Raw genomic sequence first — 43,962 nt, 5'->3', positions numbered from 1 at the left:
AGCACGCCCTGCCCGCGCATGCGCGGTGCCAGGGCTGCGTGCATCACCGCCAGGTGCATCACCACGGCCAGTTCCGATGCACAACGGTCATCACCTGCCCGCCATTTCCGGGCCAGTTCGGCAGCATCCGCTGGCAGCAGTGCCAGCAGCTGGGCATCGTCCAGCGCATCAGCCGCGCCCTGCAGCTGGCGGGCCATCTGCCGCGACTGCCACACGTGCACGCCAATACTGAGACTGGCCAGCGACATCAGCACCACGGCCAGCCCGTGCTCGAACCACTGCGACAGGACTTCCGGCCCCCACAGCAGGGCCGCGAGCACCGCCAGGCCCGGCAGGCGCCACCCCAGCCAATGGATGCGGCCGCGCTGTGACCAATGCACCACCACCGCACTGGCGACCAATGCCGCGGCCGCGGTTGCCGGCAGTTCGGTCAGCCATGTGGCCGCGAGCAAAACCGCCAGCACCGCCCAGACCCAGCCCGGCGGCAGCGCACGGCGCTGGTAATCGGCACCGACCGGCCCGATCAGCTGCCGCAGGCTGCGTTGTTGGCTTGCATCGGTCACCCACAGTCTCCGTGTCTGTCCTGGCCCGGATGGTCGTCGCCAGTGTGTCGCAAATCCGTGCCAATGACGTTAGCAATCCGCTATGACACTGGCTCTACAACATGTTGTGGATTGCCAAGGTGACTGTTCAGCTGATTTGGCGTAGCATTGCCAGCGTTGGGCAGGCACTGGCCGTGGCGACACGAAACAGGCCTTGTACCTTGCAGAACTTGAAGAAACCGGGGGTGCATTGGTTTCGACGGGGGTTGTGAAGTCGCCTGGCGCATGCCGAGGGGGTAGCTTTCCTCGTAAATCCAGCTGCAAAACTCTAGTTGCCAACGACGACAACTACGCTCCGGTCGCTCTCGCAGCCTAAAAGCTGCGGTGCGTGACCTTCTGCCGACTTAGGCGGAGCCTCGAAACTGCTTGTGTCCATGCTCGCAGCGTAGAGTCATTATCATGGAATCGCGCTGGGCGGCTGCCTGTCAGTCCGGCACTAGAACACAACAGGCTGGTTCCCGGGTGCGCTTTGCACACCGTGCTGCTCGGGGATGAGATTCAACGGTGAGCTAAGCATGTAGTGCTGGGGATGGAGTGCCTTCGGACGGCGGTTCAATTCCGCCCACCTCCACCATTCTCACCTGCAAATCTAGCGTAAGTAGCTTGATTTTGCAAGGTTTATTGGTGATTTACGAGCCTCAAACGATACCCCTTCAAGGTATCGTTTGAGGTATCGTTTTGCCCAAACCCTTCTTGTTGAAGCGCGCCAGCGGGCTCTATGCCCGCTTTCTTGTGCCCGCTGACCTGCGCTCGCTGCTGGGGTGCCGCTTCCTCGTCCGCGCCCTGCCCGGTCGAGGCGACGCCGCCCGACTGGTCGCGGCACGCATGGCGATGGCACTATCAGAGTCCTTCAAGGCGCTACGCACAGGGACGATGGTGAACGACGACATCAAGGACATCTTGCGCCGGGTGCGCGAGAACGGGCATCAGGACCTGACCATCCAACAGGTGCGCCTGCCCAACGGGCTGACGCTCGGCGGCGTGGAAATCAACACGGCCGAGGACCGCCGCCTGTTCCGGCAGACCGTTCAGGACTTGAACGCCCTGGCAGCAAAAGACCCGCTCATGGCGGGCATGCACGGGTGGGAACCATCACAGCCCCCCGCACCGCCTAAGCCGCCTGCCGGGCCGCGGCTGTCCGAGCGCATTGACGTCTACCTCAGCGACATGCGGCGAGCCCAGCGGGCCGTGCGCAACGTGATGGACACCGAATACACGCTGCGCCTGTTCGTCGCCCTGGGCGGCGACAAGCCGATTGAAGAGGTCACGGCCACGGACGTGCGGGCCTTCCTGGACGCCCTGGCGGTCTACCCGGCCAATGCCAGCAAGAAAGCCGTGTTTCGTGGCCTGACGCCCCTGGAAGTGGTGCAGAAGGCCAAGGGCGGCGGCCACCCCACCCTGCTGGAACGCACCCAGGAAAAGCGCCGCGACCACTTGGCCGCGTTCTTCAATGCGCAAGCCGATGAAGCGCTCATCCCGAAAGCCCCGCACAAGGCCATCATGAACCGCTCCAAGTCCAAAACCGATGCCCCAACCCGCGAACCCTTCACGCCCGCAGAGCTGGCCGCGCTGTTCGATTCCGAAGCCTTTCCCGAGTGGGCCAGCAAATACCCGCACCGCTGGTTCGGCAGCATCCTGGGCGTGGCCACGGGCGCGCGCATCAATGAGTTGGCCCAGCTCTACGTCGATGACGTGGCCGAGGTTGGGGGCCACTGGGGCATCCACATTCGCGCCCAGCGACCGGACCAGCGGCTGAAGAACGCGCATTCCTCGCGTTTCGTCCCCCTGTCCGACACCGTGCTGCAGGCGGGGTTCCTGGAGTTCGTCGAGGACGTGAAGCGCGCTGGATTTGAGCGCCTGTTCCCGCACCTCCAGCACACAGAGGCCGGCGGCTACGGCGACACCATGGGCGACCAGTTCCGCGCCTACGCTATCAAGCGCGGCCTGACCGGCCGCCTGAAATCCTTCCATTGCTTCCGCCACAACATCGTGAGCAACCTGGTCAACGAGCGGGGCATTGCCATCCAGGTGGTGCAGGAAATCACGGGGCACGACCTGACCTTGCCCAGCGGCCTTAGGCACTACGTCAATCCGGGCACCATCCCGAAACGCTTTGACGCGCTGAATGCGTATGGCCCGCCGGTAACACTGCCCGCCTACGCGCCGGGCCAGTTTGACGTGGCGTTCAAGCAGGTTCGACACATCGAGCGGCGGCGCGCAACGGCCGCGAGCAAACGCCACTCAACCAGCCAGAAAGGATAGCCATGGAAACATCACCCAAATCACTGAAAGCTGCTTCGTTGAAGGATATCGAGGAAGCTATTGCGCAGGCCCTCTCTCAGTTCACCGCCTTCTCGCCCACTGTCGAAATCCGGGCGTTCGAAGTGGTCGAAGCAACCGCAATCGATGTATTGACCCGTGACACCTATCGTTTTGAGCTGAAAGTGAAGGTTCCGAAGCATGACCCCACCAAAGGACACTTCGATTTTGAATGAGCGCGCGCCCGATATGCTTTGCAGTAACAGAAAAGCACTCATGCGTTTGCCTTCTCAGAGCCTAAAGCTTTGCTAAAGCCCCCTGCTTTTGCCCTTCGGCTCTCGGGTCCCCTCCGGGGCCCCTCCAGCCGAAGGGCAAAGTCTCCCCTTACCCGCTGACTAAAACGCGGTGGGGTGACTTGGCCCGTGCGTTAGTCCCGTGACGGCGACCCCCAGCACTCAGGGCGTGGTGATTCTCTGCTCTGCACCACTACGACAGGTTCACGCGAGCAACCGCGCCGGGTCCGGGTCCTGTCACCAAGGTTCTCTTGGCGTCTCTCCGGTGTTGCTTTACTTTTCCCGTGCCCAGGCGCGTTTTTCCTGGGTCTTCTCCTAGCAACAAACCATTGGTAACGGGACCGCGAATGGGAGACGCTGCTGGGGCCAGATTGAGCACTCCCCAGTTACCATCGACATCTGCGTTACCTGGCTGGCGCGAGTTTCACCCCCCTCGCTTTACTGCCTGCGCACCCGGTGGCGGTCAGCCCGAGCCCGCAATGAGCTCCCGGAAGCCGTGCGCACCCCAACTCAATGGGTCGTCGTGATACGGCTACCAACGGCCTTCGGGCTGGGCAGACACGGAGGAGAGAAAAGGAGGGGGGGCTTGCGGGTCCGTCCAGGCTTGTTAGAGTGGCCTCAAGGGGCCTTGCCTGGGCATGTCGTAGAGCTACCTACCTTGCTCGCCTCCGAGTCGGTCAAACTCGGGGGCCGTGAATCCAAACTAAGACGCCCTCGGCTTTTGTCAAGCCGGGGGCGTATTTTTCATCTCTAGAGGTAGTGAATGAATCCAGCAACTCTTATTTCACTCTCAACGGTTCGCCTTCTTTGCGGTAACGCGGGCGTATCAGCGTCTGTAGGAACGGGATTCTTCTATGGGGCTGAGTTCAATGTCCCTGAGGGAGTGGCAACGTTTCCGATGGTGGTTACGAATAAGCATGTTGTCGCGAACTGCAATGAGATAAAAATGACGCTGACTGTTCGTCAGCCCAGCACGGACATCAGCGAGATGGTCGTCGCACCTGGAGACATCCACCAAGTTTTTTTAATCCCCGGATGTCAGGAGCGGATGCTGCTGCACCCCGACCCCAACGTTGACCTTTGCGCCTTTTTCATTGGCGACATCATGGAAGACATTCATTCGGCCGGATACCAGCTTAGGAATACATTTCTAAATGCCAGATTTCTAGTCCCGGATGACGAGATAAAAAACGTTAGACCGATTGAGCCGGTGATGATGGTTGGTTATCCGAACGGACTATGGGATGAGAAAAATAATCGCCCGTTAGCGAGGCGAGGAAGCACCGCTTCCCATCCGTTCTTGAAGTGGAATGGGAAGCCTGAGTTCGTTATTGATGCCGCTTGCTTCCCTGGCTCGAGCGGATCTCCCGTTTTTCTGTTTGAAGATTTGATGTATAGAACAAAGGATAACGCATACACGCCGGGAACTAGGGCGCAGCTGCTAGGCATCTTGGCTTCAGGACCGCTTTACACTAGCGAAGGCAAGCTCATCCAAAGAAACATCCCGACCTCAACGACCATTGTGCCGGTAGTCCAATCTATGATGAATCTAGGCAATGTTGTTCACGCAAGCGCCATTAGTGACATTGTATCCATAGGTAAGGAGGCATCGTTAGCTGGGAAAGGCTTCCCTAAAGCGATTCAACTTTAGGATGGCGGAAGCCTTGCAGGTGCTTGCCTAGCTGACTCCAGAGCAGCGCGACGCCCTGCTCAAGGCGTCCGCGACGGACGACGGAGCGAACTGACGGGCTCGGGCAACCGGGGGGCCTGCTCCGAGTTCGGCGGCAATGGGAGCATGTCGCGCGTGGGCGCGAGCTTGGCAGTGGGTTTAGCGGTCGGGAACTGGTGCGGGAACTGCGTCAAAAAATCCGCCGTTGCCAGCTCGAACGCCACCCCGGCTTTGTCTTTGGCCTCCCTGGTCTGTTCGCGCAATGCGCGGGCCTGCTGCTCTTGCAGCCGGGCCTGCTGCTTCTGTTCTTGCACCACCTGCGCGGCCCGGTCTTTCGCGGTAGGCCGTCCCACCTTGCGCAGCGCCGTAGACAGGAAATCTGCGGGCACCGGGAACGTGTTGGCGTCAGCCACGGCCCTGCGCCGGGCCAACCGGGCCTGTTGCCGTTCTTCGCTCGCCTGCACATGTGCAGCCCGGCATTCGAGCAGGTCTGTGTGGCACTTGAGGAGTGCGCGAGAGGCAGAACGTTGCTCAGGCGTGGCGTTGCTGTTGCCGGATTGAAGGGCCCGGCGTGCCACCTTGAACATCTGTTCAATCATTTCTTCTAGATTCTTCGCCGCCTGGTCTCCGGCCATGATTTCCGCCTGTCTGTTTTGTGAGTGTTTGCGTGACGCGCGCTCAATCGCCGCTGCCCCCTTGCCCTGCTGACCGCCCCCAACGGGGGCCGGCCGGGGCATGGATGACCCGGCTTTGTGCGCAGCGGGACGCTGTGCACGCGCCTGGACGGCGGCCCCTGGTTTTGGTTTTGCAGTTACGGCGTGGACTGGAAGCTGGAGCACCGCAGGACCGGCGCGGTAATGTCTCTGTTCATCGCTGCGCAATACACGACAATATCCGCCGGCTTCTGGCGCTCGTCGTCCCCCCGTGGCCAAGCCAGCGTTAAGACGGTTGACTGGGCGCAGCGCAGGCACGCGCTCGAGGTCAGCTCCTGGGTTTCGGATTCCAAGAGCATCGACGCTATCTCGGGTGAGAGCTGGGGCGCGGGGGCGACGCTTGCGGCCGGGCTGGCGGCTGGGGCTGATGGGGTCATGGCGTGGGGCCTCGGTGGGGGATGGCTGGGCAGCAGCGCGCAAGCGCGCCGCCGATTCTTTGGGACGTTCCAAAAGCGCTTGCGCGTGCAGGGCTTGCTCGTCCACATGGGCCAAGCGGCCCTCGGCAGCGGCCTGGGCTTTCAATGCCTCGAAGCGCTCAGCGTGGGCCGTGACGCGGCTATCAGCCGCTTGGCGGACGCGGTCGTTTCGCTCGGCCTTCTGCAAGCGCTTCCCGCGCCGGCGCGCCTGGGTAACTTCTTTGCCCTCGTGACGGGTCGCAGGGCGGTCCAGCGCAACCGCTGCCTTGAAATCGCCCTTTTCCACAGCCGCCATCTTTTGCTTGTGCAAACTGCGGTGGTCCACGCGCGCGTCCACGCCCGCCGCGGCAAGCGCCTTGTTCATGCGCTCACCGATGGCAGCGCGGATGGCTTTTAGTTCGTTTGCGCCCGCAACGTATTCGTCCAGCACCCGCGCCGCGCTGTCACCGAACCCATCGGCGCCAACGACGCGAGGAGTCAGGAGAATGTGGGCGTGGTAGTTGCGGCCATCGCCCCCTTTGTCAGGCGCGTGCAACGCCACTTGGGCTGCCACGTTGTAGCGGTCCACTAGCAGTTGGCCGACATCGCGCGCCAGGTCGCGCCGCTGCTCGGGGGTCAGTTCGTGCGGCAAGGCAATCAACACCTCGCGCGCGACCCGGGCGTTTTTCCGAGTCTCGTGCTCCTCTACCTTCGCCCAGACTTGGTGCGGGTCCAGCGCCCACGCTGGTGCGTCGGTAGGCGCAAGCATGTCCACGGACAACACACCGGTTTTGCGGCTGTAGTTGTGGCGCGTGCCGCTGGGGTCGTCCAAGTCCAGCCCAGCACGGTAGGCCGCCGCCGCTGTCGCGGAGTCGCCCTTGCCCCGTGAAAGGCTTTTGACTTGAACGCTATAAATCGCCACGACCCAACAATCTCCAATACACCGCAGCCCCCTGGGGGGCGAGGACTGGGGGGAGGCGTCACGCGGAGCGTGGCGTTCGGGTGTCGGGGCGAAGCCCTGACCGCACGGTTTTGCGAAGCAAAACCATAAGTGCGCTATTGCTGTTCTTTCGGGGCGCTTCGCACCCCATCGAACTGCCATAGAACCGGGGCTGCTCGCTGCGCTCGCTGGCCCCCTAAATCAGAGTTACATGCACAACGGAACTGTCAACTTTTTAGCCAAACGATGCCAAAAAACAAAAACGGCGCTCGCTGCTCGCTCGCGCCAGAAAATGGGCGTTGCCCCCTTGCCTTCGGCCTATTTTCTGGTTGCATAGATTATCTAAGGCTGTTGTGGGCGTGTCGTGGCAAATGTTGAGAAGCAAAAACTAAAACTGGACCGGATGGTTGAGGCGCTGGCGCGCGAGCAAGCAAAGTTGTTGTTGGCGGAACGCGAGGTGCAGCGCAAGCAGCGACGTGCCGAACTCAAAGAACGCGAAGAGGCACGCCGCCAGGATGCGCACCGCAAGATTGGTTTGGGCGGGCTTGTCATTGCCGCCAACGCCGATGGGTGGAATGAGGCGGAGATTGTGGGCGCCTTATTGGCCATCACTGACCGCTTTGCCTCGCACCCCGATTTCCGGGAACAAGTAAAGGAGCGAGGCATTCGCCATCTGGAAGCACGCGAAGCCGCGCGTAAGGCGGGCCGGTCATGAGCGAGCACAAGAAACCCACGGACCCGCTGCTTGAAAAACAGATGGAAGGCTTGCGCGCCCACTTCCTTGGCTCGCTGAGCGACCTGCTGGACGCCCGCCGCAAACGTAAGGCGGAATGCCCGACGCCCCCGCCAAGTGCGCCACGCGGCCCGCAACCGGGCGGCTATACGCTGGTTGAGGTGCTGTTGGTGCTGGGCGTGTCTTCAGCGATGGCGGCCGCCGGATGGCTGCTGTTTGGTCCGACGAGCGTGGCAGCTGAGGTAAAGCAGACGCAGTTGGATTTCAGCGAAACGGCCACCGCGATTGACCGTTCATTAGGCATCGTGGGCGGCTACTCGGGCTTGTCCACGTCGCTCGTGCAAACCGATGGCCTGGCCGCGCAGCGGCTGAGGCAGAGCGATGGCCTCCGCAATGCCTGGGGCGGCTCTGTGTCGTTCTGGCCGAACACGGTGAAGCGCGGCAACGACTCGTTTTTAGTCGAAACGCGCGACGTGCCCAAGGCAGCATGCGCCCGACTGGTCGCGGCCATGGCCGGCGACCCGGCCGTGGCCGATGCGCAGGTCAATGGCGAGAGCGTCTATGTGAACAAAAAATACGACCCCGCTACGGCGGCGGTCGCTTGTGAGCGCGACGGCGGGGACCGTCTGGGGTTTGTGTATTTCTCGGGATTAGCGTCCGGGTCCTCGGTCGCGGTGTCGTCCATCGGATTGCCTGCGGCCCCGCCGTCGGTGGACCCGGCCAACCCCAGCACTCCGGTGGGCCCGGTCGATGGGGCCCCCGAAGTGGACGATGCCACGCCGGGGACGCCTGGCGTGGTGCCGGCTGGGCCGCCGGCAACACAGCCGCCGGCCGTTCCTCCGGCCCCACCAGCGCCAGCGACACCGACGGCTCCTCAGCCGACGCCAACGGTTTTGCCCCCCGGCACGCCTCCGGGATTGACGGTCTGCACCGTGCCGCCGACGCAGACGCAAAACGTGAACTGCCCCGCAGGACAGATTGGGACTGTGACGCAGCAACGTTTGGGCTACTGCGGAGAGGTAGGTGGTCCGTATGAAGCTTGGGCCACGGGGATCTATGGACCTTGGACCACGGTTAACAGCACCTGCGCCCCGGCGTGTGTGGCCCCCTCGCCCACGTCGGTGGCCATCTCCCGCGTTGCGCCGGCCGAAAGCCAGAACGTGGGTTGCCCCGCTGGTCAGACGGGCGAGCACTGGCAACAGCGCAACCGCGTCGAGAATGGCACTCGCACCACGTCCTGGACGTGCCCGGCTCTCACCGGGTCCCCCACGTCGAGCACCACTGAAAGCTGGAGCGGCACTTACACCGCCACCAGCGGCTGGGTCACCACGTCCAACACCTGCGCCACGCCAGCCCCCACGCTGGACCTCGACGCGAGCTGTGGTTTCGTAGGGGCTCAAACCGACGAGGCGCCGGAGACCTGGAACGGCGGTTGTGTTCAAGCAGGACGCTTTTACCTGCGCACGTCGCCAGTGTCTGCCGTGTTCGGGCTGCGCAGCACCATTGACCCTGGCACCTACGCCATCCAATGGTCTGGGGATTGTGTTGGGACGGCTTCCGCTTGCACCGCTGCGCCGGTCAATGTCTCGGTCAACTCACCCCACGACAGGACCGCAACGGTCACCGTGACCCATAGGGCCACGGGCCAGCAGTTCACAAAGACTGTCACGGCCCAATGGCGCGTGAGGGGCATCGGGAAAGGCGGGGACTAATCCCCGCCCAGCACTCGGACGTGCTTCGCCCCGGCCTGGTGAATGACGCCATCGGGGGTAGCCAAGTAACCGGCTCCCCCTTGGTAATCCGTCTTGCTGAACATGCGAAGGTTTTGCCCTGTTACGCGGAGCGACGTGCGCGAGCGTGAACCGAAGGCGTCCTTGCCCAGCAGCAGCACGTCCGTGGAACTGGCCGCAAACGTCTTTTCGCCGCCGTGGCTGTGAATCGTCTCCACCGTCGGCTGGAAGCCTGCGGGGATTTTGCTGGCGAAGTTCACGCAGGCAACGTGAGAGTGATTTGTTCCAATCACCACGCCGAACCGGTCGCCGTCGCTGGCCAGAACGCCGCACGCCTCAAACCCCGTCTCATCGCTGTAAGCGCGAAGGCGCGGGCCAATCCGCTGCGCAAACGCATCCAGGCTTTCGCCAGGCTCGCTCACCGCTTCAAAAAGGCGCTGGTAGTCCACTCGGCCCACGCCAGGGACAGCTTCCGATTCAGTGGTGCCTGCCGACCCATCGTCGTGTGCCCATGCCGGGCCGCCGACCACCAATGCCACCACCGCCAAGAGTTTCCACAGCATGCCGTCCTCTTTCGAGAACGGCCGCCTACGAGCCCCTTACCGTGCCTGCATGCTACGATTGGGTATCGTTTGAGGTATCGTTTTGAGGGAGCGGCTCCGGCAACATCTCCTTGCAGTTCAACTGCTTAGGAAAGGGTGCCGGGACGATCCGCCCACCTCCACCATCTGTATGGCCTGTCGAGGCCGCAAGAAGCCGGATCTCCCGTCAATGGAGTTCCGGCTTTTTTGTTTTCCGAAGATGGCGCCCCCGTCTGATGTCCCGACATCCCCCAATGCCACCCGCATCGGGAGCCAGTCACAGAAGCTGAGATGCGGATCCAGTAAAGTCCCTGCGTCACACGACGTGACCCGAAACCTGAAAGGACATCAGATGAAACGCATCACGCTGTTTATGGGCTTGGCCGTGGCGTTGGCACTGGGGCAGGCTTCCGCTGCCACGCCAGGCTCGCGTTATCTGCAGCTGGCCGCTGACCAGCGGGTACAGCCCGGCACGGCAACCCTGCTTTCGAGCACCATCGATCTGAGCGCCCCCGGCTGGGTGTACGTGCAGTCGGATGGACGGTACTTCCCCGGCGGCAGCTCTGCGGCCAACGCCTACATCACCATCAACGGTGAGGTGGTCTCCAACGACAGCTACATCGACTGGCGACAGTCGACGTCGGCCCAACAGCACTCCTTCAATGTCATCGGTGCCAAATACCTTCCTGCCGGGCGCCATACGGTCAACCTGGCCGGACAGGCCATCGGTTCGGCCGTCAATTTCGGCTCCGCCAGCAACCTCTCCGTGCTCATCACCTCCGCAGGCTCGGTCACCAACAGCAGCCTTCCGAGCGACACCGCGCAGCTGGACTTCAATACCGTCGGCAGCCCTGAAGGAATGGCATTGCAGGCGAAGGACCGCAAGCTGCTGATGACAGCGCAGGCAGGCAATCCCGGTGGCCCCATCGTGGCAATGGCCTCTGGCCGCGCGTTCGCGTGGGGCAACTACGGCGATGGCATGCTGGGGATTTTCCTGAACGAGCAGGAACCCGGCATCGAATCGATGACCTGGTCGATCAATGACATCTTTAGTGGCGCCGAAACTCAGGCTCCCTTCTATTCGCAGGGCCTGTTCGTCAATCCGCCGGCTTACAGCACCGTCAGCTTCGTCGCGTCCGAATCGCCGTACTACCAACCGCAGGACGCCAACACCAACAACGTAAAGTACAAATTCGGCGCCAACTCGCGACTGGTGACGCTGTCCAACGGATTTGGCGTGGTCGGCAAGGGCTTGAATCCAGGATTCAACTACGCTGCCGCAGGCCCCTACCGCCGCTTCGCCTATGTCTGCGTCGGGACCAATGGCTTCGCGCCCGGCTGCCCGTCGGCGGGCTCACAGGTGGTCATTGGTGAGGGCCAGGTCTGCATCCCGCAGGGGCACAACGGGGTGGTGCTGTTCTCCACGAAGTCCCGCGTGCAGGGTGACCCGAACGACGGTGGTGGCAGCGTGTTCCTGTTCCTGAAGATCGATGGCCAGCAGGTGGGCAGCCTCGGCACCCAGCAGCTGGGTTCCAGGCCGGACTCGGTCAGCACCCGTACCATCTCCGCCAGCTACCTGAGCGCGGGATCGTCCGCGCTGGCACCGGGCTGCCACACCGTGCAGGCCGTGGCCCAGGTACTGGGAGATTTCCGCCACATGTCGCTCAATGCCGACATGCCGCTGGTCTGGTTCGACTGACCCATCACGCCGGATGTGGCCGGTGGCCGGGGTCTGTTCGCCCCGCCACCGGCTATTCCTCGACACATTGAAGGACCTGCCATGAAAGCCCCCCTTGCCTTCACCATGTTCCTCGCCGCATTCGCCGCAGCGCAGGCCACGCACTCCGCCCCACCGGCCATTGCTCCACCTGGCACCGCCACGCTGGAAGCTCTGCTGGCCTGCAAGGCCGGCTCCAACTTCAACGAGGCCGAGGCCATCGATGCACTGCAGGCCGCGGGCCTGGCCAGGAAACCGGGTGGCACCTTCGAGCCGGAGGACAAGCCGGTCACGCTGTTCGGCGGTATCGTCACCAGTGCCGATGTGAACGTGGCCGAGGGCGAGAAGAGCCTCTTCGTCTACTTGAATGGCGTCGACTCCAAGCGTCTGGCCAAGGCGTGGTCAGTGACCACGGTCAACGAACACGCCAACACGGAGGAGCCTTCATACGTGAAGGCCATCGACAAGCGCCACACCCTGCACGTCATCGCAGGTGACGACTATGAGGGCTATTCCGCTGCGGTGAAGTGCCAGATCACGCCGTAGTGGCCTGATCCGCGCTACAGCCAGCGTCGTACTCGCTGACGGAAGGCGGCGTATGCCTCGGGAAAGCGGGCCGACAGCGCCCGCTCTTCCGGCATGATCTGCAGCCGCGTGATGTACAGCACGAACAGCGGGACAGCCAGCAATGCGACCGGGCTCTGCAGGTACAGCATGACGCCTGCCAGCACCGTGGCCTGGCCCAGATACATGGGATTGCGCGTGTAACGGTACACACCATGCGTGACCAGCGCGCTCGCCATTGCGGGGCGCAGCGGGTTCACCGTGGTACGCACGCGACGGAAAGCCAGCTTCGGCAGCAGGTTCAACGTTAAGCCGATGGCCACCACCCCACCGGCCAGCAGTGCCGGCATCGGCAGCGGAACCACCGGTCCCGCTGCCAGGCGGCTCGCCAGGTAGCCGATGGCGCCACACAGCAGCATCATCAGCGGCGGTGGAACGCGGGTCTCAAGCCAGCGCATCGCAGTCCCTGCATTCGCCCATTCACCCCAGTGTCACACGTGAATACCTGAATCGCTTGCATGGCAGGGGTTTCATGGCACAAACCGACCGCCCGGTATCTTCCGCTTTGACATGCCGACCGCTAGAGTGGCGCCACCGCGCAGGAGGATCGTATGGCTACCACGGGCTTGGGCTTCATCGGCCGCACGACCCTCATCATCACCGTGCTGCTCACCCTGGGTGGTTGTGCCACGTTGCGCCAGTTCGGGCCGTCGGTACAGGTCGCCTCGGTCACGCCCGGCCAGTACATCGCGCTCAAGCGCGGTGACATCCTCACCACCGGGAAGCTCAGCTCGGCGACGACGGAAACGCTGCGCGTGGCCGGGCTCGATGAAGGCGTCTGTGCCAAGCCGGGCCTGCCCTGCATCGAGGCGATGGAAGCCAGCATCGTGGTGCGCGAAGAGGACAAGCGTTCGAGCCTGGCCGAGTTGTGGCTGCAGTATGCGATGACCCTGCCGGCGCCCAAGCGCGAGTACTCCACGTCAGGCCGCGCCAAGAGCGCGATCACCGAACTGGACGCCGACTTCCAGCCGCGCCTGGACGCGTGGATGCAGGTCGCGCGGCAGGCTTACGCCTATCTGTTCTTCACCGAGCGAACGGCCAACCAGCGGGGTTTCGAAGACCGCCAGACCCAGGTGCGCGACTACTACAACCTGGCCGTGCAGGAAGCCTCGGTGCAGCTGTACAACGCCTATGCCACCGGGCGCGTGCATGCTGAAGCCAGCCATTTCCAGCTCGGCCGCTGGACCTTCGTGCTGGCGCCTTCAGGTGAGGCATCGCCGCTGGACAAGCGTACGCCCACCGAGCTGGTACCGGCGGCCTCGCTGTCGTTCACCGGCACCCTGCGCAGCGTGCATCGCCGCGATGGCTTCGGTGCCGAACTGGTGGCCGTGATGGACGATCCAACCGCCACCCCGGCCACCACGACGCCGGCCACAACACCCGCCACGAAGACCACGCCGGTCCCGCAGAGCTGGAGCGAAATGCCTTCGCCGTCGATGACCGTGCTGCTGCGCTTCTCCGGAAAGAACCTGTGGGAAGTGCTGCACGACGACGAGCCGGAACTGGAAATCCACGATCCCTACCAGGTCACGGAAGTGACCCTGCACGGACAGGAAGTGCCGCTGGCCGCGAACTTCACCGCTGGCTATGCGCTGTGGCTGGCCCGCTCCAACTTCAGTCACCAGTCGCTGCGATCGCTGTTCGGCGGCAAGGGCGGCATCGAAACGCCGCATCTGTACATGATGCAGCCCTACGACCCGAACCGCCGCGTACTGCTGATGATCCATGGCCTGGCCAGCAGCCCGGAAGCCTGGGTCAACGTCGCCAACGAGCTGATGCGTGACGACGAGATCCGCCGGGATTTCCAGATCTGGCAGTTCTACTACCCGACCAACATGCCCATCGCGATGAGCCACGATGCGATGCGTCATACGCTGGCCGAGGTGTTCAAGCACTTCGACCCCAGCGGCAAGGCGCAGGCCTCGCATGACATGGTGCTGGTGGGGCACAGCATGGGCGGCGTGATCGCACGACTGATGATCTCCTCTTCCGGCGATCACCTGGTGGACACCCTGCTGGCGACTGCGCAGATGACGCCGGCACAGCGCGAACTGCTGCGCACCAAAGGCGCACCGGTACTGACCTTCCTGCCGGAACCGGAAGTATCGCGCGTGGTGTTCATTGCCACCCCCCACCGCGGTACCGACGTGGCAGGCACCCGCCTGGGCCGATGGATCGGACGCCTGGTGCGGTTGCCCCTGACTGTATTGGAAGACGTCGCCACCATCGCCAACGACGGCCAGATCGATCGCAGTGACGGCAAGCACGGCTATCAGATGAACAGCATCCAGAACCTGGACAAGGACGATCCTTTCGTCCGCGCCGTGGCCGACCTGCCGATGTCGCCGAAGGTCCGCTACCACTCGATCATCGCGCGCGCCAAGGCCGACGGCCCGCTGGAGAAGAGTGACGACGGGCTGGTGCCCTACTGGAGTTCGCACCTGCCGCGGGCGGAGTCGGAGAAGGTGATCGTATCCGGGCACAGCGTGCAGGAAGCCACGCCGGCCATCGTCGAGCTGCGCCGGATCCTGCATCAGGACATGCAGCAACACGGGGGCCAGACCCAATAGCCGTGGGCAGCTGAGGGAAATCCCTCATCGCGCCTGCGCACCCGCCCTCCTATGCTGGCCCGACATTCCCCGCAGGAGGTCCGCATGAACGCGCAAGAGCCCAGCCGCCAGCCCAGTCCCGATCCAGCCGAGCGCGACGCCTTCTTCCCCTCTCCTTACTCGCTGTCACAGTTCACGTCGGCCAAGAGCAACCTGTCTGGTGCCGACTATCCCGACGCGCGTCGTGATGGCCGCTGGAAGGTGCTGATGATCGCCGCCGACGAGCGTTACCTGCCCACCGCCAACGGCCACCTGTTCTCCACCGGCAACCATCCGGTGGAAACCCTGCTGCCGATGTATCACCTGGACAAGGCCGGCTTCGATATCGATGTGGCCACGCTGTCTGGCAACGCCGCCAAGTTCGAGTGGTGGGCGTTCCCGCGCGAGGACACGGAGATCGGCGGCCTGTACGACCGCTACGAAGCCCGCTTCCGCCAGCCACTGCCGTTGGATGAAGTGGTGGCAGGCCTCGATGCCGCATCGGATTATGCAGCCGTGTTCATTCCCGGTGGCCATGGCGCACTTATCGGACTGCCGCAGAGCCGCGCGGTGAAGGCGGCCCTGAACTGGGCGATGGCCGAGCAACGCCACATCATCACCCTTTGCCACGGCCCCGCTGCATTGCTGGCCGCAGGCGTCGACGAGGCCGATGGTGGTTCACTGTTCCGCGGCTACCGCATCTGTGCCTTCCCCGATGCGATGGACCGGCAGACGCCGGAGATCGGCTACATGCCCGGGCAGCTGCCGTGGTTCTTCGGCGAGCGCCTGGCGCAGCAGGGCGTGCAGATCGTCAACAATGGCATCGACGGCAGCGTGCTGCAGGATCGCCTGCTGCTGACCGGGGACAGCCCACTGGCCGGCAATGCGCTGGGCAAGCTGGCCGCACGCACGCTGCTCGACGCCCTCGCCGGGCGCTGACCCGGATGAGCGAATTGGTGCAGGCGTTGCTGGAGCTGGAACGCGCCCGCTCACTGAGTGCGGTCGGCGCGGTACTGCGCAGCATCTCTGCACCGCTCGGCTACGACCGCGTGCTGGTGTTCGCCACCGGCACGGGGTTGGAGCGCGGTACCCAGCGCGTGTACTGGATCGAGGGCGACTGGTTCGGCGACGGCAGCAGTACCGACCTCGCGCGCTACCTGCACGCCTGTCCGGTCAATCGCCACGTGCTGGACAGCGACGCGCCATTCTTCTGGAGCAAGCGCCAGGGGGTTCGCGGCGAACGCTATCAGGTGGTGAAGCAGCCACGTGGTGAAGGCCTGCACGGTCTACAGGTGCCGGTGTTCGGCACCACCGGTCTGGAAGGTGCGATCAGTTTTGCCGGGACAGCGATCAATGCCTCGGCCAGCGCGCGACTGCTGCTGGATGCTGCTGCAACTGCAGCATTCCGTGCCGCACGCCGGCTTGCCGAATCGCCTGCCGAGCGTTCGGGAAGCGCACTCAGCAACCGCGAGCGCGAAGTGCTGCGCTGGGTCGCCGCCGGGCGCCGGCAAGCTGAGATCGCGGCCACGCTTGGGCTTTCCACGCGCACGGTGGAGAACCACCTGCGCCACGCGCGCCAACGGCTGGGTGTGGCGACCACCGCGCAGGCAGTGCGTGCGGCCAGCCGTCGCGGCGAGATCGAAGACTGATCACGGCGAGGCACTTCCGGTGGTCTGGGTCGCGTGTTACACACGCCATGCGCATGTGCGCGATTGCAGAAAGCAAGGATGATGCTGATGAAACTGCAACTGGCCTCGATGGCTGCATTGATGTTTGCATTGGGTAGCGTGGTACCGGCAACCAGCCACGCGGCCGGATCCCCCGGATCGACGACCGATTGCGTGCCCGTAAGACTTGGGCCCAACCTCGTGCATCAGCGCTGCGCCGTAACCCGTACTCTGGCAGATGGCACCGTTTTCACGTCGGTGTACTGGATAGACGAGAACGGTCAGTGGTACCTCCCGGCAGACTGAGCTGCATTGGACACCGACTACGACTACAAGGAGTGTGATCAATGACGCTGCACAATCGAATCACCGCTTTTTCCTTCGCTGCAGCGGTGACACTTGCCGCGCTGCTGCCTTCAGCACCGGCAAATGCCGCCGAAGAGATCGGCCTGCAGGAAGAGTGCGTGCCCTTCCGTGCCGGCTTTGGCATCCATCAGCGCTGCACGCTGTACGTGGTCTATGACGACGGCACCCGCGTGGCCAGCGACCACTACAACCGCGACGAGAACGGGATGATGTACGACCCCTGATCGCGCCCGCGCGATCCGCCGGGCGGCGCCTTCACCGCCCGTCCGGCATCTCCCAGCCGCCCATCCCGGCATACCCCTGTCCTCGCCTTCCATGGCATGCTTCGTGAAACCGTTTTCATGGAATGGAGGGATTCCACGATGTTGTCGCGTTTCCGTCGCCCTGCGCTGTGTGCGCTGTTGGCGCTTGCCCTGCCTGCCTTCGCCTGGGCCGCTACACCGGCGCCACTGAAAGTAATGTCGTTCAACGTCCGCACCCCGGCTGATACCGAACCGGGCAAGCGCTGGCCCGATCGCCGCGACGCGATGGTCAAGGTCATCCTGGATGCGCACCCGGCGGTGATCGGCACGCAGGAACTGGTGAAGGAACAGGCTGACTACCTGTCCGGACACTTGCCCGGCTACCGCTGGTTCGGCGAGGGCCGCCGCGGTGGCAGCGGCGATGAGCACATGGGCGTGTTCTACGACAGCAAGGTGCTGGCCGTAGAGGAATCCGGCAACTTCTGGCTTTCGGATACGCCGGACGTGCCCGGCAGCATCACCTGGGGCAACCTGTACCCGCGCATGGTCACGTGGGCCCTGTTCCGGCGCCTGGACGACGGCCGTCGTTTCTACTTCATGAATACCCACCTGCCCTACCGTGACGAGGACGAGCCGCGCCGGGTGAAGGGTGCCGGACTGGTCGGAAAGCGCCTGGCGACGCTGCCGGTTGACCTGCCGGTAGTGTTGACCGGCGACTTCAACAGCGAACCCGGAGGAGACACCTACAAGGCGTTCACCCGCGTGCTGCAGGACACGCGCACCCAGGTAAAGGCGCCACAGGGCCCGCGCCTCACCTTCCATGACTTCACCGGCAAGGCCACCGTGCAGCTGGACTGGGTGCTGGTGCGCGGCTTCCATGCCCGAAGCTTCGTCACCGATGACCGCCGCATCGACGGTGTGCTGCCGTCGGATCATTTCCCCCTGGTGGTCGAGCTCGACTGGCCCACGCCGTGATCCTGCGCGGCAGCCGCCGCTACGGTGGCGGCTGCCGTGACAACAACCGGTACAGTGCCTGGTGCTGATTGCGTGCCTGGCAGATGCGGGCACCGACGGCAAGGAACACGGCGATGCCGATCAGGCCCAGCCCCAGCAACGGATCCGGCAGGCGCACGAAGCCGATCGCCGCAGCCATCGTCGCCAGTACCAGCAGCACCACAACGGCTACCGACAGCCCTGCATCGGGTGGCCCCGGATCACCGAACAACATGCGCTGGGTATCCCGTTTGTCATCGGTCATCGTCTGTCCTCCCAATAGCCTGCCCCACTAGTTACACGGCGGATACGGCTTCCGGCAGAGTCAGAAACGTCATGACTGTGACCACGTGCACGGCTCGTGCCGCACCCGCCCATCTTTGGCCATGAAAGGAGAAAGGGACGGAAGCCATCGCTTCCGTCCCCTTCGGGTTACTGCACCTGCGCCACACTTGGTGGCTGAGGCGACTGTCCCCAGCCGCCCAGCGCCTTGTACACACCGACCACGCTGACGTTGACTTCGGATTCGGCTGCGGCCAACGCGTCATCCGCAGCCAGTTGCGTGCGCTGTGCATCCAGCAGCGTGAGGAAATCCTCCGAGCCCTCGCGATAGCGGATCTGTGCCAGCGATTCGGCACGACGTGCCGCCTGCGCCTGCTCGACCACGATCGCCAATCGCGCCTGCTGCTTGGAATAGCGGGTCAGCGCGTTCTCGGTGTCTTCCAGGGCCAGCAGCACGGCCTGCTCATACTGTGCTGCCACGCCTTCGGCTTCCGCCTTGCTGGCGCGCAGGCGTGCACGCACGGTACCGAAGTCAAATGCCGCCCAGCTCAGCGACGGGGTCAGCGACCAGGCCTTGTTGTTGCCATTGACCAGGCCACTGGCATCGCCGCCGAGGAAGCCGACGAAGCCGGACAGCGACAACCGCGGGAACAGATCCGCCGTAGCCACGCCCACGCGGGCGGTCGCGGCCGCCAGGCGACGCTCCGCCACGCGCACGTCGGCGCGTTGGCGCAGCAGCTCGCGGGTATCGCCCAGCGGCAGTGCCTTGGCGAATGCCGGCACTTCGTGCGGCGCAAGCATGGCGGTCAGCGTCTCCGGCCGCTGGCCCAGCAGAACCGCCAGACGATTGCGCGACTGCGTTTCGGCCACTTCCAGCAGCGGGATATCGGCCTCGATCGCCTTCAGCCGCGCACGACTGCTCTGCACGTCCAGCTCACTGCCGGCGCCCAGCTCCCAGCGCGCCTCGGTCAGCTTCTGCGTCTCGCGCAGATTGACCAGGGTGTGCTGGGCCACGGCGATGCGCTTCTGCGTGCCGCGCAGCTCGAAGTAGTTGCGCGCCACTTCGGCAGCGATCAGTACCTGCGCGTCGGCCAGGTTGGCCTGCTCGGCGTCGAGGTCGGCGCGCGCGGCTTCTGCAGCACGGCGCTTGCGGCCGAACAGATCCAGCTCCCAGCCGGCATCGAAGCCGAGCCGGTAGCTTTCACTGAACACCCGCTGCCCACCCAGCTGCGGATCGGGTTGCTTGCGGCGGTCGTAGCTGCCGCCTGCGGTGATGTGCGGCGCCTGGTCGAAGCGGCTTTCGACGAACACCGCGCGGGCCTGGCTGACGCGGGCCACGGCCACGCGCAGGTCCAGATTGTCCGACAGTGCGCCGTGAACCAGTTCTTCCAGCACCGGATCATCGAACTGCGCCCACCAGCTGGCCACCGGCGAAGTAGTGCTGAAGACCGGCTGCTGCGCGCTCTGGAGGACCACCGGTTCCTGCACCGGGGCCTTGTAGTTCGGGCCGACGCTGACACAGCCCGCCAGCACCAGGCTGGAGACGGCCATCGCCAACGTGCGGATCACCATGGCAGCACCTCGCCCAGGTAGGTGAAGCTGCCGCTGGCACCGGATTCGCCGATCAGCGCCATCTGCACGCTGGAGCGCGCGCCTTCGGCGATTTCGATTTCGCCGTTGCCGCCGTTCATGTCGGTCTTCACGTAACCCGGATGCACGGTATTGACCTTGATCGGGGTGTTGCGCAGCTCATAGGCCAGGCTCAGGGTCCAGCTGTTCACCGCGGCCTTGGACGCGTTGTAGGCGGGAATCTTGAAGTCGTAGATGCCCGATGCGGGATCCGCGTGCAGGGTCTGTGAGCCGAGCATGCTGGACACATTGACGATGCGGCCGGACTTGGCCTGCTTGACCAGCGGCAGGAAAGCCTGGGTGACCGCCACCAGCGCGTACACGTTGGTGTCGAAGGTGCGCTTCCAGGTATCCAGCGACTGTTCCGACGGCGCCTGCGCCGGGTTCTCGATCATGATGCCGGCGTTGTTGACCAGGATGTCGAGGCGGCCGTGACGCTGGCGCACCTGCTCGACCGCTTCGGCGATGCTGGCCGCGTCGGTCACGTCCAGCTGGATGGCTTCCACCGGCAGGCCCTCGGCCTGCAGCTTCAGCGCCTGCTCGACGGCGGTCTCGCGTTTGCGGCCGGCCAGCAGCGTGTGCACGCCGGCCTGGGCCAGCTGGCGCACGGTCTCGGCGCCGATGCCGCGGGTGGCGCCGGTGACCAGCGCGATCTTGTTCTGATGGGTATTCATGGATGCATGCCTTGTGAGGGGGAAGCCGCCGCCGGCCATTGACCGGCGGCGACGGGGTTCCATGTCAGTGGTGGATGGTCGGCTCGCCGTGCTGCACCAGCTGGCCACCACCGTTGCGGGTGACGAACTTGCGCAGGGCCACGTAGAACACCGGGGTGAGGAACAGGCCGAACAGGGTTACGCCCAGCATGCCGGCGAACACAGTGATACCGGTCACCGAGCGCACCTCGGCACCCGCACCGTGCGACAGCACCAGCGGTACGGTGCCGGCGATGAACGCGATGGAGGTCATCACGATCGGGCGCAGACGCAGGCGGCAGGCTTCCAGCGCGGCCTCAACGATTCCCTTGCCGCCCATCTCCAGCTCTCTGGCGAATTCGACGATCAGGATCGCGTTCTTGCACGCCAGGCCCATCAGCACCACCAGGCCGACCTGCACGAACACGTTGTTGTCACCACCGGTCAACCACACGCCGAACAACGCGGACAGCAGGGTCATCGGCACGATCAGGATCACCGCCAGCGGCAGCGACCAGCTCTCGTACAGCGCAGCCAGCACCAGGAAGGCCAGCATGATCGCCACCGGGAACACGATGAAGGCCGCCTTGCCCTGGGTCGCCTGCTGGTAGCTCAGGTCGGTCCATTCGGTGGTCATGCCCACCGGCAACACCTTGCCGGCGATCTCGGTCAGCTTGTTCATCGCCTCGGCCGAGGACAGCAGGCGCGGGTCGGCTTCGCCGGCCAGGTCTGCTGCCGGATAGCCATTGAAACGCAGCACCGGGTCCGGGCCGAAGGTCTGCTTGATGGTGACCATCGAACCGATCGGCACCATCTCGCCACGGTCGTTGCGGGTACGCAGCTTGCCGATGTCCTCGACCGTCTCGCGGTACGGACCGTCTGCCTGGGCGATCACCTGCCAGGTACGGCCGAACTGGTTGAAGTCGTTGACGTAGGCCGAACCCAGGTAGGTCTGCAGCGTGTCGAACAGTTCGGTGAGCTGCACGCCCTGTGCCTTGGCCTTGACGCGGTCCACCTCGGCATCCAGCTGCGGCACGTTGGCCTGGTAGCTGGAAATCGGGAAGGCCATGCCCGGCGTCTGCGCCACGGTACCCTGCATGGCCTGCACGGCATTCTGCAGTGCGCCGTAGCCCAAGTTGCCGCGGTCCTCGATGAACATCTGGTAGCCGTTGCCGTTACCCAGGCCGAGGATCGGCGGCGGCATCATCGCGAAGGCGAAGCCTTCCTGCAGCCCGGCGATCTTCTGGTTGATCTCGGCATTGATCTGCGCGGCGGTACGGCCATGACGCTCGGCGAACGGCTTGAGCGGAATGAACGCCACACCAGTGTTCGGCGTGTTGGTGAACTGCAGCGCGTTCAGGCCCGGGAACGAGATGGTGTGGGCCACGCCATCGGTTTCCTGGGCGATCTTGGCAACCTTGCGCAGCATTTCATCGGTACGCGCAATCGACGAACCTTCCGGCAGCTTCACGCCGGCGATCAGGTACAGCTTGTCCTGGGTCGGGATGAAGCCCGGCGGCACCAGCTTGAAGATCACGCCGGTACCCACCAGCAGGATCGCGTAGACCACGAACACCGCACCACGACGGCCGAGGATGCGGGCAACGCCACGTTCGTACTTCTCCGAGCTGGACTTGAAGAAGCGGTTGAACGGACGGAACACCCAGCCGAACAGGCGGTCGATCAGGCGGCTCGGGCCGTCCTTCGGTGCACCATGGGCCTTCAGCAGGCGCGCGGCGAGGGCCGGCGACAGAGTCAGCGAGTTGATCGCCGAGATCACCGTGGAGATGGCGATGGTGACCGCGAACTGCTTGTAGAACTGTCCAGTAACACCCGACAGGAACGCCATCGGCACGAACACGGCGCACAGCACCAGCGCGATCGCCACGATCGGGCCGGAGACCTCGCGCATGGCCTGGTGGGCCGCCGCGGTGGGCGACAGTCCTTCCTCGATGTTGCGCTCGACGTTCTCCACCACCACGATCGCGTCGTCGACCACGATGCCGATCGCCAGCACCAGGCCGAACAGGCTCAGCGTGTTGATCGAGAAGCCCAGCAGGTACAGCGCGGCAAAGGTACCGACCACCGACACCGGCACCGCAATCAACGGAATGATCGAGGCACGCCAGGTCTGCAGGAACAGGATCACCACCAGCACCACCAGGGCGATGGCTTCCAGCAGCGTGGAGACCACGGCCTTGATCGAGTCACGCACGAAGATGGTGGTGTCATACACGGCTTCGTACTTCACGTCGGCCGGCATGGTCTTCTGCATCTCGTCCATCGTCGAGATGACCTGGTCGCGGATCTCCAGCGCGTTGGCGCCGGGCGACTGGAAGATACCGATACCGACCGCGTTCTTGCCGTCCAGCTGCGAGCGCAGGGTGTAGTCACCGGCGCCCAGTTCCAGGCGGGCCACATCGGCCAGGCGTACGATCTCGCCGTCCACACCGCTCTTGAGCACGATGTCGCCGAATTCCTTTTCGGTCTTCAGCCGGCCCTGGGCATTGATCAGGGTCAGGAACTGGCTGTTCGGCAGCGGTTCCGCACCGAGCTGGCCGGCCGAAACCTGCACGTTCTGCTCGCGCATGGCGCGCACCACGTCGCTGGCGGTCAGGCCGCGCGACGCCACCTTGTCCGGGTCCAGCCAGGCGCGCATGGCGTAGTCGCCACCACCGAAGATCTGCGCGTCACCCACGCCCGGGATGCGCGCCAACGCATCCTTGACGTGCAGGCGGGCGTAGTTGCGCAGGTACAGGGTGTCGTACTTGCCTTGCGGCGAGGTCAGGTGCACCACCATCAGGAAGGTCGGTGACTGCTTCTGCGTGGTCACGCCCTGCCGGCGCACGTCCTCGGGCAGGCGCGCCTGCGCCTGCGCCACGCGGTTCTGCACCTTCACCGCCGCCGCGTCCGGGTCGGTGCCCGGGCGGAAGGTGACGGTCATCTGCAGCACGCCGTCCGAGCCGGCCACCGACTTCAGGTACATCATGCCTTCGACGCCATTGATCGCCTCTTCAAGCGGCGTGGCGACGGTCTCGGCAATGACCTTGGGGTTGGCGCCCGGATACACCGTGCGTACGACCACCGACGGCGGCACCACTTCCGGGTACTCGCTGATCGGCAGAATTGGAATCGTGATCAGGCCTGCGGCGAAGATCACGATCGACAGCACCGCCGCGAAGATCGGCCTGTCGATGAAGAAACGGGAAAAGTCCATGGAGGAATTCCTGGGAAAGGCGTTCGGCGGGCAACAGCCACCCTGCCCCTCGTCACGTTGACGAAGGCAGGAACGGCTGCCGCTGGCGCCGGCAGCTAAGCGGGGACGCGGATCAGGAGCCGGCGGATCAGTGGTTCAGCGCAGCGGTAGCATCGCGGCCCGGTGCGGGCTTCGCGGCCTGTGGCTGCATCGCCACGGCCTTTGCCTGCACCGGCATGCCCGGCATGAAGACCTTCTGCACGCCGTCGATGATCACCTTGTCGCCGGCGGCCAGGCCGTGCTCGACAATGCGCAGGCCGTCGGCGGTGCGGCCGAGCTGAATGTCACGGCGCTGGGCCTTGCCATCCTTGTCGACCACGTACACGTACTTGCGGTCCTGGTCGGTCAGCACGGCCTTGTCGTCGATCAGCAGGGCCTGGAACTGGCCGCTGCCGAGCAGCTGCACGCGGGCGAACAGGCCCGGGGTGAACTGGCGGTCGGCGTTGTCCAGCAGTGCGCGGACACGGATGGTGCCGGTGCTGCGGGCGACCTGGTTGTCGAGGAAGTCGACCTTGCCCGCGTGCGGGTACCCCTCCTCACCGGACAGACCGACCTTCACCGGCAGCTCGCTGTCACGCTCGCTGGGGCGCTCGCCCTTGCGTGCCATCTGTGCGTAGCGCAGGAAGGTGCTTTCGTCGGCATCGAAGTAGACGAACACGGTATCCAGCGAGACCAGCGTGGTCAGTACGCTGGCGCTGTCGCCGGCGGTGACCAGGTTGCCGGCGGTGACCATCGCGCGGCCGGCACGGCCGTCGATCGGTGCACGCACCTTGGTGAACTCCAGGTTGAGGCGGGCCGCATCCAGGGCCGCCTGCGCGGCCTGCACGGCGGCGCCGGACTGATCGGCGGCGGCACGACGCTGCTCGGCCGTCTCGGTGGAAATGGCCTGCTGCTCAGACAGACGCTTGGCACGCTCGGATTCGCTACGGGCCAGCGTGGCCTGGGTGCGGGCACGGGCGAGTTCGGCGGCAGCGCGATCATACTCGGCCTGGTAGCTGCGCGCGTCGATGGTGAAGAGCACTTCGCCCTTCTTCACTTCCTGGCCTTCGACGTAGTTGACCTTGTCGATGTAGCCGGACACGCGCGGACGCAGTTCAACGCTCTGTACCGCTTCGACGCGGCCGCTGAACTCGTCCCACTGGCTGACCTGCTTGACCAGCACCGGTGCAGCGCTGACCTGCGGCGGCGGCGGTGCACCGGCTTCTTCGGCGTGGCCGCCGCTGCAGGCCGCAAGCACGGCCGCGGCGAGGATCGACACGCCGACCATCGCAATGCGATGACCGAAACGATGTGGGGTGGAATTGGGGGAAGTCATGGCATGCATCCGTACGGAGGGGTGGTACAGCTAGATGAGAACGTGTTGCAAAAAACAGGCGGCGTATCCTGCGACCTCAACCGTGGTCGAGGTCAAGCGACGCCCGCGGTATCGCGCCAGAGGGGAGGAACGTCCAGGTGCAGCAGGCCGCGCGGCAATTCGGCATCACTGCTGTCGCAGCGGACGATGGCGCGGTTGTCGCGGCAACCATCCAGCAGCGAGACCACGCGGCGGCCGACCAGCAGCGAGCTGGGCCACTCGATGCAGGCATTGGCCGCGTTGGCCGGGGTACAGACGGGGCTGCAGACTTCCAGCATCTGCGCACGCACGCCCAGCGCCTGAGCTTCCTGGTGCACCACCTGCGCGTACATGCGCAGCGCGGCAGTGGTGATCGAGGTCTCGCCGTAGCCTGCCCATGGCTTGGCGTTGGCCGGGCTGCCGATCATCACGTAGCGGCGCGCATGCACGTTGTCCTGCAGCAGCGGCAGCAGATGACGCACTGCGTGCACGTGCGGCATCAGATCGGCCTGCATCGCGCCCAGCAGTTCATCGCCGTTGCGGTCGGTCACCCGGCCGCGGCGGTAAGGGCCGCCCATTGCGGCGATCACCGCTGCCAGCGGGCGCGGGCGATGCGCAATGCGTTCGGCCAATGCACGGGCCGAGCCGTCATCGCTGAGCGAACCCAGCAGCGTCTCCAGGCCCGGCTCGTCAGCGAACTGCTCATGCAGCGCCGCCAGCCGGCCTGGATCACGACCGACCACCAGCACCGGGCTTCCGGCTTCCAGCAATGCACCCACCACGCCCTGGCCGACGGCACCGGTGCCGCCGAGGACCAGGACTTCGGGCGTCAGTATCCCATTCACGGGACATTTCCTCCCAAATCCGGGATAGTCCCGATTCGACGCAGCCGGTCACCCTTGTGCGGGACCAGGCGGATGGCACCGCCACGCTGCTGACGCATGGGCGCGGTAAACTCACGGAAGTCCTTGTGTACCAAGGAACTCGGACGGGCTTCGACGGTCATCGCCAGGTCCAGGGTGTTCTGGCCGGCGTTCCGGAGTCGGGCAAGAATGTTGCGCAGGCTCATGGCGGACGGGCTCCAATTAACGAATGGCGCCACGATAGACCTCAAACCTTTACTTGATTAGTCCTGATTAAGGGGAATAATCATCCCGCTCCCGGTCCAATCGTTCTGTCACGATTGTCCCATCCCCGACGTCCAGGATCCCCGACCATGTCCCACGATCTCAACGAGACGCTGATCTTCGTCAAAGTGGTCGAGCAAGGCAGCTTCATTGCCGCTGCCAAATCGCTCGGCCTGCCCAAGACCACGGTCAGCCGCAAAGTGCAGGAACTGGAAACGCGCCTGGGTGCGCGCCTGCTGCACCGGACCACGCGCCGCCTCGGCCTCACCGAAGCCGGTTCGATCTACCACGAGCATTGCCAGCGCATTGCGCGCGAGCTGGAAGAAGCCGAGAGCGCAGTGAGCCAGCTGCAGTCCGGCCCGCGTGGCTGGCTGCGCTTCACCGTGCCCTATTCAATCGGCATCACCTGGATCGCCCCGCTGCTGGGCCAGTTCCATGCGCAGTATCCAGAGATCCGCCTGGACATGCATATGGGCAACGAGAAGCTGGACCTGATTGCTGGTGAAGCGGATCTTGCGCTGCGTGTCGGTGCCCTGCCCGATTCCAACCTGGTGGCGCGCAAGCTGGGCAGCCTGCGTACGCAGGTGTTCGCCAGCCCGGCCTACATCGAGCGCTATGGCGAACCGCTGCATCCGGAAGAACTGCAGTTCCATCGCATCCTGGCGATGCGCAAGCCGTACCACACCGGCAACTCGCCGCGCTTCACCTGGCAGCTGGGCGAGAACGGCGGCGAGCTGCGCGACTTCCCGGTCACCCCGCTGATGACCGCCAACGACATGTCTGCGTTGAACGGTGCGCTGGTGTGTGGCGAAGGCCTGCTGCTGACCGGCGATGTGATGGCCAAGCCGTTTGTTGAATCGGGCATGGTGCGCCGCGTGCTGGCCGGCTGGACCGGCCCGGAAGTGGACTTCAACGCTGTGTTCGCTGGCGGCCGCCTGGTTTCGCCGAAGGTACGTGCGTTCGTCGACTTCCTGGTCGAGAAGCTCAACTTCGATGCCAACTATATGCTGGCGCAATGCCCAGGCGCGAAGCTGGCGCAGCAGCAGAAGGAAAAGGAAGACGCCGCGCTGGAAAGCAGCGGCAAGCGGATCCTGGAGAAGGTGGCCGCTTCGGCGGCGTAACCGGACGCATCCACGCACGGCATGGATCTGGCCAGCGCGCGGCGCGGCGTTCTGTAGAGTCGAGCCATGCTCGACTGCTGTTGGGACCGCGCCGACCAAGGTCGGCATCTACCAGAAGAGGAGTCGAGCACGGCTCGACTCTACATGCGCTATCGGCGTGCCGAGCAAGCTCGGCACCCACAAAAATGCCGCCTGCAAGGGCGGCATTTTCGTTCCGGCTACGCCGAACTACCGGTAGATGCCGACCTTGGTCGGCGCCGTTCGGAGAAGCCGCGAACGGGAACGCTATCGGTGCGCCGAGCAAGCTCGGCACCTACAGAAAATGCCGCCTGCAAGGGCGGCATTTTCGTTCCGGCTACGCCGGAACAGCAGTAACGCTACGCGTTACTGCTTGAGCGGAATCACCCGGATTTCGACGCGGCGGTTCTTTGCACGGCCGGCATCGGTGCTGTTGTCGGCGATCGGGTACGACTTGCCGGCACCCAGCGTTTCGATACGTACGCTCTGCACGCCCTGGCCGATCAGGTACTGCGCGACCGAGTCGGCACGTTCCTTCGACAGGCGGTTGTTCACCGCGTCGCTGCCGATGCTGTCGGTGTGGCCGACCACTTCGATCATGGTCTGGTTGTAGTCGCGCAGGGTGCCTGCCACGCCGTTGAGCGAACCGTAGAACTGCGGCTTCAGGGTCGACTTGCCGAAGTCGAAGGTGATGCCGTCCGGCAGGTTCAGCATGATGTTGTCGCCCTGGCGCTGCACATCGATGCCGGTGTTGGCAGTGCGCTCGCGCAGCGCGCGTTCCTGGCGATCCTGGTACTGGCCGACGGCGGCGCCGCTGAGCGCACCGATACCGGCACCGATCAGTGCGTGCTGACGACGCTCGGTGGCGCTGTCGCCGGTCAGCAGGCCAGCGGCCACACCAATCGCGGTGCCGATCAGCGCATTGCGGCCGGTGCGGTTCTGCTGCTCGGTCGGGTTGCCGTACTGGTCACTCTGCACATAGGAGCCGCCAGTGGCGCAGGCCGACAGGACGGCCGCACTCATCAGAGCCAGTGCGACGTTGCGGGTAGTGTTGCGGATCATGGGGTTCTCCTTGGTTTCCGGTCGGGCCGGCGGCTTGCGGGCGCAGAGAGAATAAACAGCCCGATGCGATGCCGGAATGATGATGAGGCGTGGCGACAGGGCCGCGTTCAGCTAACTGACTGGATCACTCAGCCGCCACTTTACCCTTCTCCCGACTGGCGGTAAGCCGCCAACGCTGCGTCGCGGCCAACCGCCAGATCCACCAGCGGGGTACGCGGATAGCCCGGGGCATGCGCCGCCAGCAGTAGCGGATGCTGCCACGGCGCGAAGCGCGCCTTCACCGGCAGTGCCGCCAGCTCGGGCACCCAGCGGCTGATGTAGCGGGCCTGTGGGTCGAACTTCTCGGCCTGGGTGACCGGGTTGAACACGCGGAAGTACGGCGCGGCATCGGCACCGGTTCCGGCCACCCATTGCCAGCCCATCGTGTTGTTGGCCAGGTCGGCATCGACCAGAGTGTCCCAGAACCAGCGTGCGCCCTGCAGCCAGTGCGCACGCAGGTGCTTGCACAGGTAGCTGGCCACAATCATCCGCACCCGGTTATGCATGTAGCCGGTGTGCCACAGCTCGCGCAGGCCGGCATCGACGATAGGCACGCCGGTATTGCCGCGCTGCCAGTCGTGCAGTTGCGCTGCAGTGGGCGTGGCCCAAGGGAAACGGTCAAAGCGCGGGTTGAGGTTGTCGGTGGGCGTCTTCGGGAAGTGATGCAGCAGGTGGTAGGCGAAATCACGCCAGCCGAGCTGGCGCAGGTAGCCGTCGATGTCGGCGTCGGTGCCCGCACTGCGCAGGCCTTCCAGTGCATGGGCAATGCGCCACGGTGCGATTTCGCCGAAATGCAGGTGCGGCGAAAGCCGCGAGGTGCCCACGCGATCCGGCAGGTCGCGCTGCTCGCGGTAACCGCGCAACGCGCCGTCCTCGAACACGGACAACGCCTCCAGCGCGCCAGCCTCGCCCGGTTGCCAGTGCTCCCAGAAGCCGGTATCCCAGTCCAGCGTCGGTGCCAGCTGAAGATCATCCAGTGCGAGGCTGTCGACCGCGTGCGCCGCCAGCGCCTTCGGTGCGGCCTGCAATGCGGGCAGGCGCCAATGACTGAGCACGTTGCGCCAGTAGGGAGTGAACACCTTGTAAGGCTGGCCCTGCTGGGTCGCGATGTCCCAGGGCTCGAACAGCAGGCTGCCATTGCAGCTCTGCGCGTCGATGCCCTGCTCGCGCAGCGCGCGCTTGATGGTGGCGTCACGCGGCTGTGTGGCCGGTTCGTACTTGCGGTTCCAGTACACCGCCTCGGCGCCGGTCTGCTCGATCAGCGCCTGCAGCGTAGCCAGGCTCTCGCCGCTGCGCAGTACCAGGGCCGAACCGCGCGCGCGCAGGTCGGCGTCGAGCGCGGCCAGTGAGCGATGGCGCCACGCGTCCGATGCTGCGCCTGGCAACCACTCACCTTCCTCCTGCGGCGCATGGATGTAGACCGGTACCACTTCATGGCCGGCATCGAGCGCGGCCTGCAGGGCCGGGTTGTCCTGCAGCCGTAGATCACGGCGAAACCACACCAACGCTACCGACACGTGCATCGCCTTCGTTCTGGATGCCGCACATGATAGCCAGCGGCGGTGAAGGCGTTGCGCGCGGCGGGGTCTGCTAGGCTGCCGGGCCCGTTACTGGAACACCTGCGCCATGGATGAGCTGCACGCTCCCTTCGCTCGCTTCGGCCTGCTGCAGGCCCAGGATGAACGTGACTGGGACGGACCCTTTCCGCTGCCATCGGTGCTGGCGCGCTTCTACGCGCAGGTCGGGCCACTGGGGCCCGAGATCAACGCCAGGGTTGGCCATGCCGGCATCACCATCCCCGGGCTCGAGGTGTGGGTGCCACCGCTGCAACGGCTGTGGCGCCATCAGGCCGGTTACCGCTGGAACGGCATCAGCGGCGAGGCGATCGAAGACTGGCCCGCCAACTGGCTGGTTGTGGCCGATCTGGGCGCCGATCCTTTCATCCTCGACCTGGACGATGGCCGCGTGCTGTTCGCACGACATGGCTGTGGACGATGGGAGCAGGACACACTCGTAGACGACCTGCCGACCCTGATGGCCATTCTGGCCGCGGCCGGCACTGTGTATCTGGAAGCCGGAGATGATCTCTACAACGATGACGACGACGGCGGCATCCGCGCCGAACACCAGGAAGCGGCCGTGCAGGCAGTGGCCCGGGTGCTGGGCGACCGCCTGCAGGCCGAGGCCTTCATCGAGACGTTGCTGGGGTGAATCCACGCATGGCGTGGATCTACTTTTCGAAGCGCTCCATCGCCTTGCTGATCAGCGCACGCGCTTCGGCGGCGTTGCCCCAGCCGTTGAGTTGCACCGGGTTGCGCCCCGTCGGCAGGTCCTTGTAGACCCGGAAGAACGCCTCGATGCGCTGGCGCTCGATCTCCGGTAAATCCTGCAGATCGCGGATAGTGGCGTAGGTCGGGTCGACCTTGTCGGTCGGCACGCCGATGATCTTCTCGTCGTGCTCACCGCCGTCGATCATCTTCAGGTAGCCGATCGGCCGGAAGCGCACGATCACGCCCGGATGCAGCGGTTCGCGGGTCAGCACCAGCGCATCCAGCGGATCATTGTCACCGGCCAGGGTGCGCGGCATCGAGCCGTAGTTGGCCGGATAGGCCACCGGCATCGACTGGAAGCGGTCCACATGCACCAGACCGTCTTCCTTGATCTCGTACTTGGTGAAGCTGCCGGCCGGAATCTCCACCGCCAGATTCACCTCCTGCGGGGCCTGCTTCGGCTGCGCCACCAGGAACGGATGCAACACGGTATCGGCAGCGGTCACCGCACTGGCCAGCAACAACAGGGCGGCACCGATGGCAGCGAGAGGAACGATGCGACGGGGCGCGTTCATGTGCGTCTCCTCATTCCCAGCAGCGGTCGGCACGCCCCTTGGCGGTCTGCGCGCGCGGGCAGTCGCGTGGCGTGATGCGGCCTTCGGTCAGCTCCGTGCGCAGCTTGCTACCGTTGGCATCGCGGCGCAGTTCGAAGGCGTCGTAGAGACGACCGGTCACGGTGCGGGCTTCATAGCGCAGGTGCTGTGGGTCGATATTCAGCACCTGGAACAGCTGGGTGTCCTCGGCCACCGGATGCATCGTCCTGCGTGCTTCGTCGGAAAGGCGGTACTGCTTCGGTCCGGCCACGGTCACCACATACTGTGGCGTCGCCGCCTGCCCTTCGCCACGACGGCCATAGGTGTGATCGTGGCCCTGCAGCACCAGATCGACGTTGTGGCGGCGTACCACCGGAAGCAGCACATCGCGCAGCGCGGCGTTCTCACGCCCTTCGCGCGGCGAATAGAACGGCTGGTGCAGCAGCACGATGGTCCACGGCTGCGGATTGCCGCTCAGTACCTTGTCCAGCCACTGTGCCTGCGCCTTGGCGGTGCCCAGGTCGAGGGCCGACGTGCCATCGACCACGGCCACGCGCACGCCCTGCGCATCGAACCAGTAGCTTGTCTGCTGTGCGGCGCTGGCGCCATTGCCCGGCAGCGCGAACGTGACCGGCCAATGCTTGCCCAGCACGCGGCGTTCCTGCGGGGTGTCCTCGAATTCCTCGAAGTACTCGTGGTTGCCGATGGCCGGGGCCACCAGGGTTTCCTGCGCCAGCCAGCTGGTAGCAGCAAACCACTCGCCCCACTCGCTGTCATCCATGTTGTCGCCACCACTGACCAGGTCGCCGGCAAACAAGCTCATGCGCGCCTGCGGTGCAGCCTTCTGCGCGGCACGCACCACCCGGCTGACGTGGCTGACGTTCTTGTTCTGGGTATCACCGAAGTACAGCAGGGTCAGCGGCTGGTCGGCGGCGGCCAGCGTACGCAACTGGTTCCAGGCGCTCCAGCTGCCATTGCCCTGCACGCGGTAGACGTACTGGGTATCCGGCTGCAGGCCGCTGATGTCGGCGCGATGATGATGCGACAGACCGTTCTCGGTCTGCAGCGCACGGGTCGTTGCGCGCACCTGGCGGATGCCCTCGATGGCCGGCGAATCATCGGCGAGGGCAATCTCCAGCAGCGGTGCCTGCACGCTGCCGTCGGTACGCCAGGCCACGGCGAACCCATGGCTGGGGTCGACCGCCGGCGAGGCGACGATGCGGTCCGGTACCGTCGTCGCTGCGTAGTGCCGGCTGCCCGCCGGCACCTGGGTATTCGGTTCGGCCGCTGCGAACGACAGGGACGGCAACGCCAGCATCAGGCCCAGCGCCAGCGTACGCATCACGCACTGCCCGCTCATGCGCCACACTCCAGCGGCAGCGCCAACTGCTTGGCGATGCTCTCCCAGTCGAAGGCCACCACGCCCTGGTCGTCGTGCACGGCATACAGCGCACCGTGCGGGAAGCGCGCGCTGGGTTGCTGCATCATCCAGATGCCATCGGTGTTGGCCACGGTATTGCCCTGGAACGCGCCGACCGGCTTCAGCGTGTGGCGGTCGAACAGGTGGAATACGCTGCGCTGCTTGCCCTGTTCGGTGGTGATCCACCATCCGTCCTTGCCACAGGTGCGCAGGGTCACGCCTTCGGCCTGCGCCTTGAACACATCGCGGCCGAACGTGGTGCCGGTGAAGCGGCCCGCCAGGGTATAGACCTTGAACTCGCTGGCGTAGCTCTCGTCCTCTTCCGCAATCAGCAGGCGGTCGTTGTCCGGATCGCCCCAGATCGACTCGACCACGCGCAGCGCACCGGCCGCGGTGGTGTCACCGATGCTGGCCACCAGCTTCGCCTCGACCTTCGCACCGTCGCGGGTCACGTGGTACTGGCGCACGCGCTTGTCCAGCTCGGCCAGCGGCGGCAGGATGTCACGCCCCTGCGCATCCTCGCCGTTGTCCCAGGAGTCGGTGACGTAGACGCTGTAGCCATCGGCACGGCGGTCGACCCACAGCCCGTACGGCTTGCGCAGGTCGTCCGCAGCGAAGGTCGCCAGCGGCGCGAAGTCCGGCAGGCTCAGCACCTGCACGCGGTGATTGTCGCGCTCCACGATCCACAGCAGGTCGTCGGTCACCGCGATGCCGTTTGGGCGGTCGAACTGCCCCGGTGCGGTGCCGCTGCTGCCCACGTCACGCAGGTGCTGGCCGGTGCTGCCGTCGTAAACCACCAGCTTGTCGGTCGCCTTGGCCGTGGCGATCAACCACAGCACGCCATCCGGAGCGCGCCAGGCCGCCGGCGAATCGATGTTGTCAGCCGGGGTCATCGGCGAAAGGAACGCCTCGGCGATGGTGGTCACCGTGCGCTCGCCGCTGGCCTTCGCTGGCGTCGCGGCCATGGCAGGATCGTTGCCGGCGGACGGTGTGCAGCCGGCGGCCAGTGCAACGGCCAGCGCGGCGGCCAGGGCAGTGATGCCACGCGCCATCACAGTGCCACCTTCAGGCCCAGCGCATAGGTGCGGCCATATTCTTCCATCTGCAGGGTGCGCGAACGCGTGCCCTGGTACAGCTCCAGCGGCTTGTCCAGCAGGTTCTGCGCCTCGAAGTACATGCTCACCCGCGGGGTGAACTTGTAATCCAGCGAGAAATCGAGCTGGGTGTTGGGTGCAACATAGATGTCGAACGCGCGGCCCTTGCCGATGCTGTCCAGGTACTCGCTGCGGTATACGGCCGCCAGGCGCGTGCTCACACCGTACTTTTCATAGCCGATGTGTGCGCTGTAGACATGCTTGGAGGCGCGCGGCAGCGTGAAATCCTCCCCCGCACGGTCCTTGATGCCGGCATCGAATTTGGTATCCAGCCAGGTGCCACTGGCACCGACCAGCAGTCCATCCAGCCCGGAAGGCAGGAAGGCCAGCTGCTGCTGCCAGTTGAACTCGGCACCACGCACGGTGGCCTTGCGGCCGTTGATCGGCTGGGTCACGTCGAAGCCGCCGTAAGCCGGGTCGTTGGTGCGCACGGTCTCCACGATGTAGCCGTCGATGGACTTGTGGAACAGGCCCAGCGAGACGATGCCGGTGCTTCCGATGTACTTCTCCACCGACAGGTCGATGTTCTTCGACTCGTACGGGTCCAGTTCCGGATTGCCCAGGCGCACTTCCTCGTCACCGCGGCTGTAGCCCACGCGCGGTGAAATGTCACCGAACGAGGGGCGCGATACGGTCTTGTTGGCCGAGGCACGCAGCACCCAGTCGTCTGCAGCGTCATAGCGCAGGTGCAGGCCCGGCAGCACGTTGGTATAGCTGCTGTTGGCCACGCGCGGGGTGACGGTGAAGCTGCGGCCGTTGGCGGCCACGTCCACCTGGTTGCCAACCGCCTTGAACTGGGTGTTTTCCACGCGCACGCCGCCAATGATACGCAGCGCGCCCACGTCCCAGGTACCCATCGCATAGCTGGCGAAGATGTCTTCGCTGGCAACGTAGTCCTCTTCCAGCGATGTCATCGCGTTGCCACCGGCATCCTGCGGGCGGGCGCTGTACTGGCCACCGTTGGCGGCCCAGAAGGCGCGCATCGCGGCCGAATCCATGCCGTCACCCAGGTTGCCGTGGCGGTGTTCGGGCGAGGAGGTGCTCCAGCTCGACAGCGCCACCTTCGGGCCGACGCGCAGTTCGCGCTCGTCCACATTCACGTCGCGGTCGCGCCAGCGTCCCAGCAGGCCGAACTTGATGCTGCTGCTGTCGCCGTCGAAGCGTACGTTGACCTGCGCGCTGTGCTCCTTGTCGTTCACCTGCTTGGGCGAGAGCACGAAGCGGTCGAACGCATAGTTGCTGTTGTCCAGCCACTGCGGGTTGTCGAAGCTGTAGCTGGGCAGGCGGCTGCGCTGGTCAAGCGTGCCGTTGAAGGCCTTGCCGTTGAGCTTGAAGCGCGCCTCCATCTCGTCGTTCACCCGCTCCTCGGTGCGGGTGTAGCCGATCCGGTAATCGACCACGGCGTTGGTCAGCTTGTTCTCGCCACCGAGGCTGGTCGCGAAGGTGTTTTCCTTCTTGGTGCGGTAGCGCATGCGCTTGTCGATCGAATCCTTCGGCATGCCATCCAGGCGGTACTGGTCGGTGCCGGTCTTGACCATCTTCGCGTCGTCGAAGTTGAAGATCACGCGCTGGCGGGTCTCCGCATCGTCGAACTGGCTGTAGAGCGTGCGCAGGTAGTACTTGCTGTCGTCGTTCGGCCGCCAGTCGAGGTTGAGGTTGGCACCGATGCGCTTGCGCTCGATCTCGTACTTGCGGTGCTGCAGGTTGATCGCGGTCACGTCACCGGGGGCGGCATCGTCCTCGCCGTCGTACTCCACTTCGGTGTTGTCCGACTCGAACCGGCGCTTCTGGTAATTCACGCCCAACGCCACGCCGAACGTGTCGTTGAACACTTCGCTGTAGTTGAAGGCGGCCTTGGGGCTTGTCTCGCCGGACAGCTGCTGGTGACTGCCCTCGATCTTGCCGCGCAGGCTGCGACCGTCGCGGTCGAAGGCCGAGGCCGATTCCACCAGCACGGCGCCGCCGATGGCATCACCGGGCATGTCCGGGGTCGGCGACTTGACCACGCGCAGGCGCTCGGTGGAGTCGGACGGGATCACGTCCAGCGGCGCGGCACGGCTGGAATCCTCCGGCGTGCCGACCGCGATGCCATCTACGCTGACGCTGTTGAGGTTGGCGTCCAGGCCACGGATGACCACGAAGCGGCCTTCGCCCTGGTCGCGGGTCACGCTGATGCCTGGCAGGCGCTGCAGCGACTCGGCCACGTTCTTGTCCGGGTACTGGCCCAGAGCATCGGAGGACACTGCGTCCTCGATGGCGTCGCTGCTGCGCTTGAGGTCGACTGCGCGGATCTGCGATTCGAGCTGGGCACGCACCTCGATGCGGTCCAGGTCGACTGCATCCGACGCCACGGCGCCGGTGGCGGCTACCGCCTGCTGCCCGGCGGCCTGCAGCGGTGCTGCGGCCCCCATTGCCAGGGTCAGGGTGATGGCAACGGCCAACGGAGTCTTGATATGCACTGGGAATCCCCATTCCTGTTAAGAATGGGTCTGCACGGTATGTCCGCAAGGTTGCATGGCCGTGACATGCGTCTGCACATTTCGAGTAACACCGCTCCGGGCCAGGTTTGGGTTCGGCCCGCCAATCCTGCAAAATGGCGCCCTCTCTCCTTCTCCCCCCTTCCGACCATGAAGATCGTCGAAGTGCGCCACCCGCTGGTGCAGCACAAGATCGGCCTGATGCGCAACGCTGCGCTCAGCACCAAGGACTTCCGCGAGCTGGCCAACGAGCTCGGCACGCTGCTGGCCTATGAGGCCACCGCCGACCTGGATACCGAGCCGCACACCCTGCCCGGCTGGGCCGGCCCGGTCACCGTGCAGCGCATTGCGGGCGCCAAGATCACCGTGGTGCCGATCCTGCGCGCTGGCCTGGGCATGCTCAGCGGCGTGCTGTCGCTGATCCCGGCCGCCCGCGTCAGCGTGGTCGGCCTGCAGCGCGATGAGGAAACCCTGCAGCCGGTGCCCTACTTCGAGCGCCTGACCGGCCGCCTGGAAGAGCGCGACGCGCTGATCCTGGACCCGATGCTGGCCACCGGCGGCACGCTGATCGCCACCATCGACATGCTCAAGCGTGCCGGCGCCCGCCGCATCAAGGGCATCTTCCTGGTGGCCGCGCCGGAAGGCATCGAAGCGGTCAAGGCCGTGCACCCGGACGTGGAGATCTACACCGCAGCCGTCGATGCCCAGCTCAACGACAAGGGCTACATCCTTCCGGGCCTGGGCGATGCAGGCGACCGCATCTTCGGTACCCGCGTCGGCTGATCCGGCGGACCGGGCTCGGATCCCTTTCGCAGAAAGGGCTCTGACCCCAAGCGCTGTACTACAGGCCGGCTGCGAACGCTTCCAGCTGGCCGATGACGGTGTTCCAGCCGTCGAAGAAGCCCAACTGCTCATGCTGGTCACGCAGGGCCTTGTCCGGGTGCATCACCCGCGCGGTATAGCGGCAGCCCTGCCCTTCGTCCTCCATCGTGATGATGGCGGTGAAACCCAACCACGGTGACTGCGGCCGCCAGCCCGGGCCGAGCATCGAGGTGAACACCAGGCGCTGCTGCGGCACGATCTCCAGGAAGCTGCCCGGGTTGTCACTGCTGCCGCCGTCGGGGCCCTGCATGAAGGTGTGGAAGGCCCCACCGGGGCGCAGGTCGAACGCTCGCACCTCGGTGGTCCAGGGCTTCGGGCACCACCACTGACGCAGCAGTTCCGGATCGGTCCAGGCCCGCCACAGGGCGGCACGCGGTGCATTCAGCACGCGGCTGATGACCAGGTCGGTGTCGGGGTTATTACCTGCTTCTACGGCCATGGGCCTGCTCCTGTCGGTGAAGGGTTTCGACGAAATCGACCATGCGGTCGGCACGCGCTTCCCATGCGGCACGCTGCCCGGCCAGCCATTGCTCGGCCTGGGCCAACCGTTCCGGCACCAGTTCGCAGGTGCGTACACGTCCCTGCTTGTGGCTGCGCACCACGCCATTGCGCTCCAGCACGGCCAGATGTTTCATCAGCGAGGGCAAGGCCATCTCGAACGGCTCGGCCAGCGTCGACACCGTGCGCGGCCCCTGCCCCAGCGCGGCTACGATCGCGCATCGGGTGGGGTCGGCCAGTGCCTGGAACACGTCTTGGATGGCGGGATCATACTTACCCATATGGCTAAGTAATACACCGATCTGAATGCCGCTGCAAGCAGGCGCGGCCGGGGGATGATTCTTCACGTTGTCTTGCCGTGTGGAAGCGAATGCTCCGCGCACCCGCCACCGCTTGGAGCACACCGATGAAAGCCTCATTCCTGCTGGCCGCTGTCCTGCTGGTCAGCCTGCCCCTGGCTGCCAACGCCACCACGCCGCAGCAGCAGCGCATGGCCGAATGCTCGGCCAAGAACAAGGGTTTGAAGGGTGATGCCTACAAGACCGCACAGAGTTCCTGCCTCAGCGGCCATGCCGCCGACACCAAGCCTGTCAATGCGCAGCAGGAACGCATGCGCAAGTGCAACGCTGACGCGGGTGCCAAGAAGCTGGCCGGTGATGCGCGCAAGACCTTCATGAGCAGCTGCCTGAAGGCGTCGTAACGGTCGCGACCGGGAAAACAATACACGCGTGGCGTGGATCTACGGGAATCAGTGAAAGGCCGGGCAATGCCCGGCCATTTCATTACCCCAACGCGCGCGCCTTCAGTTCACCCTGCTCGTGCAGGGTCACGAAACGACCCTTGTCATCGCGGCCCAGCTGCGCCAGTGCCACCTGCGGGTCGTGGGTGAAGAACAGCCGCACGTTGCGCGCCAGCTTGTCTTCGAGGAACTGCCGCTTCTCGTCGATCAGCAGCTCGGCGTTGCGGTCATAGCCCATGGTGATCGGCACGTGCACCCATGAACGGCCGGGAATCAGGTCGGCGCAGAACACCACGCCGCCATGCGGCCCCTCGCCGGCCTGCGCATGGCCGACGATCTCGGCCAGCATCAGCCCCGGTGTGTGCCCGTCGCTGTAGCTGAAGCGTACGCTGCGCCCCAACGCCTTGGAGTATTCACCGTCCACCACTTCCAGGCGGCCACTGGCCTGCAGCAGGCCGGGCAGTTCCGGAATGAAGCTGGCGCGGTCGCGCGGGTGTGGCTGCACGGCGCGCTGCCAATGCTGCGCGCCGACCACGTAGGTTGCGTTGGGGAACAGCAGTTCCGGCTCGCGACCCTCGCTCCACGCCGCCAGCAGGCCACCGGCATGATCGAAGTGCAGGTGGCTGAGCACCACTACGTCGATATCCTCGTGCTCGAAGCCGGCTTCGCGCAGCGAATCGATCAGCACGTGCTGGCTTTCCTGCACGCCATAGCGCTCGCGCATGCGCGGATCGAAGAACGCGCCGATACCGGTTTCAAACAGCACGGTCTTGCCTTCCAGCGGGCTGGCAAGCAGTGCACGGCAGGCCAGCTCGATGCGATTGAGCTCGTCCGGTGCCGCCCATTTTTCCCACAACGCACGCGGCGCGTTGCCGAACATCGCGCCGCCGTCGAGGCGCTGCGAGTTTCCACGAATAGACCAGAGTTTCATGCGTCGATTATCGGCGCCGGCTCGTTAAATAATCGCTAGGAGGAAAACAGAAAACCCCGCCGGCAAAGGCGGGGTTTCGGTAATCGGCCAGATTGCCGGCCAACGGCCGGCACGACCGGATCAGTGTGCCGGTACGACCTGGGCACTGCCCACCGGATTGCGCGGGTCGCTGCCGCCGAACAGCTTGTTCGCCTTGCGGTCCCATTCCACGGTCTGCAGGTTGCCCCACACGTGGCTGGAACCGCGGCCACCGGCGGCAACGTCGCCCGGCAGGTCGATCTTGTGACCCATCGCCTGCAGCTGCTTCACCGTCGCCGCGTCGAACGCATCGTCCTCGGCTTCGATCAGGTCCGGCAGCCACTGGTGGTGGTAGCGCGGCAGCGCGGCAACCTGCTGCGCGTCCAGGCCGTCGTCGTAGCCCAGGATGCCCAGCAGCACCATGGTGATGATGCGACTGCCACCGGGGGTGCCCAGCACCACCACCTTGTCGGCGTTCTCCATAAAGGTCGGCGTCATCGAGCTGAGCATGCGCTTGCCCGCCTTCGGCGCATTGGCTTCATAGCCCATCACGCCGAACGCATTGGGCGTGCCCGGCTTCAGTGCGAAGTCGTCCATCTCGTTGTTCAGCAGCACGCCGGTGCCCTTGGGAATCAGCCCCGAGCCGTAAAGCAGATTGACGGTCTGGGTGGCGCCGACACGGTTGCCGTCACGGTCGATGATCGAGAAGTGCGTGGTCTCGTCGTCTTCCAGCGGCGTCGGGTTGCCCGACAGCAGGTCGCTGGGCGTGGCCTTCTCCGGATGGATGGTCGCGCGCAGGCCCTGTGCGTAATCCTTGCTGGTCAGCACCTTCTGCGGGATCTGCACGAAGTCCGGATCACCAAGGAAGAAGGTGCGGTCGCGGTAGGCGCGACGCATCGACTCCACCACCAGATGGGTGCGATGTGCCGGGTCCATCTTCTTGATGTCCCAGCCTTCCAGGATCTGCAGCATGCTGGCCAGCGCGATGCCGCCGGACGACGGCGGCGGCGCGGTGGTGATCTTCCACCCGTTGTAGTTGAACACGATCGGCTCGCGCTGCTTCACGCGGTAGCCGGCCAGCTCTTCAGCGGTCCACTGGCCGCCGGCCTGCTTCACGCCGGCCAGCAGCAGCTTGCCGGTCTGGCCCTTGTAGAAGCCATCGAAGCCACCCGCGGCCAGGCGCTCCAGGGTCTGTGCCAGTTCCGGCTGCTTGAACAGATCGCCGCTGGCGATCGGCTTGCCGTTGCGCAGGTAGACCTCACGGGTGCCGGGGTAGCGTTCCATCACTTCGCGACGCGAGGCATAGCCCTTGGCCATGCGGTCGTACACGGGGAAGCCTTCACGCGCGATGCGGATCGCCGGCTGCAGCGAAGCCGACAACGGCAGCTTGCCGTGCTTGGCTGACAGCTCGACCAGCGCCGCGGGCAGGCCGGGAATACCGGCCGACCAGGCACCATTGACCGAACGATCACGGTCCAGGTTGCCCTGCTTGTCGAGGAAGGCCTGCGGAGTTGCCGCGGCCGGCGCGGTCTCCCGCGCGTCCAGCATCACGTCCTTGCCGGTGGCCGCGTCGTGCAGCAGGAAGAAGCCACCGCCGCCCAGCCCGGAACTGATCGGCTCGACCACCGCCAGCGTGGACGACACCGCCACCGCAGCGTCGAAGGCGTTGCCGCCCTGGGCCAGGATATCGATGCCGGCCTGGGTGGCCAGCGCGTGGCCGCTGGCAATGGCCGCGCCGTCAGGGCGTTCGGCACGGGCCGGGCTGTCGGCCCAGGCCATCGGGCTCAGCAGCAGGCCGAGCAGCAACAGGGGGCGGACGATCAGCGTCTTCATTCGGATGGGGGCTCCGCGTAGAGTTCGGGGTGATCGTGCTGCAACTGGCGCAGCTTGGCCAGCAGCTGGTCTTCCGTTTCCACGATCTCCGGGTCCGGGTCGATGCACTCGACCGGGCAGACGACCACGCACTGTGGCTCGTCGAAATGACCCACGCATTCGGTACAGCGCGCAGGGTCGATCACGTAGATGGTTTCACCCATCGCAATGGCCTGGTTCGGGCAGGCCGGCTCGCATACGTCGCAGTTGACGCAGAGCTCGTTGATTTTCAGCGACACGGCGATACTCCTCGCCCGCGCCCTGGGACAAAGGACCGGCCAGCGCGGGCGCGCGGGCCGGTCAGGTCATCAGCGGCGCCCTTGCAGGACGCCGCCCGGGCCATGCCGGAGCATGGCCGCCATGGCTCGGTATTACTTGGCTTCGACGAAAATGTACTCGGCACCGGTCGGCTGGATCGCAGCCTGTACGCGGGCGTTGTCGGCCGACTGGCCGATGAAGACGACGCGCACGCCCTTCATCGAATCCGGCGACACGTCCTTGAAGACGGCCTGGATCATGTCAGCCATCTTGCCCGAGGCCGACGAACCGAAGGCCAGCATGTTGCCCGGCTGCACGCCACGGGCCACGGCCTGGGTCGCGCTCTCGGTCTGGCGCTCGTACTTGGCCTGGAAGTCCGGGTCCGACTCCGGCGAGAGGTAGTACAGGAACGGGCTGTTGGTGATGTTGCCCATGTTCTGGATGGCCACTTCCTGCAGGTACTTCTTCCAGCCTGCATCGTCGTCCTTGGACGGAGCGACCAGGGCCTGCTTGGCCTCGTCGACCGGAGCGGCCTCTTCCTTCTTGCAGGCGGTGAAGGCCAGGGCCAACGAAGCGATCAGCATCGCGCGCATGGTGGTGTTCATGGGTTTCCTCCCGGAATGGTGCGTGGTGTTGTACGTAATGGGGTGCGGGTACAGCAGGGCTTACGACTGCGCAGCCTTCGCTTCGCGGACCTTGCGCAGGGCTTCGAGCACCGCGGCCGGCACGAAGCCGGACACGTCGCCGCCCAGGCGCGCGATCTCGCGGACCAGCGAGGACGAAATGAAGCTGTGCTGCTCGGCCGGGGTCAGGAACAGGGTCTCGACCTCCGGAATCAGATGGCGGTTCATGCTGGCCATCTGGAACTCGTACTCGAAATCGGACACCGCGCGCAGGCCGCGCAGCAGCACCCCGCCCTGGACCGAACGTACGAAATGGGCCAACAGGGTGTCGAAGCCGATGACTTCGACGTTGCCGTGGTGGCCCAATGCGCCACGTGCCAGCTGCACGCGCTGCTCCAGCGGCAGTGCCGGTCCCTTCGACGGGCTCTGTGCCACGCCGACCACGACCTTTTCGAACAGTGGTGCGGCCCGGCTTACCAGGTCGATATGACCGTTGGTGATGGGGTCGAACGTGCCGGGGTAGACGGCAATGCGGCGGTTGGCCACGGTCATGGGCGGATGCAGATGTTCAGATGAGGTCAAAGTGTAGCAGTGGCGCGGCGGTACAGGGCAAAGCGCACCTCACGGGTGCCGCCCTCGCGGTGCAGCAACCAGTCCGGCGGCAGCATCGGCACGTGGCCGGCCGGCGATTCCAGGTACAGCCAGGCATCGGCAGCCAGATGCCGCGGCAGCTGGGCCAGCACGTCCTGCCACAGGCCATCGGCGAACGGCGGGTCGATGAAGACCAGGTCGGCCTGCTGCGCCTGCGCCCCTTGCAGCCAGCGCAGGGCATCGGCCTGCACGACGGTGACCTGCTCGGAGGCCTGCAGCTTGGCCACGGCCGCGGTCAGATTGCGTCCCAGCTGTGCGTCGCGCTCGACCAGGGTGGCGTGGGCGGCACCACGCGAGACCGCCTCCAGGCCCAGCGCGCCGCTGCCGGCGAACAGGTCCAGCACCCGCGCGCCGCCCAGCCTGGGCATCAACCAGTTGAAAAGGGTCTCGCGCACGCGATCGCTGCTGGGCCGCAGCCCCGGCAGGGTCGGCACCGGCAGACGGGTATTGCGCCAGCGCCCGCCGATGATGCGGACCTGGCCGTCATTGCCCCCACGGCCGCTCATCGGCGCCCCCGGCGGGAGGTATTCGAGAAATTCAGCATGAGCGGGATTGTAGTTCGGCCGGCCCGCGGCCGGCACCCGCAGAGTCCGAAGCAACGGCCGAAGCAACTTCAAAAGCTGGTTTCCTGTGGGTTGGCGGGGCGGGTCAGGTTGTGGGGGACGCCGTAAACCCGTCCATGGGGGCTTGGCCGCGGCATCCATGCCGCGGACACCCCCACAACCTGACCCACCCGCCTTCGACAGTTTCCTGCGATCTGTCGGAACGGCTTTCTGCTCTGGTGGGTGCCGACCGTTGGTCGGCACGAATGAATTCATTCGATATCTGACAGATGTGCCGACCAACGGTCGGCACCTACCAACAGCCGCGTGAACCTGTCAGAGGCGGGGCGGTGTGGGTTGGCA

Annotated in this window: 42 protein-coding genes and 1 other RNA gene; 18 read left to right on the top strand and 25 right to left on the bottom strand. The window is 65.2% G+C overall.

The window, feature by feature from the left end; all coding sequences use genetic code 11:
- Positions 1–563: hypothetical protein (locus N5J73_RS15395; RefSeq protein ID WP_279941182.1), on the bottom strand; the 563-nt coding region annotated here is incomplete at its 3' end.
- Positions 564–783: 220 nt separating this feature from the next.
- On the opposite strand from N5J73_RS15395, the gene ssrA reads away from it, so the two are divergent.
- The 4 genes from ssrA (at position 784) to N5J73_RS15375 (ending at position 4,805) form a co-directional block, all read left to right on the top strand.
- Positions 784–1,176: a transfer-messenger RNA gene (gene ssrA / locus N5J73_RS15390) on the top strand.
- Positions 1,177–1,478: 302 nt separating this feature from the next.
- A complete protein-coding gene (locus N5J73_RS15385; protein WP_204315341.1) occupies positions 1,479–2,864 on the top strand; it encodes a site-specific integrase in 1,386 nt (461 codons plus the stop codon).
- Positions 2,865–2,866: 2 nt separating this feature from the next.
- The gene (locus tag N5J73_RS15380; protein WP_088375436.1) at positions 2,867–3,097 is read left to right on the top strand and encodes a hypothetical protein; all 231 of its coding nucleotides are present in this window, start codon (positions 2,867–2,869) and stop codon (positions 3,095–3,097) included.
- An 820-nt stretch (positions 3,098–3,917) separates the two neighbouring features.
- Positions 3,918–4,805 (top strand): serine protease, encoded by an 888-nt coding sequence (locus N5J73_RS15375; RefSeq protein ID WP_164078682.1) that lies wholly within the window; start codon positions 3,918–3,920, stop codon positions 4,803–4,805.
- 59 nt (positions 4,806–4,864) lie between these two features.
- Here the strand turns inward: N5J73_RS15375 and N5J73_RS15370 are convergent, their stop codons facing one another.
- Positions 4,865–6,853, bottom strand: coding sequence for a MobA/MobL family protein (locus N5J73_RS15370; protein ID WP_164078681.1), 1,989 nt, complete (start codon positions 6,851–6,853; stop codon positions 4,865–4,867).
- A 382-nt stretch (positions 6,854–7,235) separates the two neighbouring features.
- On the opposite strand from N5J73_RS15370, the gene N5J73_RS15365 reads away from it, so the two are divergent.
- Entirely contained in the window at positions 7,236–7,586 is a 351-nt protein-coding gene (locus N5J73_RS15365) for a conjugal transfer protein TraD (protein ID WP_130561209.1), read from the top strand.
- Positions 7,583–9,316 carry a type 4 pilus major pilin gene (locus N5J73_RS15360; RefSeq protein WP_130561208.1) on the top strand — a complete coding sequence of 578 codons (1,734 nt, stop codon included), beginning with the start codon at positions 7,583–7,585 and terminating at the stop codon, positions 9,314–9,316. Before N5J73_RS15365 ends, N5J73_RS15360 begins: the two co-directional genes overlap by 4 nt.
- Here the strand turns inward: N5J73_RS15360 and N5J73_RS15355 are convergent.
- On the bottom strand, positions 9,313–9,897 hold the full coding sequence (locus N5J73_RS15355) for a hypothetical protein (RefSeq protein WP_130561207.1): 585 nt from the start codon (positions 9,895–9,897) through the stop codon (positions 9,313–9,315). The genes N5J73_RS15360 and N5J73_RS15355 overlap by 4 nt on opposite strands.
- Positions 9,898–10,267: 370 nt before the next feature.
- Here N5J73_RS15355 and N5J73_RS15350 point away from each other — a divergent pair, with 370 nt between their 5' ends.
- Together N5J73_RS15350 and N5J73_RS15345 are read left to right on the top strand one after the other, a co-directional pair.
- Entirely contained in the window at positions 10,268–11,614 is a 1,347-nt protein-coding gene (locus N5J73_RS15350; RefSeq protein WP_049446294.1) for a hypothetical protein, read from the top strand.
- Positions 11,615–11,695: 81 nt separating this feature from the next.
- Positions 11,696–12,178 carry a hypothetical protein gene (locus N5J73_RS15345; RefSeq protein ID WP_049446293.1) on the top strand — a complete coding sequence of 161 codons (483 nt, stop codon included), beginning with the start codon at positions 11,696–11,698 and terminating at the stop codon, positions 12,176–12,178.
- 14 nt (positions 12,179–12,192) lie between these two features.
- Here the strand turns inward: N5J73_RS15345 and N5J73_RS15340 are convergent, their stop codons facing one another.
- Positions 12,193–12,654 carry an isoprenylcysteine carboxylmethyltransferase family protein gene (locus tag N5J73_RS15340; protein WP_049446291.1) on the bottom strand — a complete coding sequence of 154 codons (462 nt, stop codon included), beginning with the start codon at positions 12,652–12,654 and terminating at the stop codon, positions 12,193–12,195.
- 153 nt (positions 12,655–12,807) lie between these two features.
- Here N5J73_RS15340 and N5J73_RS15335 point away from each other — a divergent pair, with 153 nt between their 5' ends.
- The 6 genes from N5J73_RS15335 to N5J73_RS15310 all read left to right on the top strand — a co-directional run bounded on the left by N5J73_RS15335 (position 12,808) and on the right by N5J73_RS15310 (position 18,094).
- Positions 12,808–14,826, top strand: coding sequence for an alpha/beta fold hydrolase (locus tag N5J73_RS15335; RefSeq protein ID WP_049446289.1), 2,019 nt, complete (start codon positions 12,808–12,810; stop codon positions 14,824–14,826).
- Between the two features lie 84 nt (positions 14,827–14,910).
- Positions 14,911–15,783, top strand: a complete 873-nt coding sequence (hchA, locus tag N5J73_RS15330; protein WP_049446287.1) for a glyoxalase III HchA — start codon at positions 14,911–14,913, stop codon at positions 15,781–15,783.
- Positions 15,784–15,788: 5 nt separating this feature from the next.
- Entirely contained in the window at positions 15,789–16,493 is a 705-nt protein-coding gene (locus N5J73_RS15325) for a PA1136 family autoinducer-binding transcriptional regulator (RefSeq protein ID WP_049446285.1), read from the top strand.
- Between the two features lie 87 nt (positions 16,494–16,580).
- The gene (locus N5J73_RS15320; protein ID WP_080354834.1) at positions 16,581–16,817 is read left to right on the top strand and encodes a hypothetical protein; all 237 of its coding nucleotides are present in this window, start codon (positions 16,581–16,583) and stop codon (positions 16,815–16,817) included.
- Positions 16,818–16,858: 41 nt separating this feature from the next.
- The gene (locus tag N5J73_RS15315) at positions 16,859–17,101 is read left to right on the top strand and encodes a hypothetical protein (RefSeq protein WP_049446284.1); all 243 of its coding nucleotides are present in this window, start codon (positions 16,859–16,861) and stop codon (positions 17,099–17,101) included.
- Positions 17,102–17,239: 138 nt separating this feature from the next.
- Positions 17,240–18,094, top strand: coding sequence for an endonuclease/exonuclease/phosphatase family protein (locus N5J73_RS15310; protein ID WP_049446281.1), 855 nt, complete (start codon positions 17,240–17,242; stop codon positions 18,092–18,094).
- Positions 18,095–18,113: 19 nt separating this feature from the next.
- Here the strand turns inward: N5J73_RS15310 and N5J73_RS15305 are convergent, their stop codons facing one another.
- The 7 genes from N5J73_RS15305 to N5J73_RS15275 all read right to left on the bottom strand — a co-directional run bounded on the left by N5J73_RS15305 (position 18,114) and on the right by N5J73_RS15275 (position 26,373).
- Positions 18,114–18,377 carry a hypothetical protein gene (locus tag N5J73_RS15305; RefSeq protein WP_049446280.1) on the bottom strand — a complete coding sequence of 88 codons (264 nt, stop codon included), beginning with the start codon at positions 18,375–18,377 and terminating at the stop codon, positions 18,114–18,116.
- Between the two features lie 167 nt (positions 18,378–18,544).
- On the bottom strand, positions 18,545–19,966 hold the full coding sequence (locus N5J73_RS15300) for an efflux transporter outer membrane subunit (protein ID WP_164078680.1): 1,422 nt from the start codon (positions 19,964–19,966) through the stop codon (positions 18,545–18,547).
- Complete coding sequence (locus N5J73_RS15295) at positions 19,960–20,697, bottom strand: SDR family oxidoreductase (RefSeq protein WP_049446276.1); 738 nt, start codon at positions 20,695–20,697, stop codon at positions 19,960–19,962. The genes N5J73_RS15300 and N5J73_RS15295 overlap by 7 nt, the downstream gene beginning before the upstream one ends.
- Positions 20,698–20,761: 64 nt before the next feature.
- Complete coding sequence (locus tag N5J73_RS15290; RefSeq protein ID WP_049446274.1) at positions 20,762–23,932, bottom strand: multidrug efflux RND transporter permease subunit; 3,171 nt, start codon at positions 23,930–23,932, stop codon at positions 20,762–20,764.
- 127 nt (positions 23,933–24,059) lie between these two features.
- The gene (locus tag N5J73_RS15285) at positions 24,060–25,286 is read right to left on the bottom strand and encodes an efflux RND transporter periplasmic adaptor subunit (RefSeq protein WP_049446273.1); all 1,227 of its coding nucleotides are present in this window, start codon (positions 25,284–25,286) and stop codon (positions 24,060–24,062) included.
- A 92-nt stretch (positions 25,287–25,378) separates the two neighbouring features.
- Complete coding sequence (locus N5J73_RS15280) at positions 25,379–26,149, bottom strand: SDR family NAD(P)-dependent oxidoreductase (RefSeq protein WP_049446271.1); 771 nt, start codon at positions 26,147–26,149, stop codon at positions 25,379–25,381.
- The gene (locus N5J73_RS15275) at positions 26,146–26,373 is read right to left on the bottom strand and encodes a hypothetical protein (RefSeq protein WP_049414419.1); all 228 of its coding nucleotides are present in this window, start codon (positions 26,371–26,373) and stop codon (positions 26,146–26,148) included. Before N5J73_RS15275 ends, N5J73_RS15280 begins: the two co-directional genes overlap by 4 nt.
- Before the next feature lie 147 nt (positions 26,374–26,520).
- Between N5J73_RS15275 and N5J73_RS15270 the strand changes: the two genes are divergently transcribed.
- A complete protein-coding gene (locus N5J73_RS15270; protein ID WP_005409107.1) occupies positions 26,521–27,552 on the top strand; it encodes a LysR family transcriptional regulator in 1,032 nt (343 codons plus the stop codon).
- A 384-nt stretch (positions 27,553–27,936) separates the two neighbouring features.
- On the opposite strand, the gene N5J73_RS15265 is transcribed toward N5J73_RS15270, so the two are convergent.
- Complete coding sequence (locus N5J73_RS15265; RefSeq protein ID WP_010484399.1) at positions 27,937–28,632, bottom strand: OmpA family lipoprotein; 696 nt, start codon at positions 28,630–28,632, stop codon at positions 27,937–27,939.
- A 140-nt stretch (positions 28,633–28,772) separates the two neighbouring features.
- A complete protein-coding gene (locus tag N5J73_RS15260) occupies positions 28,773–30,188 on the bottom strand; it encodes a deoxyribodipyrimidine photo-lyase (protein WP_049446319.1) in 1,416 nt (471 codons plus the stop codon).
- Positions 30,189–30,297: 109 nt separating this feature from the next.
- Between N5J73_RS15260 and N5J73_RS15255 the strand changes: the two genes are divergently transcribed.
- The gene (locus N5J73_RS15255) at positions 30,298–30,882 is read left to right on the top strand and encodes a hypothetical protein (RefSeq protein ID WP_049446270.1); all 585 of its coding nucleotides are present in this window, start codon (positions 30,298–30,300) and stop codon (positions 30,880–30,882) included.
- A 19-nt stretch (positions 30,883–30,901) separates the two neighbouring features.
- Here the strand turns inward: N5J73_RS15255 and N5J73_RS15250 are convergent, their stop codons facing one another.
- Genes N5J73_RS15250 through N5J73_RS15235 form a run of 4 tightly spaced genes read right to left on the bottom strand, consistent with a single transcriptional unit; the run spans position 30,902 to position 36,567 of the window.
- Positions 30,902–31,516, bottom strand: a complete 615-nt coding sequence (locus tag N5J73_RS15250) for an inorganic diphosphatase (protein ID WP_049446268.1) — start codon at positions 31,514–31,516, stop codon at positions 30,902–30,904.
- A 10-nt stretch (positions 31,517–31,526) separates the two neighbouring features.
- Positions 31,527–32,876, bottom strand: coding sequence for a metallophosphoesterase family protein (locus N5J73_RS15245; RefSeq protein WP_226053537.1), 1,350 nt, complete (start codon positions 32,874–32,876; stop codon positions 31,527–31,529).
- Positions 32,877–32,890: 14 nt separating this feature from the next.
- Entirely contained in the window at positions 32,891–34,006 is a 1,116-nt protein-coding gene (locus tag N5J73_RS15240) for a phytase (RefSeq protein WP_049446263.1), read from the bottom strand.
- The gene (locus N5J73_RS15235; protein ID WP_164078679.1) at positions 34,006–36,567 is read right to left on the bottom strand and encodes a TonB-dependent receptor; all 2,562 of its coding nucleotides are present in this window, start codon (positions 36,565–36,567) and stop codon (positions 34,006–34,008) included. Before N5J73_RS15235 ends, N5J73_RS15240 begins: the two co-directional genes overlap by 1 nt.
- A gap of 168 nt (positions 36,568–36,735) precedes the next feature.
- Here N5J73_RS15235 and upp point away from each other — a divergent pair, with 168 nt between their 5' ends.
- Complete coding sequence (upp, locus tag N5J73_RS15230) at positions 36,736–37,368, top strand: uracil phosphoribosyltransferase (RefSeq protein WP_057499348.1); 633 nt, start codon at positions 36,736–36,738, stop codon at positions 37,366–37,368.
- A gap of 58 nt (positions 37,369–37,426) precedes the next feature.
- On the opposite strand, the gene N5J73_RS15225 is transcribed toward upp, so the two are convergent.
- Together N5J73_RS15225 and N5J73_RS15220 are read right to left on the bottom strand one after the other, a co-directional pair.
- Entirely contained in the window at positions 37,427–37,906 is a 480-nt protein-coding gene (locus N5J73_RS15225) for an SRPBCC family protein (protein ID WP_049446317.1), read from the bottom strand.
- The gene (locus N5J73_RS15220) at positions 37,887–38,246 is read right to left on the bottom strand and encodes a metalloregulator ArsR/SmtB family transcription factor (RefSeq protein ID WP_049446257.1); all 360 of its coding nucleotides are present in this window, start codon (positions 38,244–38,246) and stop codon (positions 37,887–37,889) included. Before N5J73_RS15220 ends, N5J73_RS15225 begins: the two co-directional genes overlap by 20 nt.
- A 125-nt stretch (positions 38,247–38,371) precedes the next feature.
- Between N5J73_RS15220 and N5J73_RS15215 the strand changes: the two genes are divergently transcribed.
- Positions 38,372–38,665: a PsiF family protein gene (locus N5J73_RS15215; RefSeq protein ID WP_049446255.1), complete on the top strand. Its 294-nt coding sequence runs from the start codon at positions 38,372–38,374 to the stop codon at positions 38,663–38,665.
- Positions 38,666–38,747: 82 nt separating this feature from the next.
- Here N5J73_RS15215 and N5J73_RS15210 read toward each other — a convergent pair whose 3' ends face one another.
- From N5J73_RS15210 to rsmD, 6 genes are all read right to left on the bottom strand, one after another.
- The gene (locus N5J73_RS15210; RefSeq protein WP_049446254.1) at positions 38,748–39,635 is read right to left on the bottom strand and encodes an MBL fold metallo-hydrolase; all 888 of its coding nucleotides are present in this window, start codon (positions 39,633–39,635) and stop codon (positions 38,748–38,750) included.
- 120 nt (positions 39,636–39,755) lie between these two features.
- Complete coding sequence (gene ggt / locus N5J73_RS15205) at positions 39,756–41,486, bottom strand: gamma-glutamyltransferase (RefSeq protein WP_049446252.1); 1,731 nt, start codon at positions 41,484–41,486, stop codon at positions 39,756–39,758.
- Positions 41,483–41,764 carry a YfhL family 4Fe-4S dicluster ferredoxin gene (locus tag N5J73_RS15200; RefSeq protein WP_004153175.1) on the bottom strand — a complete coding sequence of 94 codons (282 nt, stop codon included), beginning with the start codon at positions 41,762–41,764 and terminating at the stop codon, positions 41,483–41,485. The genes ggt and N5J73_RS15200 overlap by 4 nt, the downstream gene beginning before the upstream one ends.
- A gap of 132 nt (positions 41,765–41,896) precedes the next feature.
- Positions 41,897–42,388: a hypothetical protein gene (locus tag N5J73_RS15195; RefSeq protein ID WP_004153167.1), complete on the bottom strand. Its 492-nt coding sequence runs from the start codon at positions 42,386–42,388 to the stop codon at positions 41,897–41,899.
- A 60-nt stretch (positions 42,389–42,448) separates the two neighbouring features.
- The gene (gene coaD, locus N5J73_RS15190) at positions 42,449–42,958 is read right to left on the bottom strand and encodes a pantetheine-phosphate adenylyltransferase (RefSeq protein WP_005409091.1); all 510 of its coding nucleotides are present in this window, start codon (positions 42,956–42,958) and stop codon (positions 42,449–42,451) included.
- A gap of 26 nt (positions 42,959–42,984) precedes the next feature.
- Complete coding sequence (gene rsmD, locus N5J73_RS15185; protein ID WP_049446249.1) at positions 42,985–43,563, bottom strand: 16S rRNA (guanine(966)-N(2))-methyltransferase RsmD; 579 nt, start codon at positions 43,561–43,563, stop codon at positions 42,985–42,987.
- Positions 43,564–43,962: the final 399 nt, after the last annotated feature.

Origin of the sequence: Stenotrophomonas sp. GD03654, assembly GCF_029845105.1 — a bacterium.
Lineage (GTDB): Bacteria > Pseudomonadota > Gammaproteobacteria > Xanthomonadales > Xanthomonadaceae > Stenotrophomonas > Stenotrophomonas africana.
The sequence above is the reverse complement of the archived record's forward strand: the minus strand, read 5'-3'. Positions and strand labels throughout refer to the sequence as shown.

Excerpts from the sequence above, each read along its gene's own strand:
- N5J73_RS15380 (WP_088375436.1), top strand. The coding sequence starts at position 2,867 with ATGGAAACATCACCCAAATCACTGAAAGCTGCTTCGTTGAAGGATATC.
- N5J73_RS15375 (WP_164078682.1), top strand. The coding sequence starts at position 3,918 with ATGAATCCAGCAACTCTTATTTCACTCTCAACGGTTCGCCTTCTTTGC.
- N5J73_RS15360 (WP_130561208.1), top strand. The coding sequence starts at position 7,583 with ATGAGCGAGCACAAGAAACCCACGGACCCGCTGCTTGAAAAACAGATG.
- N5J73_RS15355 (WP_130561207.1), bottom strand. The coding sequence starts at position 9,897 with ATGCTGTGGAAACTCTTGGCGGTGGTGGCATTGGTGGTCGGCGGCCCG.
- N5J73_RS15350 (WP_049446294.1), top strand. The coding sequence starts at position 10,268 with ATGAAACGCATCACGCTGTTTATGGGCTTGGCCGTGGCGTTGGCACTG.
- N5J73_RS15345 (WP_049446293.1), top strand. The coding sequence starts at position 11,696 with ATGAAAGCCCCCCTTGCCTTCACCATGTTCCTCGCCGCATTCGCCGCA.
- N5J73_RS15340 (WP_049446291.1), bottom strand. The coding sequence starts at position 12,654 with ATGCGCTGGCTTGAGACCCGCGTTCCACCGCCGCTGATGATGCTGCTG.
- N5J73_RS15335 (WP_049446289.1), top strand. The coding sequence starts at position 12,808 with ATGGCTACCACGGGCTTGGGCTTCATCGGCCGCACGACCCTCATCATC.
- hchA (WP_049446287.1), top strand. The coding sequence starts at position 14,911 with ATGAACGCGCAAGAGCCCAGCCGCCAGCCCAGTCCCGATCCAGCCGAG.
- N5J73_RS15325 (WP_049446285.1), top strand. The coding sequence starts at position 15,789 with ATGAGCGAATTGGTGCAGGCGTTGCTGGAGCTGGAACGCGCCCGCTCA.
- N5J73_RS15320 (WP_080354834.1), top strand. The coding sequence starts at position 16,581 with ATGAAACTGCAACTGGCCTCGATGGCTGCATTGATGTTTGCATTGGGT.
- N5J73_RS15315 (WP_049446284.1), top strand. The coding sequence starts at position 16,859 with ATGACGCTGCACAATCGAATCACCGCTTTTTCCTTCGCTGCAGCGGTG.
- N5J73_RS15310 (WP_049446281.1), top strand. The coding sequence starts at position 17,240 with ATGTTGTCGCGTTTCCGTCGCCCTGCGCTGTGTGCGCTGTTGGCGCTT.
- N5J73_RS15305 (WP_049446280.1), bottom strand. The coding sequence starts at position 18,377 with ATGACCGATGACAAACGGGATACCCAGCGCATGTTGTTCGGTGATCCG.
- N5J73_RS15300 (WP_164078680.1), bottom strand. The coding sequence starts at position 19,966 with ATGGTGATCCGCACGTTGGCGATGGCCGTCTCCAGCCTGGTGCTGGCG.
- N5J73_RS15295 (WP_049446276.1), bottom strand. The coding sequence starts at position 20,697 with ATGAATACCCATCAGAACAAGATCGCGCTGGTCACCGGCGCCACCCGC.
- N5J73_RS15290 (WP_049446274.1), bottom strand. The coding sequence starts at position 23,932 with ATGGACTTTTCCCGTTTCTTCATCGACAGGCCGATCTTCGCGGCGGTG.
- N5J73_RS15285 (WP_049446273.1), bottom strand. The coding sequence starts at position 25,286 with ATGACTTCCCCCAATTCCACCCCACATCGTTTCGGTCATCGCATTGCG.
- N5J73_RS15275 (WP_049414419.1), bottom strand. The coding sequence starts at position 26,373 with ATGAGCCTGCGCAACATTCTTGCCCGACTCCGGAACGCCGGCCAGAAC.
- N5J73_RS15270 (WP_005409107.1), top strand. The coding sequence starts at position 26,521 with ATGTCCCACGATCTCAACGAGACGCTGATCTTCGTCAAAGTGGTCGAG.
- N5J73_RS15265 (WP_010484399.1), bottom strand. The coding sequence starts at position 28,632 with ATGATCCGCAACACTACCCGCAACGTCGCACTGGCTCTGATGAGTGCG.
- N5J73_RS15255 (WP_049446270.1), top strand. The coding sequence starts at position 30,298 with ATGGATGAGCTGCACGCTCCCTTCGCTCGCTTCGGCCTGCTGCAGGCC.
- N5J73_RS15250 (WP_049446268.1), bottom strand. The coding sequence starts at position 31,516 with ATGAACGCGCCCCGTCGCATCGTTCCTCTCGCTGCCATCGGTGCCGCC.
- N5J73_RS15245 (WP_226053537.1), bottom strand. The coding sequence starts at position 32,876 with ATGCGTACGCTGGCGCTGGGCCTGATGCTGGCGTTGCCGTCCCTGTCG.
- N5J73_RS15240 (WP_049446263.1), bottom strand. The coding sequence starts at position 34,006 with ATGGCGCGTGGCATCACTGCCCTGGCCGCCGCGCTGGCCGTTGCACTG.
- upp (WP_057499348.1), top strand. The coding sequence starts at position 36,736 with ATGAAGATCGTCGAAGTGCGCCACCCGCTGGTGCAGCACAAGATCGGC.
- N5J73_RS15225 (WP_049446317.1), bottom strand. The coding sequence starts at position 37,906 with ATGGCCGTAGAAGCAGGTAATAACCCCGACACCGACCTGGTCATCAGC.
- N5J73_RS15220 (WP_049446257.1), bottom strand. The coding sequence starts at position 38,246 with ATGGGTAAGTATGATCCCGCCATCCAAGACGTGTTCCAGGCACTGGCC.
- N5J73_RS15215 (WP_049446255.1), top strand. The coding sequence starts at position 38,372 with ATGAAAGCCTCATTCCTGCTGGCCGCTGTCCTGCTGGTCAGCCTGCCC.
- N5J73_RS15210 (WP_049446254.1), bottom strand. The coding sequence starts at position 39,635 with ATGAAACTCTGGTCTATTCGTGGAAACTCGCAGCGCCTCGACGGCGGC.
- ggt (WP_049446252.1), bottom strand. The coding sequence starts at position 41,486 with ATGAAGACGCTGATCGTCCGCCCCCTGTTGCTGCTCGGCCTGCTGCTG.
- N5J73_RS15195 (WP_004153167.1), bottom strand. The coding sequence starts at position 42,388 with ATGAACACCACCATGCGCGCGATGCTGATCGCTTCGTTGGCCCTGGCC.
- coaD (WP_005409091.1), bottom strand. The coding sequence starts at position 42,958 with ATGACCGTGGCCAACCGCCGCATTGCCGTCTACCCCGGCACGTTCGAC.
- rsmD (WP_049446249.1), bottom strand. The coding sequence starts at position 43,563 with ATGAGCGGCCGTGGGGGCAATGACGGCCAGGTCCGCATCATCGGCGGG.